This window comes from Nonlabens sp. Ci31 (assembly GCF_012974865.1).
Lineage (GTDB): Bacteria > Bacteroidota > Bacteroidia > Flavobacteriales > Flavobacteriaceae > Nonlabens.
In genome coordinates this window covers 865,072-922,742 of the sequence record NZ_CP043633.1, presented here as the reverse complement: position 1 = coordinate 922,742, position 57,671 = coordinate 865,072, and the positions used below count along the sequence as shown (strand labels likewise).

General features: G+C 36.9%; 53 protein-coding genes and 1 pseudogene (2 of these 54 only partly in view). 23 read left to right on the top strand and 31 right to left on the bottom strand.

Annotation, left to right across the window (positions count from 1 at the left end):
* Together F0365_RS04155 and F0365_RS04150 are read right to left on the bottom strand one after the other, a co-directional pair.
* Positions 1-359 carry the 5' end (the start) of a cyclase family protein gene (locus F0365_RS04155; RefSeq protein WP_169932536.1) on the bottom strand. It extends 466 nt beyond the left edge of the window, so the window shows 359 of its 825 coding nt (coding positions 1-359); the start codon lies at positions 357-359; its stop codon lies off the left edge, out of view.
* 3 nt (positions 360-362) lie between these two features.
* Positions 363-3,239 (bottom strand): WD40/YVTN/BNR-like repeat-containing protein, encoded by a 2,877-nt coding sequence (locus F0365_RS04150; RefSeq protein WP_169932535.1) that lies wholly within the window; start codon positions 3,237-3,239, stop codon positions 363-365.
* A 263-nt stretch (positions 3,240-3,502) separates the two neighbouring features.
* On the opposite strand from F0365_RS04150, the gene F0365_RS04145 reads away from it, so the two are divergent.
* The 5 genes from F0365_RS04145 to F0365_RS04130 all read left to right on the top strand — a co-directional run bounded on the left by F0365_RS04145 (position 3,503) and on the right by F0365_RS04130 (position 7,263).
* Complete coding sequence (locus F0365_RS04145; protein WP_169932534.1) at positions 3,503-3,760, top strand: hypothetical protein; 258 nt, start codon at positions 3,503-3,505, stop codon at positions 3,758-3,760.
* Between the two features lie 90 nt (positions 3,761-3,850).
* A complete protein-coding gene (locus F0365_RS04140; RefSeq protein WP_169932533.1) occupies positions 3,851-4,267 on the top strand; it encodes a hypothetical protein in 417 nt (138 codons plus the stop codon).
* A 269-nt stretch (positions 4,268-4,536) separates the two neighbouring features.
* Positions 4,537-4,638 (top strand): GGIII-like transmembrane region-containing protein, encoded by a 102-nt coding sequence (locus tag F0365_RS16770; protein ID WP_410505473.1) that lies wholly within the window; start codon positions 4,537-4,539, stop codon positions 4,636-4,638.
* Positions 4,639-4,838: 200 nt separating this feature from the next.
* Positions 4,839-6,131 carry an aminopeptidase P family protein gene (locus tag F0365_RS04135; protein ID WP_169932532.1) on the top strand — a complete coding sequence of 431 codons (1,293 nt, stop codon included), beginning with the start codon at positions 4,839-4,841 and terminating at the stop codon, positions 6,129-6,131.
* Positions 6,132-6,486: 355 nt separating this feature from the next.
* The gene (locus F0365_RS04130; RefSeq protein WP_169932531.1) at positions 6,487-7,263 is read left to right on the top strand and encodes a nitrilase family protein; all 777 of its coding nucleotides are present in this window, start codon (positions 6,487-6,489) and stop codon (positions 7,261-7,263) included.
* On the opposite strand, the gene F0365_RS04125 is transcribed toward F0365_RS04130, so the two are convergent.
* The 9 genes from F0365_RS04125 to F0365_RS04085 form a co-directional block, all read right to left on the bottom strand.
* Complete coding sequence (locus F0365_RS04125; RefSeq protein ID WP_169932530.1) at positions 7,250-8,851, bottom strand: Ig-like domain-containing protein; 1,602 nt, start codon at positions 8,849-8,851, stop codon at positions 7,250-7,252. The two genes, F0365_RS04130 and F0365_RS04125, sit on opposite strands and share 14 nt — an antisense overlap.
* A gap of 497 nt (positions 8,852-9,348) precedes the next feature.
* Positions 9,349-10,584 (bottom strand): ATP-dependent Clp protease ATP-binding subunit ClpX, encoded by a 1,236-nt coding sequence (clpX, locus tag F0365_RS04120; protein WP_169932529.1) that lies wholly within the window; start codon positions 10,582-10,584, stop codon positions 9,349-9,351.
* Positions 10,585-10,788: 204 nt separating this feature from the next.
* Complete coding sequence (clpP, locus tag F0365_RS04115; protein WP_169932528.1) at positions 10,789-11,463, bottom strand: ATP-dependent Clp endopeptidase proteolytic subunit ClpP; 675 nt, start codon at positions 11,461-11,463, stop codon at positions 10,789-10,791.
* Positions 11,464-11,555: 92 nt separating this feature from the next.
* A complete protein-coding gene (gene tig, locus F0365_RS04110) occupies positions 11,556-12,884 on the bottom strand; it encodes a trigger factor (RefSeq protein WP_169932527.1) in 1,329 nt (442 codons plus the stop codon).
* 373 nt (positions 12,885-13,257) lie between these two features.
* Positions 13,258-13,605, bottom strand: coding sequence for a phage holin family protein (locus F0365_RS04105; RefSeq protein WP_169932526.1), 348 nt, complete (start codon positions 13,603-13,605; stop codon positions 13,258-13,260).
* Between the two features lie 79 nt (positions 13,606-13,684).
* A complete protein-coding gene (locus F0365_RS04100) occupies positions 13,685-15,205 on the bottom strand; it encodes a G-D-S-L family lipolytic protein (protein ID WP_317169839.1) in 1,521 nt (506 codons plus the stop codon).
* A gap of 9 nt (positions 15,206-15,214) precedes the next feature.
* Positions 15,215-16,465 carry an OmpP1/FadL family transporter gene (locus F0365_RS04095; protein WP_169932525.1) on the bottom strand — a complete coding sequence of 417 codons (1,251 nt, stop codon included), beginning with the start codon at positions 16,463-16,465 and terminating at the stop codon, positions 15,215-15,217.
* A 104-nt stretch (positions 16,466-16,569) separates the two neighbouring features.
* Complete coding sequence (locus F0365_RS04090; protein ID WP_169932524.1) at positions 16,570-17,331, bottom strand: alpha/beta fold hydrolase; 762 nt, start codon at positions 17,329-17,331, stop codon at positions 16,570-16,572.
* Positions 17,331-18,044 (bottom strand): pyridoxine 5'-phosphate synthase, encoded by a 714-nt coding sequence (locus tag F0365_RS04085; RefSeq protein WP_169932523.1) that lies wholly within the window; start codon positions 18,042-18,044, stop codon positions 17,331-17,333. The genes F0365_RS04090 and F0365_RS04085 overlap by 1 nt, the downstream gene beginning before the upstream one ends.
* Before the next feature lie 84 nt (positions 18,045-18,128).
* Between F0365_RS04085 and F0365_RS04080 the strand changes: the two genes are divergently transcribed.
* The 7 genes from F0365_RS04080 to F0365_RS04050 all read left to right on the top strand — a co-directional run bounded on the left by F0365_RS04080 (position 18,129) and on the right by F0365_RS04050 (position 25,275).
* On the top strand, positions 18,129-18,785 hold the full coding sequence (locus F0365_RS04080; RefSeq protein ID WP_169932522.1) for a CBS domain-containing protein: 657 nt from the start codon (positions 18,129-18,131) through the stop codon (positions 18,783-18,785).
* Positions 18,786-19,661: an NAD kinase gene (locus tag F0365_RS04075; RefSeq protein WP_169932521.1), complete on the top strand. Its 876-nt coding sequence runs from the start codon at positions 18,786-18,788 to the stop codon at positions 19,659-19,661.
* Positions 19,662-19,763: 102 nt separating this feature from the next.
* Positions 19,764-20,450: a DUF6089 family protein gene (locus F0365_RS04070; protein WP_169932520.1), complete on the top strand. Its 687-nt coding sequence runs from the start codon at positions 19,764-19,766 to the stop codon at positions 20,448-20,450.
* 2 nt (positions 20,451-20,452) lie between these two features.
* Positions 20,453-21,187, top strand: a complete 735-nt coding sequence (locus F0365_RS04065) for an isoprenyl transferase (protein WP_169932519.1) — start codon at positions 20,453-20,455, stop codon at positions 21,185-21,187.
* A 1-nt stretch (position 21,188) separates the two neighbouring features.
* On the top strand, positions 21,189-23,768 hold the full coding sequence (gene bamA, locus F0365_RS04060; protein ID WP_169932518.1) for an outer membrane protein assembly factor BamA: 2,580 nt from the start codon (positions 21,189-21,191) through the stop codon (positions 23,766-23,768).
* Between the two features lie 34 nt (positions 23,769-23,802).
* A complete protein-coding gene (locus F0365_RS04055) occupies positions 23,803-24,678 on the top strand; it encodes an OmpH family outer membrane protein (RefSeq protein WP_169932517.1) in 876 nt (291 codons plus the stop codon).
* Positions 24,679-24,750: 72 nt separating this feature from the next.
* Complete coding sequence (locus F0365_RS04050) at positions 24,751-25,275, top strand: OmpH family outer membrane protein (protein ID WP_169932516.1); 525 nt, start codon at positions 24,751-24,753, stop codon at positions 25,273-25,275.
* A 73-nt stretch (positions 25,276-25,348) separates the two neighbouring features.
* Here the strand turns inward: F0365_RS04050 and F0365_RS04045 are convergent, their stop codons facing one another.
* From F0365_RS04045 to F0365_RS04035, 3 genes and pseudogenes are all read right to left on the bottom strand, one after another.
* Positions 25,349-26,227, bottom strand: coding sequence for a hypothetical protein (locus tag F0365_RS04045; RefSeq protein WP_169932515.1), 879 nt, complete (start codon positions 26,225-26,227; stop codon positions 25,349-25,351).
* Between the two features lie 74 nt (positions 26,228-26,301).
* Positions 26,302-26,497 (bottom strand): annotated as a pseudogene (locus tag F0365_RS04040) (cold-shock protein).
* A gap of 105 nt (positions 26,498-26,602) precedes the next feature.
* On the bottom strand, positions 26,603-27,085 hold the full coding sequence (locus tag F0365_RS04035) for an RNA methyltransferase (protein ID WP_169932514.1): 483 nt from the start codon (positions 27,083-27,085) through the stop codon (positions 26,603-26,605).
* A gap of 207 nt (positions 27,086-27,292) precedes the next feature.
* Between F0365_RS04035 and F0365_RS04030 the strand changes: the two genes are divergently transcribed.
* Complete coding sequence (locus F0365_RS04030; protein ID WP_240961883.1) at positions 27,293-28,747, top strand: sensor histidine kinase; 1,455 nt, start codon at positions 27,293-27,295, stop codon at positions 28,745-28,747.
* Here F0365_RS04030 and F0365_RS04025 read toward each other — a convergent pair.
* The 3 genes from F0365_RS04025 to F0365_RS04015 are packed head-to-tail and all read right to left on the bottom strand — an operon-like array spanning position 28,744 to position 30,632.
* Positions 28,744-29,058 carry a hypothetical protein gene (locus F0365_RS04025; protein ID WP_169932513.1) on the bottom strand — a complete coding sequence of 105 codons (315 nt, stop codon included), beginning with the start codon at positions 29,056-29,058 and terminating at the stop codon, positions 28,744-28,746. The genes F0365_RS04030 and F0365_RS04025 overlap by 4 nt on opposite strands.
* A gap of 14 nt (positions 29,059-29,072) precedes the next feature.
* Positions 29,073-30,221, bottom strand: a complete 1,149-nt coding sequence (locus F0365_RS04020; RefSeq protein ID WP_169932512.1) for a sensor histidine kinase — start codon at positions 30,219-30,221, stop codon at positions 29,073-29,075.
* A gap of 57 nt (positions 30,222-30,278) precedes the next feature.
* Complete coding sequence (locus F0365_RS04015; RefSeq protein WP_169932511.1) at positions 30,279-30,632, bottom strand: hypothetical protein; 354 nt, start codon at positions 30,630-30,632, stop codon at positions 30,279-30,281.
* 247 nt (positions 30,633-30,879) lie between these two features.
* Between F0365_RS04015 and F0365_RS04010 the strand changes: the two genes are divergently transcribed.
* From F0365_RS04010 to F0365_RS03995, 4 genes are all read left to right on the top strand, one after another.
* Positions 30,880-31,290, top strand: coding sequence for a BrxA/BrxB family bacilliredoxin (locus F0365_RS04010; RefSeq protein ID WP_169932510.1), 411 nt, complete (start codon positions 30,880-30,882; stop codon positions 31,288-31,290).
* Positions 31,291-31,503: 213 nt separating this feature from the next.
* Positions 31,504-32,253, top strand: a complete 750-nt coding sequence (locus F0365_RS04005; protein WP_169932509.1) for a lysophospholipid acyltransferase family protein — start codon at positions 31,504-31,506, stop codon at positions 32,251-32,253.
* A 68-nt stretch (positions 32,254-32,321) separates the two neighbouring features.
* Positions 32,322-33,323: an acyl-ACP desaturase gene (locus F0365_RS04000; RefSeq protein WP_169932508.1), complete on the top strand. Its 1,002-nt coding sequence runs from the start codon at positions 32,322-32,324 to the stop codon at positions 33,321-33,323.
* A gap of 243 nt (positions 33,324-33,566) precedes the next feature.
* Positions 33,567-34,472: an IS982 family transposase gene (locus F0365_RS03995; protein ID WP_169932507.1), complete on the top strand. Its 906-nt coding sequence runs from the start codon at positions 33,567-33,569 to the stop codon at positions 34,470-34,472.
* A gap of 38 nt (positions 34,473-34,510) precedes the next feature.
* Here the strand turns inward: F0365_RS03995 and recQ are convergent, their stop codons facing one another.
* On the bottom strand, positions 34,511-36,673 hold the full coding sequence (gene recQ, locus F0365_RS03990) for a DNA helicase RecQ (protein WP_169932506.1): 2,163 nt from the start codon (positions 36,671-36,673) through the stop codon (positions 34,511-34,513).
* 282 nt (positions 36,674-36,955) lie between these two features.
* Here recQ and F0365_RS03985 point away from each other — a divergent pair, with 282 nt between their 5' ends.
* On the top strand, positions 36,956-37,762 hold the full coding sequence (locus F0365_RS03985) for a hypothetical protein (protein WP_169932505.1): 807 nt from the start codon (positions 36,956-36,958) through the stop codon (positions 37,760-37,762).
* Positions 37,763-37,772: 10 nt separating this feature from the next.
* On the opposite strand, the gene F0365_RS03980 is transcribed toward F0365_RS03985, so the two are convergent.
* On the bottom strand, positions 37,773-38,363 hold the full coding sequence (locus F0365_RS03980) for a carboxymuconolactone decarboxylase family protein (RefSeq protein ID WP_169932504.1): 591 nt from the start codon (positions 38,361-38,363) through the stop codon (positions 37,773-37,775).
* 124 nt (positions 38,364-38,487) lie between these two features.
* Here F0365_RS03980 and recJ point away from each other — a divergent pair, with 124 nt between their 5' ends.
* On the top strand, positions 38,488-40,185 hold the full coding sequence (gene recJ, locus F0365_RS03975) for a single-stranded-DNA-specific exonuclease RecJ (protein ID WP_169932503.1): 1,698 nt from the start codon (positions 38,488-38,490) through the stop codon (positions 40,183-40,185).
* On the opposite strand, the gene F0365_RS03970 is transcribed toward recJ, so the two are convergent.
* From F0365_RS03970 to F0365_RS03960, 3 genes are all read right to left on the bottom strand, one after another.
* The gene (locus F0365_RS03970) at positions 40,182-40,541 is read right to left on the bottom strand and encodes a hypothetical protein (RefSeq protein WP_169932502.1); all 360 of its coding nucleotides are present in this window, start codon (positions 40,539-40,541) and stop codon (positions 40,182-40,184) included. The genes recJ and F0365_RS03970 overlap by 4 nt on opposite strands.
* Before the next feature lie 108 nt (positions 40,542-40,649).
* Positions 40,650-41,402, bottom strand: coding sequence for a PAS domain-containing protein (locus F0365_RS03965; protein ID WP_169932501.1), 753 nt, complete (start codon positions 41,400-41,402; stop codon positions 40,650-40,652).
* 489 nt (positions 41,403-41,891) lie between these two features.
* Positions 41,892-42,644 (bottom strand): UDP-2,3-diacylglucosamine diphosphatase, encoded by a 753-nt coding sequence (locus tag F0365_RS03960; protein ID WP_169932500.1) that lies wholly within the window; start codon positions 42,642-42,644, stop codon positions 41,892-41,894.
* A 318-nt stretch (positions 42,645-42,962) separates the two neighbouring features.
* On the opposite strand from F0365_RS03960, the gene F0365_RS03955 reads away from it, so the two are divergent.
* Complete coding sequence (locus tag F0365_RS03955) at positions 42,963-44,099, top strand: ATP-binding protein (RefSeq protein WP_169932499.1); 1,137 nt, start codon at positions 42,963-42,965, stop codon at positions 44,097-44,099.
* Positions 44,100-44,102: 3 nt separating this feature from the next.
* On the top strand, positions 44,103-44,846 hold the full coding sequence (locus F0365_RS03950) for a metallophosphoesterase family protein (protein WP_169932498.1): 744 nt from the start codon (positions 44,103-44,105) through the stop codon (positions 44,844-44,846).
* Between the two features lie 90 nt (positions 44,847-44,936).
* Here the strand turns inward: F0365_RS03950 and F0365_RS03945 are convergent, their stop codons facing one another.
* The 6 genes from F0365_RS03945 to F0365_RS03920 all read right to left on the bottom strand — a co-directional run bounded on the left by F0365_RS03945 (position 44,937) and on the right by F0365_RS03920 (position 52,068).
* Positions 44,937-48,314, bottom strand: a complete 3,378-nt coding sequence (locus F0365_RS03945) for a T9SS type A sorting domain-containing protein (RefSeq protein WP_169932497.1) — start codon at positions 48,312-48,314, stop codon at positions 44,937-44,939.
* Positions 48,315-48,395: 81 nt separating this feature from the next.
* Positions 48,396-49,007, bottom strand: a complete 612-nt coding sequence (locus F0365_RS03940; RefSeq protein WP_169932496.1) for a hypothetical protein — start codon at positions 49,005-49,007, stop codon at positions 48,396-48,398.
* A gap of 181 nt (positions 49,008-49,188) precedes the next feature.
* Positions 49,189-49,791, bottom strand: coding sequence for a hypothetical protein (locus F0365_RS03935; protein WP_169932495.1), 603 nt, complete (start codon positions 49,789-49,791; stop codon positions 49,189-49,191).
* Between the two features lie 130 nt (positions 49,792-49,921).
* A complete protein-coding gene (locus tag F0365_RS03930) occupies positions 49,922-50,524 on the bottom strand; it encodes a hypothetical protein (RefSeq protein ID WP_169932494.1) in 603 nt (200 codons plus the stop codon).
* A gap of 176 nt (positions 50,525-50,700) precedes the next feature.
* Positions 50,701-51,393 (bottom strand): hypothetical protein, encoded by a 693-nt coding sequence (locus F0365_RS03925; RefSeq protein WP_240961880.1) that lies wholly within the window; start codon positions 51,391-51,393, stop codon positions 50,701-50,703.
* Between the two features lie 75 nt (positions 51,394-51,468).
* Positions 51,469-52,068 (bottom strand): hypothetical protein, encoded by a 600-nt coding sequence (locus tag F0365_RS03920; protein ID WP_169932493.1) that lies wholly within the window; start codon positions 52,066-52,068, stop codon positions 51,469-51,471.
* A gap of 886 nt (positions 52,069-52,954) precedes the next feature.
* Here F0365_RS03920 and F0365_RS03915 point away from each other — a divergent pair.
* Positions 52,955-54,091, top strand: coding sequence for an SPFH domain-containing protein (locus tag F0365_RS03915; RefSeq protein WP_169932492.1), 1,137 nt, complete (start codon positions 52,955-52,957; stop codon positions 54,089-54,091).
* A gap of 263 nt (positions 54,092-54,354) precedes the next feature.
* Positions 54,355-55,446 carry a DNA helicase PriA gene (locus F0365_RS03910; RefSeq protein WP_169934748.1) on the top strand — a complete coding sequence of 364 codons (1,092 nt, stop codon included), beginning with the start codon at positions 54,355-54,357 and terminating at the stop codon, positions 55,444-55,446.
* Positions 55,447-55,563: 117 nt separating this feature from the next.
* On the opposite strand, the gene hemF is transcribed toward F0365_RS03910, so the two are convergent.
* The 3 genes in view from hemF to hemE are tightly spaced (at most 10 nt apart) and all read right to left on the bottom strand, a layout consistent with a single transcriptional unit that may run on beyond the window.
* A complete protein-coding gene (gene hemF / locus F0365_RS03905) occupies positions 55,564-56,469 on the bottom strand; it encodes an oxygen-dependent coproporphyrinogen oxidase (RefSeq protein ID WP_169934747.1) in 906 nt (301 codons plus the stop codon).
* On the bottom strand, positions 56,469-57,260 hold the full coding sequence (locus tag F0365_RS03900) for an EI24 domain-containing protein (RefSeq protein ID WP_169932491.1): 792 nt from the start codon (positions 57,258-57,260) through the stop codon (positions 56,469-56,471). The genes hemF and F0365_RS03900 overlap by 1 nt, the downstream gene beginning before the upstream one ends.
* A 10-nt stretch (positions 57,261-57,270) precedes the next feature.
* Positions 57,271-57,671, bottom strand: the end of a protein-coding gene (hemE, locus tag F0365_RS03895; RefSeq protein ID WP_169932490.1) for a uroporphyrinogen decarboxylase. 625 nt of this gene lie beyond the right edge of the window; only the last 401 of its 1,026 coding nucleotides appear in the window; the start codon falls outside the window, past its right edge; its stop codon occupies positions 57,271-57,273.

Below are 57,671 nucleotides of genomic sequence, written 5' to 3'. Positions count from 1 at the left end.
TCATTTACACTGTGGAATTCCTCAGTAATATGACCTATACACTCGGTATGCGTCCCATGACTATGCGGATTAAAATTAAGGTCGTTAAAATTAGTCGAGCCGCCCAATTTTACATTCCCCACATAACCATCTACTTCCACATAGTTGATTTGAGGCTGGTCGATGTACCAGGCACCTACGCCAGCATTATGTTGTACCGCAAGACTGATGTCTAATGGTTTTGAAAGATCAATGGAGACCTGTTCGTTTTCCAGCTGTATGGTCGTTTTCATAATAAATGTATCGGTTAGAGGTCTATTTTCCTCCACACAACTGATCATAATGGTAACAGCAGCAATAAGGAGAAGGCAGTTCTTCATAGTTTACTCTACGATTAATTCCTGTGCAACACTTCCAGAATTACCAGTTAATTGGATAGAATAAGTTCCTATAGGCAGGTAATACTTCCCGTTTTCTGCTTTTTCAGGTCTGTTTTCTTTGTTAAACCTCTTTAAAGCATAGTCGCCTAGCGTACCATCATAAGTGTAAAAATTAAGACCCACACTTGCTGTCATTCCGTTTTCATAGATCGTTTTTCCTTCTGCATTAAGGACTTCTATTTTTACTTTTCCTGCCATTGGTGCGTAATAGGTAAGTTTTACTTTAGGTTCTGGTCCCCCACTCCACATAAAACCTTGTGATCCATATCTGGAGGAAGCTCTCATTTTATCAACTTTTGTCATTTTGAAAGCAATCTCTGAATTTGGTTTAATAAACTCTTCTCTGCTACTTACATTTAACAATTCAAGAGCATCTAAGTTGGTCGTATAAATAGATCTTCCATGCGTCCCGATCAATATATCATTTGCAACGGGCTGTATTTTCATATCGTGAACGGCAACTGGTGGCATTCCATTATTCAATAGATCCCAAGTGGTTCCTGTATTGGTACTGATATAGCTCGCATTATCTGTTCCCACAAAAAGGATATTCTCTTTTTTAGGATGCTCGATGATCACATTTACTGGCGATGTAGGAATGGTGTTTCCTATGGAAGTCCAAGTCTGACCATAATCATCACTTTTATAAACATAGGTGGTAAAATCGTCAAATCTATAACCGTTAAGGCTGACATAAACACGTTCCTTTTTATGTTGAGAAGCTACTACACGGCTTACCCATAAGTTAGCCGGCCAGTCACCTTGGATAGAGTTCCAGCTCGCACCGCTATCTTTGGAAATTTGAACCAACCCATCATCAGAACCTGTATAAATTAAACCAAATTGAAATGGAGATTCACTGATGGAAGTCAGTGTTCCGTAAGCTACATTTCCTTCTTTCTCACCTTGAGTAAGGTCTGGAGATATGGCTGTCCAGTCATCACCTTGATTCATGGAACGGTGTAATTTATTTCCACCTAGATAAAGGATATCTTGATTGTGCGAGCTCAATAGAATAGGAGTTTGCCAGTTGAAGCGATAAGGAGATTCTCCCAGTTCATGTTTAGGCTGTATATAAGTCTGCTTTTCTTTTTCACGATCAATTCTGTAATAATTACCAAATTGGTATCCCGTATAAACGATATCGCTATTTCTAGAATCAATTTGAATTTGCATTCCGTCACCACCCATTATAGTTTCCCATGGATACTGTCCTTGTTGATGCCAGGCTCTGTTTTCTCTTGCATTGTGAGCACCTACCCAAACACCGTTATCTTGTAAGCCACCATAGACACGGTATGGTTGTTCCATATCGTAATTGATCGCATAAAACTGTCCTACGCTAGGGGAGTTGTTTTTGATCCAGGTCTCACCATCATCATAAGAAATGTTGAGGCCGCCATCATTACCGTTGATTATGTGACCGCGTTTGTTTGGATTGATCCATAAAGCATGATGATCTGCATGTACATTTTCTTTAGAGATGCTGCTCCAGTTTTTACCACCATCGTCAGATTTGATAATAGGCACACCCATAGCGTAAACATGATTGACATCGCTAGGATCTACTCTTACTTGAGCAAAGTAGTAACCGTAGCTGTAGAATACGCCATCTATTTGTCCTTCGTGAGTTTTATTCCATGTTTTTCCACCATCGTTAGAACGGTAGAGCTCTGCCCCTTTTACGGGGGTATCAAAAAGTTGTGTATTGGCATTTTCCAGATATTTTGCTACATCTAGAGGAGTGGCATCTCCAGCACGTACCATATTTTTTACGTTTTGTGCACGATACTTTTCTTGAAAACCGTTTTGTTTTAAGAAGGTATTGAGTTTTTTATCGTCCAGTTGAAGAAAATTATCTTTGGACATGGATTTAAAATCGTCTTTAGAAAGGTCTTGATTGCCCGCTTTTTTAGCATCTAAACTTTCTTTAGGCCTTCTAAATTGAGAATCGTGAATCGCATAAACCGTGTTAGCATCATACACGGCAAGACCTATACGTCCCACACCAGTTCCAACAGGAAAGCCACTTTCTTCTGTGGTTATTTTAGTCCAGGTTTGTCCTGCGTCAGTACTTTTATAAATCGCACTGGCAGCTCCATTTCCATCAAAATTCCATGCTTTACGGTCTTTCTCCCAACTGGCAGCATACATGATATCAAAATTCTCTGGTGCAGCAGCAAGATCAATAACGCCAGCTGATTCTCCAGTCACTAATCGTTTTCTCCAGCTTTTACCACCATTATCTGTGGTATATATTCCTCGTGCTTGACTCTTAGAGTATAAAGGTCCAGTTACGGCAACGACTACATGATCAGTGTTTCTTGGGTCGATTAAAATACGACCTATATGATGAGAGTCGGTTAGCATAGGTTGGCTCCAGGTTTCCCCCCAGTCTGTTGATTTCAATAAACCTATTCCAGCATAACTACTGCGACTAGAATTATTCTCTCCAGTTCCTGCCCAGATCGTTTTAGAATTCCAGTCTACGGCAATATCACCAAGATTAATCGTACCCGCATTATCCATAATAGGAGTAAAGCTGGTTCCATTATTATTAGAGTACCATAATCCACCGCTGGCATAAGCAACGAGCATTTCGGTAGGGTCGGCTGGATTTATATCTACGTCTACAACACGACCAGACATTACTGTAGGTCCTATATTTTTGAATTCTAAGTTTTTAAATGGAGAGGAGGAGGCCATTTGCTCCATTTTTTCCAAGCTATTTTGAATCTCAACGGCAGTTGTTGGCGCAGGGTTCTGAGCAAAGGATATAATAAAGGAGCTGATAAATAGAAAAGAAAGAATTTTCTTCATGATACGTTTTTTATTTTCGTGTTTAAAGATAAGGACTTTGAGGCTTAACCTGACCTAGAATATTGAATTTGAAGGTTGAAAGTAAAGACCGTCTAGAAATCAACCCAAGGCTTTAACTTTCTTTTTCCATAAGGGTAGAATTAATTCTACCCTTATGAGAAGTCACGCTATAAGAAAACTGACTTTACCACTACTGTAACAGAAATGGGACACCATTTTTATAATATTAGCACATAAAAAAAACAATACCAGCCATATTTGCCATGACCTTGATATTGTCTTGCAAAAACGAAAATACAGAAGCTGCTTTTACTGATGAAGAAATGAAAGCGGAAAAAGAACTGGTAGATCTACCTCAATATCTAGATGGATTAAAAGATGTTCTAACGGCCCATGGCGGTCTTCAAAAATGGTCTGAAATGAAAAGTATGACTTACGTGATGGACGATCAAGAAACAGTTACAGATCTTAAAACTAGAGATATTATAATAAAAGCACCCACGCATACCATAGGTTTTTAGTATGGAAAAGTACGGACCGCTCAGGGCAGTTCTTAATTTCCAGAAGCAAGAGCACGATTTTATCACAATTAGATGTTCTATTTCTATGCGATGCTTTTTTTATTAGCAGACGATGGAATTGTTTATAATGAAGCGAATTCACTAGATATGGGTGGTATTACTTATCCAGGAATTAAGATAGGCTATGAAGCAAATATAGGAGACACTCCAGACGATACTCATATTTTATATTACCATCCTGAAGCTAAGAAAATGGAATGGCTTGCTTACGGAGTTACTTATGGAAAGGATGGCACATCTAGTCAATACAGCTTTGTCAAATACAACAAATGGCAAGAAGTAAATGGTTTATTAATTCCTGAAGAGATCACTTGGTGTAAGATTAAAAATAACAAACCGATAGAATCTGCTGGAAAAGCAAGAATTTTTACAAAAGTAGATAAAGACGCTGCAAATATGGATAAAATGACATTTTCAAAACCTGAAAGTGGTGTTTATGTGGAGTAATGCTTTTAAGCTTATCAATTTGCCACATACTTTTGGTAGTGTGCTATGCTTTTGGGCCATTTGTTTTCTACTTCGAATTAGCACATCACAACGCCTTTACAATTGTAAGTACATTTAGCACAAATAACAATTCTAATCGTTTCAAGATGTAACAGGTTAACTATTTGTTTTGGTTTTGTCTCGAGCCGTTTTCGATCTCATTATTTCGACTGCTTTTTTTATTGGTGAAAAAAGTATAAATTTATAACAACAACCAAAATCAAATACCTATGGAAACTGCAAGATATTTTATCATCGGTTTTACCCTTTTAATCGTGCTATTATTAGTGGTTACTTTTATGAAGAATCGCAAGAAAAAAAAGCGTTCTTAATAGGGAGTCTTTGGTTATGACGGTCTATTTTTACTGTTAATCAGTTCTAGTTTTCTTTGCTATCTACTGGTCTATTCTTACCTTGCTGCTCGCGGTAAGTCCGTTTTCCGTTTTTTTAAGAAAATAGAAGTATATGCTGAATTTGATTCAGTTCAAAAGCGGTCTCCAGCCATTGTTTAAACCTAATTACAGACCTTATAATGAAATACCATCCTATAAATCCGAATCTTTTTATCAAAAACCGAAAGAACTTTATGGCCAAAATGAAGCCGTCTAGTCTTGCCGTTTTTAATTCCAATGATGTTTTTACAACAGGAGCAGACAGTACCTTACCTTTTTCTCAAAACAGAGATATCTTTTATCTAAGTGGGGCAGATCAGGAGCATACTATTTTATTGTTGTTTCCAGAATGTCCAGATCCTGCGCATAGAGAAGTGCTTTTTGTGACAGAAACAAATTCACATATAGCCGTTTGGGAGGGAGAGAAACTCACTAAAGCAAAAGCGACGGAAGTTACGGGTATTAAGACCGTTTACTGGTTGAGTGATTTTGACAAAAAGTTTTTTGAAATGATGACGCAATGCGACAGCATTTATTTCAATACTAATGAGCATTACCGTCAGGCCGTTGAGTTAGAAACTCGTGAGGACCGATTCATCAAAAAAACTAAAGCTCAATTCCCAGCACATAATTATGCAAAGTCAGCTCCGATTCTTCAACGACTGCGAGCGGTAAAAGACCAAATCGAGATTGATGTGATGCAAAAGGCCTGTGATATTACCAACGCAGCGTTCCGCCGTGTGTTGAATTTTGTAGAGCCTGGTGTTATGGAATATGAGGTAGAAGCGGAGTTTTTGCATGAGTTTATCAGAAGACGTAGTGATGGATTTTCTTACACACCTATCATTGCTAGCGGTAATAATGCAAATGTGTTGCATTATATAGAAAACAACCAAGAATGTAAGAGTGGTGATCTGATGTTGATTGACGCTGGTGCACAGTATGCTAACTATTCCAGCGACATGACCAGAACAATTCCTGTTAACGGCCGTTTTACAGAAAGACAAAAACAGGTATACAACGCTGTTCTAAAAGTAAAAAATGAAGCGACTAAAATGTTGGTACCTGGAACCTTATGGAAAGAGTACCACATTCAGGTAGGTAAAATCATGACTAGAGAATTGTTAGAATTAGGCCTTATCGATAAAGCTGATGTTCAAAACGAAGATCCAAACTGGCCAGCTTATAAAAAATATTTCATGCACGGTACCTCACACCACATCGGTTTGGACACGCACGACTATGGGGTTCTATGGGAACCAATGCAGGCAGGAAATGTCTTTACGGTCGAACCAGGGATTTACATACCTGAGGAAGGTTTTGGTATCAGACTAGAAGATGACTTAGTGATCAATAACAGTGGCGCTCCATTTAATTTGATGAGAGACATACCTATTGAAGTGGAAGAGATTGAGGATATTATGAACTCTTAGATGAGTATATAGCAGGCAGGTTTGTTTTATTATTTGCAGTACAAAATGAAATGTGAGTAGGCAGTAAAACGATATAATTTTTTATGAAAAGTATATTCAGATTTACAAGCAACAGCTGGACCATGCGCATTGTCGCTATTTTGACAATTTTATATATCGGCGTTTCCCTTTTATTCGAAGAGGAACTTAGTGTATCCAGTGTAGTAATTTTTATTTTGACTTTTACTTATTTTGTATACAGTTTTGGTAAAACTTCTAATTATAGAGGGAAAAGTGATCAATAATTATTCTACTGCTTACTTAGGTTTTGCGCATGCGAAAAACCAACTTGCCTATTGTTCAATAAATCAATCCCATGAAAAAAAACAACTTAAAAATTTCATTAATACAGAGCTCTTTAGCCTGGGAAGACCCTAAAGAAAATTTAGATCGTTTTTCAGAAAAGTTGGAAACTCTTTATGGGAAAAGTGATCTGGTCGTACTTCCAGAAATGTTTACTACCGGTTTTTCTATGAAACCGAAAGGTCTTGCCTGCGACTCTGGTATTTTGGATTATTTAAAAGATCATTGTATCAAAGGAGGCTTTGCTATTTATGGAAGCGTAATGTTTCAGGAGGCAGATCATTTTGTAAATCGCGGTGTTTTTATGCGTCCTGACGGCTCTTCTGCTATTTATGATAAAAGGCATACGTTTACTCTAGCAGGAGAACACAAGGTGTATCAACGTGGAGAACAACCTGTAATAGCAGCGTATTTAGGCTGGAAATTTAACCTGCAGATTTGTTATGACTTACGTTTCCCTGTTTTTGCTAGAAATACGCAAGACTATGATGTGGTTATTTATGTAGCTAACTGGCCCGTGCCAAGGATCAATGCTTGGGATGCGCTTTTAAAAGCACGAGCGATTGAAAACATGAGTTATGCCATAGGAGTCAACCGTGTAGGGACTGATGGAACTGGAATGGATTATAACGGTCATTCACAAATTTATAATGTGCTAGGTCATGAATTACTTACTCATCCATGGGAAACAGAAGGAATTGAAACTGTAGAAATCCACAAGTCTGAAATAGAGCACAACCGATCTAAATTGCCTTTCCTAGAAGATCGCGATGAGTTTACTTTAAATTAAGCGTATATTTTCTATCCCAGTTGGCTTGTAATTTGATCAATTCGGGATTGTAAACCACCTCTTCAGGTTGTATGCCTTTTAAAAAATTACCTGGGTCGTATTTTCCGTTAGCGTTAGTGTCATAAATCACTCTTATATAATATTCTCCAGGATTGAGATAAAAGATATCATAAGTTCCATTTTCACTTGCCGATACTTGGGCTTCTATGCTGAGGTCTTTTTTAGTGACTTGAATGATCACAGGAAAAGAACTGCCGCCTTTAAGAGTGATGCTAAAATTACCTAATTGTGTCGATTTTACTGTGCTAAAGGTATAACTCAAGGTGTCAGAGTTTTTTTCTCCGTAGAAATCAGTTACCGCACCTGGAAAAAGTCGAAGGTTGTATTTCTGTTCTTCCTTTCTTTCAAAATCGATGATACCTCTGTTTTTAAGGCGGTCCAGTCTGGTAGTAAAGGACAGTTGTAAGCTGTCTTTATCGATAAGCTTTATAAAGCTGGTATCAATTTTCTCCATAGGAGTAGAAGCAGTAAAACGAGCTGGATTTCTTAAGGAGAAATCGTTTTCCTTTCTCAGCGTTAAACTGTCTTTTTTAAGCTCTTTTAAGCGAACCTTGAATTCCTGTACTTCTTCGTTTAAAACGCTAGAAAGCATCAAGGAATCTTGTTTTAAAGCCGGTCGATACCAATATTGCAAGGTATCTGCTTTATCCAATTGGGTCAGTCGGCTTTGCGCAATCAAGCTCTTGTCTACTGAGGTGATTTTTAGGTTTTCCACATTACCGGTATAACCTATGTAGAGTCTAGACTCAGCTTCTTGAGTGATTTTCTTAATGCTAGGATCAAGTTCCTGTTGGTACATTTTAAGTTCATAAACCTCATCGCTAGGAACCTTAATTGTTTCTGATACAAAACCCATTTTATCTCTTAAAGGGTCAAACCTTAAGTCGCTATTTTCTTCCTTTAAGGCAACCATTTTATAAGTTCCTTCTTTGAGGTTTTCCATCGTGAACGTACTTAGACTATCTAAAGTATTGAGCACGTATCTAGGTGATTCTTTATAAATAATGCTGTCGGTATATTTCTCATCGAATTCGTAAAGCAATACGTTGACAAATTCTTCTGCTTCAAACTCTAGTGCGTCGGTTATTTTACCTTTTAAGGTTAAGGAATCGATCACTTTTCCAGTACTGAACACATATTTATAAAACGGATATGCATTTCCTTCATTATTATCCACAATACTCTGACCGAAGTTGAGTACATAAGTGGTGTTGTCCATCAAGGTATCTGTTATCTGAATGGTGATTTTTTTTGCAGGACTTCCTTGAGGAGTAATAATAGGTCGTGTCTTTAAAGGTGGTGAGATCACCAGTTGTTTTTGCAAATCTTTCAGTGTTACAAATTCGTCAAATTGAATCTCAATAATCTGATTCTTAAAATTTCTGGTATAGTTATCAGGATAAGCCCGTAAAATTATTGGCGGCTTCTCGTCTATCGGTCCACCAGTAGGCGAGCCACGTTTGGCACATTGTACCAACGTGATAGCTATTGCTAGAACTATAAGAATATGTAAAAGGTGTTTTTTCACTGGCTTATTTAACGTGTGCAATTTAAGATGATTGTTTTAAATTAGGTAGATTATATAATATTTTTGATGTTAATGAAAGCAACTAGCTATTTAATCCTATTATTCGTTGCAATGATTTTCATAGGTTGTGCTTTTGATACTTGAATTCAGGATATAAATAATATCGAGCTTATGGGAAAAGTTTTGGATCAGGAGTCTGACAAGCCCATTTCTAACGCAGTAGTTCAAGTTCTATGCTAGTATTTTTGGGGTAGTCCAGATCAAAGTTATGAAGGATGTCAGATGAAGCAATTAGAAACCGATCACAAGGGATGTTACAAATTATACTTTAAAAAGGGAGCTTTTCTAGAATTCATTGTAAAAGCAAAAGGGTATAAAAATCAAGTTCTAGGCGAATAGGTGAATTCAAGTAAGGTAGAAGTGACTATAAACTTGAAATAAAAATCCCTGACAAATTACATTTGTCAGGGATTTTTGATATAGGAAAAACAACTGTACTAACTCACCGCCTTCAATTTTTGAATCGCGTTTTTGTTCAATTTTGACTCGGCATAGTCTTTACCTACTTCTAGTTTATTCTCATCGCCTCCGGGCATATCAAACATGGCATCTGTAAGGATCGCTTCACAAAGTGATCTCAAACCACGAGCACCTAATTTATATTCTATAGCTCTTTCAACAATAAAAGTAAGCGCTTCATCTGTTATGGTGAACGCTATATCGTCCATTTCAAAAAGCTTTTTATATTGCTTGATGATGGCGTTTTTAGGCTCTGTAAGAATCGCTCTTAGTGTTTTGGCATCTAGAGGATCCATATAGGTCAATACAGGTAAACGGCCTATGATTTCTGGAATCATCCCATAATCTTTGATGTCCTTAGGAATGATGTATTGGAGTAAATTATCTTTTTCTATCACACCATCGTTAGACATACTCGCGCTAAAACCTACTGCTTGCATATTCATGCGTTTTTGAATCACTTTCTCGATACCGTCAAAAGCGCCACCAGCGATAAACAAGATGTTCTCTGTATTTACCTCTATAAATTTTTGATCGGGATGCTTGCGCCCACCTTTGGGCGGTACGTTTACTACAGTTCCTTCGAGTAATTTTAATAAACCTTGCTGCACGCCTTCTCCAGATACATCTCTAGTAATGGATGGGTTATCGCTTTTGCGAGCAATTTTATCTACTTCATCTATAAAAACGATCCCAGTTTGTGCTTTTTCGAGGTCATAATCTGCAGCTTGTAGCAACCTTGTTAGGATGCTTTCTACGTCTTCTCCTACATAACCAGCCTCAGTCAGTACGGTGGCATCTACAATAGCAAGAGGCACATTCAACATTCTCGCAATGGTCTTTGCGATAAGTGTTTTACCAGTTCCTGTTTGCCCTACCATCATGATATTGGACTTCTGTATCTCTACATCGTCATCCGTATCTTTTTGTAAGAGTCTTTTGTAATGATTATAAACGGCTACTGACATTACCTTCTTGGTAAAATCTTGACCTATAATGTATTCATCAAGGAAGGTTTTTATCGCTTTGGGTTTTCTGAGCTCTAATTCTGCATTAGTAACACCAGGTTTATCAACCGTAGTATCTTCGAGAACTATTCCATGAGCCTGCTCGATACAACGATCACAAATATGTGCGTCTAGTCCAGCAATAAGCAGATTGGTCTCTGATTTATTACGGCCACAAAAACTACATTCTAATTGTTCTTTACTCATATTTTTATTTTTGACACGATGTTCTGTGTCTTTTAGACAGCGACTCTTCTCCTGTAATATTGGAAAGAATCACACTGTGTTAATTCAAGCGGTCAAGTGGGTTTTGATTCTGTTTTCGCACGGAGTCAAGTTCAGTATGAACTTTTATTTTCTAAGAAAATAAAAAGCGGAACTACAACAAATAATCTTTTACCTTAAACTGCCTTATTCTCTTCTTAAGACCTCATCTATCATTCCGTACTCCTTAGCCTCATCTGATTTCATCCAGTAATCACGATCGGAGTCTTCATTTACTTTTTCATAAGTCTGACCGGAGTGTTTTGCAATAATGGTGTACAATTCTTCTCTCAATTTCACTACTTCACGAGCAGTAATTTCAATATCACTTGCCTGACCTTGTGCGCCACTAGAAACTTGGTGAATCATGACACGACTGTGTGGTAAAGCACTACGCTTTCCTGCAGCACCAGCACATAATAAAACAGCACCCATACTTGCAGCCATACCGGTGCAAATAGTAGCTACGTCTGGTTTTATAAACTGCATGGTGTCATAAATTCCAAGTCCTGCATAAACGCTGCCTCCTGGAGAGTTGATGTAGATCTGTATGTCTTTATTAGCATCTGCACTTTCTAAGAAAAGCAATTGCGCTTGTATAATGTTTGCTACTTGATCGTTAACGCCTTGACCCATAAAAATAATACGGTCCATCATTAAACGGGAAAACACGTCCATAGCAACCACGTTCATTTGGCGCTCTTCAATGATGTTAGGAGTCAGGTTAGTTGGGTACATACTACCCATTATTTTATCGTAATACATAGGATTTACTCCTTGATCTTTTACGGCAAATTTCTCAAATTCTTTAGATATATCCATGTGGTAATATTACTGCGTATTGAATAAAAAAGGCGTTAACTAAGTGATAAAATAGTCAACGCCTAAGTATATTAATTATTGACAGGATTGAATTATGCGTCGTAGGCTTCTTTAATGAAGTCTTCGTAAGTCAATTCTTTCTTTTTTAGTTTTGCGTTTTCTTTGAAAAACTTCAACATTTTCTCGTTTTGAAGTTGCTCACTCATGCGTTTTACTTCGTCTTGATTACTCATGATGCGTGCAACCACTTGGTCTACTTCTTCATCAGTAGCGTCCATATGACCGTATTGTGCCATTTGTGCGCGTATCATGGTACGAGAATATTCTTGTAGATCTTCAAACTTAAGTTGTAACTCTTCGTTGTTTTTAACAATAGTAGACTCAATTAACTGGTATCTCAATCCTTTCTCAGAACGCTTGTACTCTTCTGCCGCCTCTTCTGCGGTGAATTCGTTCTCACCATTGTTAGCGATCCATCTGGTCAAGAAGTCTGCTGGTAAGTCAAATTTTGTGTTGGCAATAAGAGCTTCCGTAATATCAGTCAGTAGCTTCTGATCTGTTTGTTGACCAAATTGCTGTGCAGCATCTTCACGTAATTTCTCTCTTAATTCATCTTCGCTTTTGATAACACCTGGGCCGAAAAGCTTATCGTAGAATTCTTGATTCAATTCTGCTTTCTCACGCTCATTGACTTCAGTGATTTCAAAAGTTACGGGAATATCAAGTCCTTTTGCTTTTTCTTCCTCCACTTTGAGTAAAGTTACTAAATCATGATCATCGGCAAAAAGACCTTTTGTTTTCAGTTCTAAAGTGTCTCCAACTTTAGCCCCTACAAACTTCTTAAGATTGCTTTTTCCTTTGATTTTTACAGTAGAGAAAGTAGCATCTGCTTGAATCTCTTCGTCTTCATTTTTGAAAACTCCAGTGATTTCATTTCTTTCAGCAACTTCTTTTTTAGCAATTAACTTACCGTAGTTTTCACGTACGCGATCGACTTGGTCGTTGATTGTTTTATCGTCTGTTTTAATTTCATATTGTGTAATGGCTTTTTTACCTTTTACATCTACGTCAAATTCTGGAGCAAAACCTAATTCAAACTCAAATGTGAAGTCATCCTCTTCCCAGTTGACGTCTTCTTGAGCTTTTGGTAATGGATTACCCAATAGATTCAAGTTTTCTTTAGTAATGTATTCATTAAGTTGTGCTTGGATCATTTTATTGATCTCTTCTACTAGCACGGGAATACGGTATTTCTTATTGATAAGGCTTACAGGAACCTGTCCTTTTCTAAAACCTGGAATATTTGCGGTCTTGCGGTGGTTTGCTAAGATCTTATCTACTTGTTCTTGATAATCTGATTTAGTAATATCTAGTGTAAGTGTCGCGTTAAGCGCGTCAATGTCAGTACGTTTAATGTTCATTGAAAGACTTTTATGTGCTGTTAAAATTGGGATGCAAAATTAGGCTTTATTTACTAGTTATCAAAGTGTTTATTTATTTATAGGCCCTCCTATTCACCCACTTTGATAATCTTTATAAGGCGACAAGAGAATTTGGTTGAACTTGGTGTTTAAGTTCTAGTACTTTTAGCTCCTCATTTAATGGGTACACGAATTAATTTTTTTCTCTAGGAGAGAAATGTACAGTTCGTGCTTTAAAACAGATCCCTTCCTAAAGTAATAACTTGAAAGCTTTACACTCGTTTGTAAAGATGTAAAAGCACCTCTGGAGTAGAAAAGCGTTCCAGTTGAAAGTTGGATGTTTTAAGAATATTGTTTGTTTTTAAGGTTTTTTTTACTGTTGGTCCTTATCTAATATTTTAAATAAAATAGACCGAGCAAGAGCGAGAAGTAATGAGAAAACAAACGCCCAGAATACGCTATTTACTTCAAAGCCTTCAACTAACCAGTCAGCGAGATAGATAATGATCACATTAATCACTAATAAAAACAGGCCTAATGTGACAATGGTTATAGGTAGCGTAAGCAACACTAAAATAGGTTTTACTATAAAATTGAGAACAGAAAGGGATAATGCCACCAGAATGGCACTCACATAATCGGTCGTCTCTATACCAGGCAAGATTTCAGAAAGCCCCATAACTAAAGCAGCCGTGATGAGTAATTTTATAATGAACTTCATAATTGGATGTTTTGGTAAAAATAAAAAATCTGCTGAAGAACTAGTCTCCAGCAGATTTTTAAATAAGATTTTGTTCTATTTATTGAACGCTATCACTTAGTTGAATAGTTGAATAAGCTCCTATATCTACTTTAGGTAGGGTAGCACCATATTGTGCATTGACAGCATCAATAATCGCGTTTGCAGTAAAAGCATAACCTCTAGCTGTTGGGTGCACTCCGTCAAGAGAGAAACCACCACCGGTAGCATAAGTAGAAGTTAATACGCCACCGTTGAACGGCACCCCTGTAGTAGCCACTTGAGCAAGTGCAGCACGAGCATCTACAAAAGCAAGACCATTTGCGGCAGCAAGTGCTTCAATAGTAGCGTTATAAGATTGTTGTGCGTTAGAAACTCTGGCCTGCTCTGTAGTAGTGAGAACTAGTTCATTTGCTACTGGAACACCAACCCCTATAATAGATGCTGGATTTGAGGGATCAGCTAGTGTACCTAGAACTCCTGCAGCTGTAAAAACGATAAGGTCGTTTGAGGTCGTCTGTCTCCAATTAGGTAACGGAATAGGAGATGCAGAAATGTCAGTTAAGTCATTATCTACGATCACTACAAAGTTTTGTCCAGCACTAAAGTTAATGGTTCTTTGAGCAGCTTCAGCAGCTGTTATCAAGCCATTTGCTGCAGCAAGTTGTAAACCACCGTTGTATTGTGCATAATTTGAATTCACAAATGCAGCTGTAGGACCATCCAAAGGAATAGGGTTTGGAGGAACGGTAGTAAAGTAAGGAATAGAAGTTACATCTGGAATATTTACCAATGCCCCTTTAGCTCCATTTGCAGTAAGGCCAGCAACTAGTTGCTGATAGACTCCGCCGAAAACTAAATTGTTTGTAATGCTATTGTTTCCTTGCATCGCAGGGTCTACAATATTCAATTCGTTATTATCAACTCCTGCACCACCACTGGTTGCATAACCAAGGATATCGTTATTACCTATCCACAAGGTAAAGAACGTAGCATTTGCTGCTGCTGCGTCTCCTATTACCGTAGAAGTTTCAGAGCTAGAAAAACGTGTGTAATATGGATTTGCCGTACCCGTACTTACGCCGGCTAAAGATCCGTATCCTGGAGCAGCAAGGTGAAAGACTCTTGCACCAGGTACACCAAAGTTGTTCAATGGCCCAGTAACTTTATTAATAATGTCTGTTGTAGGAGCCGCACCTGTATAGCGAGCTGGTCCAGCTGGAGCGCCCATACCGTCAGAAGCTAGTACCAAACGATTTGGTAAAATCTGAACACCATTGGCAAGTAGACCACCCGTATTGTCATTTACTAAGGGTTGGTTAAATTCTCCACCGCCAGCAAATTGCATTTGTCCAGCAATAATATTAGGATACGAGTTCAATTGACCGTTTAGGTAAAGAGCTCCATCAGCATATCCGGCTGTTAAAGAATTACCTACAGTTACGTATTTAGAAAAGTCAGCTTCTCCAGAAGTGTAAACGCCACCATCTTGGATATCGTTGTCAAAGTCTTCCTCACAACTTATTATTGCAGCACTTGCAATAAAAAGCGCGATTAATTTTATATTTAAGTTTTTCATCATTTTATTTTTTTACATGCTATAAGTTACACCTAGACCAGCTATAAATGCTGACGACTTGTAAGTTCCTTCAAAAGGAGCTGGTACAGGAGAACCTGTATCTGAGAAGAAGTCATAAGATTCTGTGATCTCTTGAAATTTAAGATAGAGTATGGATCCATCGATAGATAATTTAGGAGTTACCTGGTAAGAAAGACCAAACGTGTAACCATCAGAATCGTTACGTGGTGTTTCTGGAGCAAAATAGCCAGATTGTACTGGGGATTCATCAAAGTAGTATCCAGCTCTTACGGTTAGTTTTTCAGTTGCTGCGTATTGAGCACCTAATCTCCAAGTAGAAGAGTCTTTATAGTTTCTTGGGTTGATAGAGGTAGCACCGTTACCAAACTCAAGGTCCAGACTGTTGTACTCACTCCACATAGTTCTGTTGTAATCAAAAGCAAGCAATAGTTTCTCCCACTTATAGGACACCCCTACTGTAAGTTCAGCAGGTAAAGGTAAAGTTGCTGTAAAGCCTGTTTCTCCATTTGCTGGAGTTAATGAACTAGTTGGAAAACTATCGAATGTCGCTGTTCCTTCTGTACTCTCAATATTGATCAAAGACCTGTAGTTAAAACCAAGTGTAAAATGATCGTCTGGAGTAAACATAAGTCCTGCAGACCAACCCCAAGCAGTAACGCCAGCATCATCAATCTCTATATTAGAACGATCTCCTTCCTCATCAGTAAGAGTTCTACTTGCATTTCTATTAAAGTTAACACCACCTATTGCTAGGATAGGTCCACCACCTATACTTACACTATCAAATAGTTGATAAGATAAAGTAGGCTGTATAAAGATAGCACTTAATTCAATCTCGTTTACTAAGTGAGAACCTGACCAGTCGGTAGGCCATGTAACATTACTACCATAGGGAGTATAAACTCCTAAACCTACAGCAAAGTCTTCTGTTACTTTGTAAGTAGCATAAAGATATACTGGAGTTCCGGTAGGGCTATCAGTTTCAGAAAAAGTTCCAAATTCTTCACTTTGAAATTTTACATCAGAAAAAACGCCAAATCCACCAGCGCTTATATTCAATTTATTTTCCAAATGGACAATTCCAGCAGGATTGAAGAATAGTACGTCAGCACTGTTCACAACGGCAACACCAGTATGTCCCATTGCTAATTGCTTGTTACTTTGTGTACTAACACGATATCCTCCTGCAAAGGCAAAAGTAGATATCAAACAAAGCACAACAAAAACTTTTATTTTGTTCATAATCAGAGGTTTGTAAGGTAAGTTAAATTTGTATGTGTCAAATTTAATATTTAATTAATATTACGCAAGCGTTTTCGTTTATTATTGTGCAAGCATAATAAACTTTATATTAAGAAATCCTCAACATAAGAGTAAAATTCTTGAGGTTTTTCGGCATGAAGCCAGTGTCCAGCTCTTTTTATCGTTTTTAATTCCGCTTTCGCGAAAGCGTGCTCTATAAGCATCATATCACTATCTAAAATATATCCAGAATTCCCACCTCGTATAAATAGAGTGGGCGTATTTACTGGCTTAATAATAGGTTCTTGAATCCCAACTTTATCTTGTGCTGCGCCTAGAACTTCTAGATTAAAACGCCACCCGTATCGATTTGCATCAACTCGATAGAGGCTTTTCAGTAGAAACTGGCGAGTGCCAAAATCAGGAATCACCTTCCCTAACATTTCATCGGCATCATTGCGAGATTTGACGACATCAAAGTCTATACTTCTCAGGCCGTTGATGATATCGCTGTGGTGTGGTGCATATTCTTTAGGAGCGATGTCTGCAATGATGAGTTTATCGAGATAAGATTCATAGAGAGAAGCAAATTTCATCGCTACTTTACCACCCATACTGTGACCTAAAAGTATGATGTTTTGAAGCTTATGCGAGTCACAGTATTCTTTGATATCTTCAGCCATGATCTCGTAACTAAATGTATCGCTTTGCAAGCTGCGACCATGATTGCGCTGATCAATGAGGTGAACTTGATACCCGTTTTCACTCCATTTAGTACCAAGAGTTTTCCAGTTGTCTGCCATTCCTAAAAAACCATGGAGGATTAGAAAAGGCTGTCCTTCTCCTAAAATTATGGAATGTAGCATTATGCGAGTTTTGCTTTATACATGTTGACCACATTTTCAAGGCCTAGGTAAAGACTTTCTGATATCAAAGCATGACCTATAGAAACCTCTACTAAATTAGGAATTTGTTCTTTAAAAAATTTAATATTTTCTAAAGAGAGATCATGACCAGCGTTAATTCCCAATCCCAAATCTGTAGCTTTAGTTGCTGCTATTAGGTATGGAGCAATTGCTGCGTCTTTGTCTTTGGGGTACATTCTTGCATAATCTTCGGTATAGAGTTCAATGCGATCAACTCCAGTACCTGCTGCCCCTTCTATCATCTCGATAACAGGATCTACAAAAATACTGGTGCGTATACCTTGGTCTTTAAAATGTTTTACCATTTTTGTAAGAAAATCTTGATGTTTAATAGTGTCCCATCCCGCGTTAGAAGTAAGTGCGTCTGGTCCATCGGGAACTAGAGTTACTTGCGCAGGATGAACTTCATCCACTAATTTGATAAAACTTTCAATAGGATTACCTTCTATATTCAGTTCAGTTTGCACCATTTTTTTAAGATCTCGAGCATCTTGATATCTAATATGACGTTCATCTGGTCTAGGGTGAATGGTGATTCCTTGCGCACCAAAACGTTCTAAATCAATGGCTACTTTCACTAAATTAGGCACATCACCACCTCTAGAATTACGTAATGTTGCTATTTTGTTCACATTTACACTTAAAATTGCCATAGTTTATTTTATTTTCAAAAATACAAAGGATTCTGTCAGACGCATAAGTGAAGAATTGATTAATTTGCAATAAAATTGATTTCAATGAACATTCATCAATATATTATTAATGATGTAGAGCCTTTAGACATAAAATCCCAAATGTGTAAAGCGCAAGAAATATTTTCTCAACTCACCTATTCGCACCTTCCTATTTTAGAAGATGGGGTTTATGTAGGATGCTTTTCTGAAAATGATGCTCATTGTTTTGAGTCAGATCAAAGTCTAGAGATTGTTAAGTATTCTTTCGTAGCATTTCACGTAAATGAAGACACACACTGGCTAGACGTTTTAGTTGCATTTGCTCAAAATCAGTCCAACATCATGCCTGTTTTAGATCAGAATAACGAGTACCTAGGTTACTATGAGCTTAAAGATATTATAGAGTTTTTTAACGATGCTCCTTTTATGTATGAACCAGGCGCTGTGGTTGTTTTACAAAAGGGATCTACTGATTATAGTTTTAGTGAGGTTGCTCAAATAGTAGAGTCTAATGACTCAAAGATTTATGGATGTTTTGTAAGTGCTTACAAGGATCATTTATCTGAGATTACTTTAAAATTAAGTGTGCAAAATCTAAATGCTGTTCTTCAAACTTTTAGAAGGTATAATTATGAAATAGTAAGTGCAGCAGCAGAAGACTCTTACCTAGATACCTTAAAAGAGCGATCAGATTATTTGAATAAATATTTGAACATGTAAATGAAAAAAGTTGCTATATACGGTCGTTATCTACACGACGATACGATCAATACCTGTAAGGAGTTAATTACTCTTTTAGAGCTTAAAAACTCTGAAGTACTTATTGAGTCTAATTTTCACAATCTTTTGAAGCAAAATAATATAGCTTCAAACCAAGAATCCTTTGATCAGCTGGATAAGTCCTATGATATATTGATAAGTATAGGTGGGGACGGTACTATTTTAAGAGCGGTTGCTTACATAGGAAATGTGGATATTCCTGTGATAGGAATCAATACTGGAAGATTGGGTTTTCTAGCGACATTGCATAAAGATCAACTTGCTGAAGCGGTAGAAGCCTTAAGTAATGGGTCCTATACTTTGAGTAAGCGTACCTTGATCACACTGGTATCTGAGCATGAAGAAAATCATTCAGCGCCACACAACTTTGCACTTAACGAGGTAACTGTTAGTCGCATGAATACCACCAGTATGATACAGATTGAGACCAAGCTCAATAACGAGTTGTTAACCGTTTACTGGGCAGACGGATTAATTATTTCCACACCTACAGGTTCTACAGGATACAGTCTCAGTTGTGGTGGTCCAGTTATATCGCCAGATACAGATGCTTTTGTAATTACCCCTATTGCTCCACACAACCTTAATGCAAGGCCTTTAGTAATTCCTGACCACACAGAGATCGTTATAAAAGTGAGCGGTAGAGAAGAAGAGTTTCTTACCTCCTTAGATAATCGCATTGCTTCGTTTCCTAATGAAACTGTTCTCACACTTAAAAAAGCAGATTTCACTATCGATCTCATTGAGTTGAAAGGTCAGAGTTTTATCAATACCCTACAAGAAAAATTGCTTTGGGGAGAAGATAAACGTAATTAAACAATAAAATTAATCATTCCCTGTTTTCTTATACTACAATCGAGCACGCAAACATCATGCTGGGTAAAGAGAATTGTTATATTTGCACGTTTTAAAATTTCCATGCGGTCACTATTCATTTTAATTGTTTTTTTTAGTTTCGCTTTCGCGAAAGCGCAAACCTATGAGGTCGGTATTTTTGCAGGTACCTCAAATGTAATAGGTGATGTAGGAAGTACACAATACATACAGTTTACAGATGTCGCCATAGGAGGTGTTTTTAAGTGGAACCGCAGTCCTAGACATAGTTTTAGAGCTAGTGTGATTTCTGCAAATATGGTAGGTGATGATAATGATAGTGACGACATCTCTAGAGATCTAAGAGGATTGAAATACAATTACTCCATGATAGAAGCTAGTATAGGAGTAGAATACACCTTCTGGGAATGGGAATTGTACTCTGGTAGGCCACAGATTGTTCCGTATTTATACACAGGACTTACTGCCTTTCATTATGACTTGTTTGCACTAAATAACACAAATCAGTTGGAGGCATACGGTGAAACTACAGATATTGCGATCCCTATAATTTTTGGAGTAAAGACAAATATTACCCCTAAATTGATACTCGCCGCAGAGATAGGCGCTAGATATACTTTTACCGATAATTTAGATGGAAGTAACCCAGTGAGAAGTAAAGATTTTGATAATTTAAGATTTGGTAATGTCAATAATAATGACTGGTACGTATTTAGTGGAGTGACTCTTACTTATGCTTTCGGTCGTAAACCTTGTTATTGTAACTTTTAAGTATGGCACCAGAACTACTCGATCATACTAGAATCCCTAAGCACATTGCAGTTATCATGGATGGTAACGGTAGGTGGGCTAAAAAGCAGGGTTTGATGAGAGTGCGCGGTCATGAGAAAGGAGCTAGGGCAGTACGTCAGACCGTAGAGACTTGTGCAGAGTTAGGTGTAGAGCATTTGACTTTATATGCTTTTAGTACAGAAAACTGGAAAAGACCCAAGTTAGAAATCGATACGTTGATGAGGTTGCTGGTTTCTAGCCTTAAAAAGGAACTACCCACATTGCAAAAGAATAATATCTCTCTTAAGGCCGTAGGGGTATTAGAACTTTTACCTAAAACAGCTCAAAGAGAACTAGCAGAAGTAATTGAAGCTACTAAGGATAATAAAAGAATGAATTTAACTCTAGCCTTAAGTTATGGATCTAGAGAAGAATTAATTACAGTGATTAAAAATGTGGCCAGTCAGGTAAAGGAAGGCACCTTAGAAATAGAACAGATTGATACAGATATCATCAATAAGCATTTATATACGAGCTATATGCCAGATGTAGATTTGTTGATACGTACCAGTGGAGAACAAAGAATAAGCAATTTCCTTTTATGGCAAATCGCTTATGCAGAATTATATTTTACAGAAGTGCTATGGCCAGATTTTAGAAAAGAACATCTGGTAGAAGCTATACATAATTATCAAGATAGAGAAAGAAGGTTTGGTAAAACAAGTGAACAATTATAGAATGATTAAAAAGTTAGCAAACTCGCTACTAATAGTAACCTGCTTATTTTTAAGTACGGCGACATACGCTCAGGATAAGAGAGGTGACCTTGCCATAGGTGATGCCACCAAATATAAAATTGGTGAGATTACGGTGGCCGGAAGCCAGACTTATAACGAGAATACGGTTATCGCTTTTACAGGCTTGCGTAAAGGAGAAGAAGTATATGTTCCTGGAGAACGTTTGAGTCAAGTGGTGAAAAAAATGTGGGACCTGAAGTTATTCAGCGACATTAGAATTTTTGCTACAGATATTATTGGTGATCCAAATGACGACATTATCGATACGATCAACCTAGAAATAAACATTATTGAGGTGCCTAACCTTAATGAAGTTACCATAGAAGGACTACGTAAAGGTAAGATCAAAGACCTCAAGAATGAGTTAAAGCTTACTAAAGGTAGAAAAGCAACAGAAAACTTAGTAACCACTACGAGATCTTTTATAGAAGATAAGTACCGTAAAAAAGGATTCCTTTATGCAGATGCTAAGGTGAAAACCCGTACGGTAGAAGACACTGCTGGGAGTAATATCGTGAACATGAAAATCGATATTGATAGAGGTAATAAGGTGAAAATTTCTAACATCACATTTGATGGTAATGAGCAACTTAAAGATAAGGAGCTGCGAGGTGCGATGTCTAATACTAAGAAGAAGTTCTTTTTAAGGGTCTTTAAAAGATCTAAATACGTAGAAGAAGATTTTCAAGAAGACTTGCTCTCTGTTGTCGATAAATACAAAGAGAACGGTTATCGTGATGCCCGGGTTATTTCTGATACATTAACAAGGAAGAACGAAAAAACTATAGCCCTTAATATAGAGGTAGAGGAAGGAAGTAAGTATTACTTTGGTGATATTAAGTTTATAGGGAATACGGTATACACTAATGAACAATTAAAGCGATTGCTTAAAATTGAAAAAGGAGATGTCTATAATGGTGTTGCCTTTGATGAACGTATAAGCAATCCAGAAGATCCGGATTCTGAGGATTTGACTAACCTATATCAAAATAGTGGTTACCTCTTCTCTAGTGTAAACGCAGTAGAAACTCGTGTTCAAAATGATACTATTGATTTTGAAATTAGAATTGTAGAAGGTAAAGAAGCTTACTTTAATAATATTAGCGTAAGCGGTAATACAAGGACTAACGATCACGTTATCTATAGAGCAATTAGAACTTCTCCAGGAGAAAAATACTCTCGTCAGAAGATTATCAATTCCATTAGAGAATTAGGCCAGTTAGGTTTCTTTGATGCCCAGAAAATCAATCCACAGTTGACTAATGTGAACCAAGAAGAGGGCACTGTAGATGTAGACTATGAACTTGTAGAAGCAGGCGCTAGTCAGATAGAGTTACAAGGTGGTTATGGTGGTGGTGGATTTGTAGGTACCTTAGGGTTGCGATTCAATAACTTCTCGTTAAGGAATCTATTTAAGGCAAAAGCCTACGAGCCAGTTCCTATGGGAGATGGTCAGACACTTGCGGTAAGAGCCCAAGCCAGTACCATCTTTAGAACCTACAGTCTTAATTTTACGGAGCCATGGTTAGGAGGTAAAAAACCAGTATCCTTCAACGTCTCCTTTTCACACAGTGAGCAATACCGTGTGAACCAGCAAAACTTTAGAGAAGTAGATAGAAATCAGCGTTTCTTAATTACAGGAGGGACTGTAGGTCTTGCCAAAAGACTGGAATGGCCAGATCAATATTTTCAATTCTCTCAGGCGCTTTCTTTCCAACATTACAACCTGAAGAATTACCAAACCAATTTATTTAATTTCCCTAATGGGTTTTCTAATAACTTAGCTTATACATTAGGATTGAGTCGTAATAATGTAGGGGTGAATCCTATTTTTCCTACTTATGGTTCCTCCTTTTCACTAACTGCAAAGATGACACTACCCTATTCTGTTTGGAATGGAGTAGATTATGCTAACCTAGAGGACAACCCTGAATTTCAAACCAACGGTATAGCAGATCGAGGTAAGATAGATCAAGAAAAATTTAAATTCTTAGAATATTACAAGATTAAATTTGAAGGAACTTGGTACACACAACTTTATGAAAAATTAATCTTACAGACCAAGACAGAGTTCGGTTTCTTAGGGGCTTATAACAATGATCGAGGACTGGTTCCATTTGAAAGATTTTTTGTGGGGGGTGATGGTCTAGGAGCATTTTCATTAGATGGTCGTGATATTATTAGAATGCGTGGTTATGATAACAGTGCGCTTACGAATAGTGCAGATGGTGATACCGTTTACAACAAATTCTCTATGGAGTTGCGTTACCCGATCTCTTTAGAGCAAGCCGCTTCTATTTACATACTTAGTTTTGCAGAGGCTGCGGGTTCTTATGATCGCTTTAGAAGTTATAATCCTTTTGATGTACAGAGATCTGCCGGAGTAGGATTACGTATATTTATGCCGGCATTCGGTCTTCTAGGAGTAGATTTTGGTTACGGATTTGATAGCGTTCCTAACGCAGTGAGCAATGATCCTAGTGGTTGGAACGTTCACTTTATAATCGGTCAACAATTTTAAGTATGGCACGATTATTTCTCTTAATAATAAGCTTATGAAAAATAGGATTTTAATTATCAGTATAGCAGCCTTTTTTAGTCTCGCTTTCGCGAAAGCGCAAAGAGGAGCAAGGGTAGGGTACATAGACATGGAGTATATTCTTGAAAGTGTACCAGAGTATCAAGAGGCTTCAAAACAACTGGAGCAAAAAATGCAAAAGTGGAAAGGAGAGATTGATCAAATGGCAAATGAAATTTCTCGAATGAAAGCCTCTCTTCAAAATGAGCAAGTCCTTCTTACCAAAGAGCTTATTGAAGAAAAAGAAGAAGATATTGCCCTAAAAGAACAGGAACTTGCAGAATATCAACAAAAAAGATTTGGAGCACAAGGCGACTTTTTGTTACAAAAACAACAATTAATACAGCCAGTACAAGATCAAGTTTTTAATGAAATTCAAAAAATAGGAAAGCAAAGAAAATATGATTTTTTAGTAGATAGTTCTGATATTGCACTTTTGTATAGCGCAGAGCGTCACGACTTGAGTGATCAAGTTTTAAGAGCAATAGGAAGAGCAGGGAAGAAAAGAGAGGCAGATCAGAAACAAGAGGATAAAGCTGAGCCATACTTATCTGTACAAGAAGCAGAGCAAAAGGAAGAAAAAGAACAAGCTAGAGAAGACAAAAAAGAAGAAATGCAACAAGTTATTTCTGATCGTGATGCAGCCCGCAATGAACAAAAAAGAATACGGGACTCAACGAGAGCTGTAAAAGCTGCTGAATATAAAGAGCGTAGAGATAAAATGCTGGAAGACCGCAAGCAAAGGAGAGACAGTATTATTGAGGTTAGAGCCGCCGCAGTAGCAAAAAGAAAAGAAGAAGCAGAAGCTAGAAAAGCAGAAAACAATAAGAAAAGCTCACCTGACGGTGAATAATATAGGAACTCCTTATATTTGCACCCGATTTAATACAGAATTTAAAAAAAAATTGATAACAATTATATAAAAATGAAACAAGTAAAAACCCTAATAGCAGTAATCACATTCATCTTTGCAGGTATCCAGCTAGGTCAGGCACAAGATGCACAACCTACAAAGTTATGTCACGTAGCTTCTCAAGAGTTAGTAGAATCGATGCCTAGCGCTATCGCAGCTGACAAGCAGTTGAGAAACCTTGCAAAAACTTACGAAACTAAGTTGACAGCGATGGATAAAGAATTGAAGACGAGATATCAGACTGCACAAGAAGCTGCTCCACAAAGAACTCAGGAAGAAAACGAAAGAATACTTGCCGAGCTTGCAGAAGGTCAGAAGAAGTTAGAAGAGTATTATCAAAACTCACAAAAAGCTATGGGTCAGAAAAGAACCGACCTATTAAAGCCTCTTTACAAACAAGTAAGAGAAGCTATATTTAAAGTAGCTCGTGAAAAAGGTTTTGATTATGTATTAGATTCTACCACAGGAACAGGTATCATCATGGCTGACGGTTATGATCTTACTAAAGACGTAAAAGCAGAGTTAGGTGTAAAATAATTGACATCTGATTTAATTACAAAAAACCGTCTAAGCTCAGCTTAGACGGTTTTTTTATGCCCTAAATTCAGATTTACAACAATTGAAAACCATCTTTCCTGTGCCTAAATGTTTCAAGTAATTCCTTTGCATGAGGTGTTGAAAGCTCTAAATATTTGATGATTACATCTACTTCCGTCTTACTTTCATTCCTGCGCTGTACAGAAATATTTTCAGCCTTTAGGTATTGCTTACTCTCTTGAGGTAAATAATATATTTTGATCTTGCTATGTCTATTTGCTTTGCCACCTTCAAGTTCTTGTAGGGCAACAGCTGGACCAGTATGAATTCTATAGGCAGTAAGCTCTCCAGATCCTAAAGATCTAAAGTCTTTCTCTATTGTATACTGATCATAGAATTTGTTGTAAGTGTCGGAAATAGGTAAAGGCACATACCTAAAAACTGCAAGAATTGGGATCGCAATTATAATTGCCGCCTCTAGGAACCATATAAATAATAGAGCATAATCCGTTACTTGGGTATTAAAAACTTCATAAGCGCCGTAATGGTATAATTCTACGATAACTTCTTTTTCTATAGAATCATAGAATATCCATCCCAAAGTGCGTATATACGACTTTAGACTAGGTAAACCCTCATTGATAAGATATCCTAAATAAGCAGACCACTGAAAGTACAGTGTGAGAATTCCAATAAGAAGAGCGAGGCCTATTCTTATTTTATAGTTACCAACCTTACTTAATTTACACAACACAAGAATAGAATACCCTAAAACTATTCCCAGCCCAAATACTAACAATACATTAATGTAAATAATAGGCATCACTATGGTTATAGCATTATAAAGATATGCTAACAAGAGCGATAAGAAGATTAAGAAGACCACACTTATGAAAAGGCTAGGAGCATGGTAGCTTCCCGATTCTCTGTAGTAGCTTATTTTTTTATCCATCTTACTATTTTAAATAAAAATCCCACTTCATATTACTGAAATGGGATTTTATGCTTGACAAATATAAAACTAAGTTATTGAACTTCTCTTACATTTACAGCGTTCACCCCTTTTTTACCTTCTGTTTCTTCATATTCTACTAGATCACCTTCCCTTATCTCATCGATAAGTCCAGTAATATGAACGAAGCATTCTTGATTTGTTCCTTCTTCAGTAATGAATCCAAATCCCTTAGACTCATTAAAATATTTTTACAGTTCCTTGTTTCATTATAATAAATTGTAATTGTTAAAAGAAAAAATAAATATTTTATGTTTTTGAACTTACACTTTTAATAATCAGTATATATTAAAATAATCTAACAAATGATTCCGATTATACTGCTTTCCCATCCAGATAAATACTGGTTCCTTTTACGCTTCTATCATACATGATGATGCTGCCCGCAACAGCTACGTTAAGGCTCTTAGGAGTATGGAATTTAATAATATGTTGCGATTTTGCTAGCGCCTCATTAGTGAGTCCATGATCTTCTGCACCTAGTAAATAGACGCAATTACGTGGGTGCTTAAACTCTTCTAGCGGCATTGCAGTATCAGTTAATTCGATACCTACGATCATAGCGCCTTTAGGTAAATGAGTGTAAAAATCATCAAAGCTTTTGTAGTGAAAATATGGAATAGCACCTACTGCATTATGGGTGTCGCAGGCTTGTTTTGCATAGCGCTTCCCAATCGTAAAGATAAAATTAGCTCCTAGATTTTGAGCTGTACGCCATAAAACGCCTAGATTTTCTGGAGTCTTGCCATTCATAATTCCAATACCGTAATATCCTTGCTCGAGATTATCTATTTTCATATGGCAAAGTTATTGATTTACCTTCAGACTCCATAGCCAGTTTTTATAGTCTGATAGTAGGAATTCGGGACTGCTTTTATTTTTTTTAGAGTAACTAGGAGGTGATGTTGAGCTCGATTTGATGCAAAATCAGAATAATTTAGCAAAGGAATCTTTAAACCACCGCTTGAAGTTACAAGTGGCTTAATTATTGTTATTTTTACTTTAATGAGATTGTATACAAATAGCCTTAGAAATCGCATCTTTTTTTCCATGATGGTGCTCACCATTATTGCGAGTGTCCTGATTGCCGGAATGTCCATCTATCAATTTCAAGAACAAGCCAAAGATTATCATGAAAAAAGACTGTTTCGTAAAGAACAGGCGATTAAAGAAAATATATCCTACGTCATTGAAAAAACAGATTTTGAGGTCACCACAGACAACCTTAAAAATATTTTCAAAGATGAAATTTATGGATTAAGTGCCGTCCATGAGATGCCCATTTATATGCATGACCTTCAAGGACGTCTCAGAAAAAGTTCTAAAGCACAATTTGTAAGCGATAGCCTACACATTCAGATCTCTAACCGTATTTTAAAAAAATTAAGAGATTCTGAAGATGGCCGTTATGTAGAGAAGTTTGAAACGGATGGGCAAAGTTATCGATCCAGTTATTCCTATCTAACAGATAATCAATTTAAAAACATAGCCATTCTCAATCTTCCTTATATTGAGAACGACGACTTTATGAGCTATGAACTTGAGGAGTTTTTAAAAAGACTCGGCTTAGTTTATGCCTTGATGTTTTTCATTTCGATTGTACTCGGTTATTTCTTAGCAAGGTATATTACCAGATCTATTAGAAGTATATCTGATAATTTAAAACAGCTGGATATATCAAAACGCAATCGCAAATTAGAAATAGATCATAAAGGGACAGAAGAAATTAATACGCTCGTAGAGTCCTATAATAAAATGGTAGATGAGCTAGAAGAAAGTGCCGTAAAACTCGCTACCAGTGAAAGGGAACAAGCATGGAGAGAAATGGCAAAACAAGTGGCACACGAGATTAAAAATCCGCTCACGCCCATGAGACTTACCGTTCAAAGCTTTCAAAGAAGATTTGATCCAACTGACCCGGAGTCCAAAGAAAAACTTAATGAATACTCCAACTCTTTAATCGAGCAAATCGATGTAATGAGCAATATATCAAGCGCTTTTTCTACCTATGCGACTATGCCTGCACAAAAAAATGAGGAAACTGATGTGTGTATGGTTACTCAGTTGGCACTGGATATTTTTAATGAGTCTAATATTTATTACACAGAAGATGCCGATTCCTTGAAAGCGGTATTTGATAGAACCCAGTTGATACGTGTGGTGACTAACTTGGTTAAAAATGCGATCCAGGCCAGTCATCCAGATCGTGAAAATAAAATTGTAGTTTCTGTTAAACATGATGAGAAGAAGATTTATCTCACCGTATCAGATAAAGGAACTGGTGTGTTTGCAGATCATGAAAAGAAAATATTTGAACCTAAGTTTACTACAAAAAACAGCGGTATGGGATTAGGTCTTGCCATGGTGAAACAAATCGTAGAAAATTTTAAGGGTACCATTCATATGAAAACTAGTTACGGAGAAGGAACAATATTTACTGTTACTTTACCTAGAACCTAGTTGATCCTAATATTATAATCTTTTAAATAGGTGTAAATATAAGTTTCCAGGTTGTTTACGGCTACTTTAAAATCTACTCGTGGTATTTCTTTAAATCGCACGGATTCTTCGTCCTTTTTGATTTCATCATTTATGGCATAAAGCATCTGGACGATAAGTTCTTTAAGTGGTTTTTCTTTGCTCATCTCAGCCATTTGACCTCTTTCTATAAGATCATCACAGAGTTTTTCGTATGGTGCAATAAGTTCTTGGACTGCTGGTTCATTTTGTAGCAGCGGCTGCTCTTTAAACAGTTCTTTTACTGTTTTCATAATGCGGCAGATTTCTAGATTTTATTTAATGTGATCTCAAAGGTAGTTCCTTGGTCCTTTTTACTTTCTATAACACGTATTTTACCATTGTGGTAATCTTTGATAATACGTTTGGCTAGAGACAATCCTAGACCCCAACCTCTTCTTTTTGTTGTAAAGCCAGGTTTGAAAACTTGATTCCATTGCCTTTTTGGAATTCCTTTACCAGTGTCCTTTATTTGGATAAAAACGTTGTATACATCTGCTTTAAGGTATATGGAAATCGTTCCTTTTCCTTTCATTGCATCAATACCGTTTTTAATGAGGTTTTCTATCACCCATTCAAATAGGGGTTCATTTAACTTGACTTGTATAGGTTGATCGGGTAGATCGATTTCAAATTTGACCAGTTTTGAAGACCTATTTGCAATGTAATCAGTTGCTTTTTGAGTTTGATCTACTATATCTACTTCGATGAGTTTTGGGATGGAACCGATTTTAGAAAATCGATCAGTAATCATTTTAAGACGGTTGATGTCTTTTTCCATTTCAACGATATAGGATGGGTCAACATTAGTTTCTTTTAAAATGGTAGTCCAGCCTACAAGAGAAGAAAGTGGCGTTCCTATTTGATGAGCACTTTCTTTAGCCATACCAGCCCAAAGTTTGTTTTGCTCGCCTGCTTTGTTGGACCTATAAAAAAACCAAATAACAAAAAAGAACAATAACATAATAATGACCAAAGCCATAGGATAATATTTGGTCTTTGTTATTATGTCACTATTACCGTAGTATATAGTGCTGAAGGGCTTGCCTTCAAATTGAGTTACAATAGGGTCGTTTTCCTGTTTGTAAATTTCAATTAACTCTTTTATCTTTTGTTGGTCATCCCTTATGTTTTCAGGGAGGTTACGTGTCTCTATTCCTCCTTTATAATCAATTACAATCATAGGTACTGTGGTGGTATTACTAGCTACAGTAAAGCCTAATTCTCCTAAATCTGCACCCAATCCTTGATTAGCAAGATCCTTTTGAGAGATTCCAAATTCCTGAATGTTTTTACGTTCATTCTCCTTTAATTGCTGGAAAAAATCATACGTGTTCCATAAAATTAAGGAGGTAATCATTACCGCTACGACAATCATGATCCATCTATAGATATTTTTATTTGAAGTAAATTTCATTCAGGAACTGGGTTTAATAGGATTTAATAACGCAGGTGTTATCAGTTTATTGAATTATTAATCTCTCTTTACAATCAGGTAATAATCGTCTTCCATGGCCAGGTAGCCCTGATCGTAAACAAAGTAATAAACGGTCCCTTTTTTAGTGGTGTAAATACTGGTAAAGAAAGTAAAGTCAAAGCCGCTAGCAAGTAGCTTATTTCTACTTACTTTAGTTTTATCTTTAGGATTGAGCATTTGCAAAACGCGATGGTTTTTACGCAACCTATTATTAATATTGCGCATTAAAGCATTGGTATCTCTGTTCAGTTTGTTGTTTGCTACATTACGACAGTAGTCACTGCAGTAAACCTTATCGGCTCTGCCACGCACTTCTTCATCACATTCAGGACATTTTCTTTTGGTTGCCATAATCAAACATTAAATAGAAAGCCTTAAAGGTACTAAACATTTGTAAATGGATAGGTTGTTAGGTGATTCGAATGGATAATGCTTAAAGTTTAATTTATAATTTTTATGGGTTTTTGATCGTATTTTCTCTATTCTTCATACTATGGCAGCGTACTATTCAATTAACCATTCTTATAATAAACTTAAATGATAACACAGTTGTTTTATAAAGGCTTAGAAGTCTTTACCTTTGTAAAAAATTTATATTATGTACCCAGCAGAATTAGTTCAACCGATGCGTGACGATTTAGGCACCGCGGGATTTGAACACTTATATACAGAAAACGACGTAAAAGAAGCACTAAGCAAAGCAGGAACTACTCTAGTAGTGGTGAATTCAGTTTGTGGTTGCGCTGCTGCAAATGCACGTCCAGGAGCAAAAATGTCTTTAGATAATGCAAAAAAACCAGATCATATCGTGACGGTTTTTGCAGGAGTAGACCGCGACGCAGTAGATGCAGCGAGAGCAGCGATGATTCCTTTTCCACCTAGCTCGCCTAGTATGGCTTTGTTCAAGAACGGTGAATTAGTGCACATGTTAGAGCGCCACCATATCGAAGGAAGACCAGCTGAAATGATTGCTGAAAACTTGAAAGAATCTTACAACGAGAACTGTTAATCAGTTTTAGTTTTAAAATGTAAAGTGCTTTTGTCTTAAGATAAAAGCACTTTTTATTTTCTCAGGATTTTTTGTTGAAATTAGTACAGGTAGTTTTTTGATTTAGGTAAGCACTATTTATTTGAACTTCCCTAACCCCTAAATTACTATGCACGCATATCGATTTAGCAATATCTCGTTCTTTCATGTAAACTAACAAATTACCTTTGCTGGATGCAAAAAATTATTTCTTACCCGTTAACGGTCATACACATCATCGTTTTCTTTTTGTTGTTGCTTATTTTCCATCCTATACAGATGATCTCTTATAAGCTAGGGGGCTATAATGCTCACCGTAAAAGCGTTTATATTCTCAACTGGTTTTTAATGCAGTCCCAATTACCTTTGTTCAATACTTTTAATATTACGTATAAAACTGATTTGCCCCCAGGCCCATCTTATATTTTTGTGTGCAACCACCAGAGCATGTTTGATATTCCGCCATTAATTTACTATCTTAGACATTATCATGCAAAATTCATCGCTAAAAAAGAACTGGCAAAAGGGATTCCTAGTATCTCCTTAAATTTAAGAATAGGAGAAAACTGTTCTATAGATCGTAAGGATCGCAAACAAGCCATTATGGCTTTGATCAAATTTGCAAAAAACGTGCATGAAAAAAAACGCAGCGTGGTGATTTTTGCAGAAGGTACTCGCAGCAGGACGGGAGTTCCTAAACCTTTCCAGACGAACGGTTTAAAAACTATATTTAAATATGTACCAGATGCTGTAGTTGTTCCGGTGACGGTGAACAATAGCTGGAAAATAGACCGTTACGGTAAGTTTCCTTATGGTATAGGTAATAAAATAGAGCTTAGGATTCACGAGCCTATTCCTATTCAAGGAAGAGATCACGATGAGTTAATTTTAGAAACACAAGAAGTAGTTCACAACAGCATTACTTCCACTGCGTTTAAGAGTTAGATAATAATTTCGCTTTCGCGAAAGGAGAACAATTTCAAAACGACTACCTTTACATTACAATATGTCCCATGAATAAACCACTTAAAAATATACGCATTGAGGTGATGCAATCACTGGAAAGCAAAGTAGAATCTTTTATGGATGAATACTTAATTCCAGTAGATAAAATTTGGCAACCCTCTGATTTTTTACCTAATTCTCAAGAAGACTCTTTTTTTGAAGAAGTGCGAGAATTAAGAGAGCTAGCTAAAGAACTGCCTTATGATTTTTGGGTAGCACTTGTAGGGGATACGATCACTGAGGAAGCATTACCTACTTATGAATCTTGGTTAATGGATGTAGAAGGTATTAACCAAGTCGAAGGAAAAGGAAATAGTTGGTCCAAATGGGTACGCCAGTGGACTGGTGAAGAAAACCGTCATGGTGATACACTCAACAAATATTTGTACCTATCTGGTCGCGTGAATATGCGTCAAGTAGAAATTACAACCCATCACTTGATTACTGATGGTTTTGATATAGGTACAGATCGCGATCCTTATAAGAACTTCATTTATACTACTTTTCAGGAACTTGCAACTTATGTTTCTCACAACCGTGTGGCAAAATTAGCACGTGGCTATGGAAACACAGCTCTATCTAAAATGTGCCGCATCATCTCTGGAGATGAAATGCGTCACCACAAAGCTTACAGTACATTTGTAACTGAGATTTTTAAGGTAGACGCTAGTAATATGATGATCGCTTTTAAGGAAATGATGGTTCACAAAATTGTAATGCCAGCCATGTTCCTTAGAGAATCAGGACAGTCTATAGGAGCAGCTTTTGAAGACTTTTCAAACAGTGCACAGCGTATAGGTGTTTACACCGCTCAAGACTATATAGATATCATGCAAAAGCTGATTGAACAATGGGATATTGCTAACATGACCAACCTTACTGAAGAAGCAGAAAAAGCACGTGATTATTTAATGAAGCTTCCTGCTCGTATGGAACGCGTTTCACAACGTATTAAGATACCTGAAGAGGCGGCCAAATTTAGTTGGGTGAATGAGCCTGTTGTAGGCTAAATAAAATAGTCAGCTTAAAATTTTAAATCATAAGAAGGGATCAGATTTTATTCTGCTCCCTTTTTTTAATTTTTGATGTTTTGTTGAGGCGTGACCTTTCAACTATTCCTGTTGGTATTCTTTATAGAAATACCTTTTTAACGTGAGTTCGACGTAATAAAAATGAAAATAACGATGTAAAAAAGAGAGATAATTTGTATGTTAATAGTCTGAAAGCCAAATTAATAAGCAAAAAAACCCTTCATGATCACTGACCACAAAGTTATTGAAATATATTGTCAAATTGACGATTTTATGATTGATTATGATGCTGTTATTAAAAATGCAGGCATAATATCCGATCGTAGGCTCAAATTACGTAAAAGAAAGTTTAGAATGTCTGATAGTGAAGTCATGACTATGATGGTGCTTTTTCACTTAAAGTCTTATCGTAATCTTAAAGAATTTTATTCCACTTATGTATGCAAACACATGCAGGATTTCTTTCCAAAAACAGTTTCATACAATCGATTTGTTGAATTACAAAAACGTGTCATTCAACCATTATCAGTCTATCTTAAATTAAGAGGGTTAGGTAAGTGTACTGGTATATCTTTTATTGATTCTACACCTCTTAAAGTATCTCATATCAAACGTGAGAAACAACATAAAGTGTTCAAGGGGATTGTTGAGAAAAGCTTTGGAACAATGGGTTGGTATTACGGCTTCAAACTACATTTAATAGCTAATGATAAAGGCGAATTATTTGATTTTCTGATAACTAAAGCAAATGTAGATGATAGACAGCCTCTAAAAGACAAAAGTTTCCACGATAAGGTGTTTGGAAAAATCTATGGTGATAAAGGTTATCTAGGCAAGGATCTTTTTGATAAACTATTTACCGATGGTATTCATCTAGTGACAAAACTCAGAAAGAATATGAAGCAGAAAAAACAAGAATTTATGGACAGAGTAATCTTAAGAAAAAGAGCTGTAATAGAGTCCATAAATGATGTGCTTAAAAACATTTGTTATATAGAACATTCAAGACACAGATCTTTTGATAATTTCATAGCAAATTTAATCGCTGGTCTTACAGCTTATTCTTTTTTAGACTCAAAACCATCAGTGAAAATCCAAAATATGCTACCTAACATTGGAATCTCTTAGGTCGAACTCACGTTAGTTAAAAAACCTACTGCTAGATGTTAAACCCCCATTTTTTCTTTTAATAAAGAAAGTCCTATGCGCAGTGATCCATAGTCTATCTTACCGTCAAAATGCTCAAAAACCATTTTGAGGCTTTCTTGATCTTTTATTTGTTCAAAGTCAGCTGCGATAAGGTCGTAATCTTTACCGTCGATCAATTTCTCTAAGTCGATATCGTTATGGGATTCATACCTTTTAGTCAGGTGCGCCATAATAGTTGAAGGTTGAAAGCCTCTTATTTCAGAGATGTCTTTGATCGTTTTTCCATCCCAAAAAAGCTTGACACTTTCCATAACCGTATCCTTTTTAGGGCCAGATACTTTTTTCTTGGTGCTCTTAGGCTTTACGATTTCCTCTCTATAGACGAAATCATCGGTACGGCAATCTTTGAATTCAGAGATCATTTTAAGAAACGGTACTCCATACGTATCGTGCTTATGGCTTCCTACACCAGTAATATCTGCAAATTCATTATCGTCTAGTGGGATTCTAGCAGCCATATCCTTTAGTGTTGCATCACTAAAAACCATATATGGAGCAAGATTACCGGCGTTAGCGAGTTGTAATCTAGTTTTACGCAATGCTTCATAAAGATCGCGATTGACTTCGGTAGGTAATTCTTCTTGAGTTTTTTGAGCTCTTTTGGCAGCCAGTTCTTCAGGTTTAGGAATCACTGCGAGTGACACTTTGCGTCCATCAAAAAGCACTTCTTTACCTTGAGGAGTCATCTTTAAATGATTGAATTCGTGGAAAGCAATTTCTATCAGTCCTTGATTGATCATTTGCACAATATATTGTTGCCAGTCGTTCCAAGAGATTTCTTTTCCAGCACCATAGGTTTTGATTTGCTGGAACCCACTTTCTATAACCGCTGCATTTTGCGCTCCACGCAACACATCTATGAGTAGGTTAAGAGATGCTTTTTCTCCAGTTCTAATAACCGCACTCAAAGCTTTTTGTGCGGACAACGTAGCGTCAAAAAAGTCTGGTTTATTGAGGCAAACATCGCAATTACCGCAGTCTTCGTCTAGATATTCATTAAAGTAAGAAAGCAACATCTTTCTTCTACAAGTTAAGGCTTCAGCAAATTGCTTCATGCGTTCCAGCTTTGCAATTTGAACTTCTGAGTTTCCACTTCCTTCAGCAAACTTGCGCAGTTGGATCACGTCAGCATAACTATGAAACAGTAATGCATGAGAATCGATACCATCACGACCAGCACGACCTATTTCTTGATAGTACCCTTCAATATTTTTAGGCATGTTGTAATGCAAGACAAAGCGCACATTGGATTTATCGATTCCCATACCAAAGGCAACTGTCGCACAAACTATTTTAAGGTCGTCTTTAATGAACTTTTCTTGTACACTTACTCGTTCTTCATGGCTTAAGCCAGCATGGTAGGCTGCTGCGTCATAACCGTATGCAGTAATTTTACTGGCTACGGATTCACAAGTTTTTCTACTCAAACAATAAATAATTCCAGATTCGTCTTTGTTCTTTTGTAAAAAACGCCGCATTTGCTGCAAGCGATTGTTTCCTGGTCGTACTTCTAAGGTCAAATTAGGTCGGTCAAAAGAGGAGACATATTCCTGTGCATTTTGAATGCCCAGTTGTTTTTTAATATCGGCTCTTGTGGCACGGTCTGCAGTGGCTGTAAGTGCAATGAGATTTGCGTCTGGAAAACTAGTTTTAAAATAAGCCAGTTGTGTGTAGGCGGGTCTAAAATCATGTCCCCATGTAGAAATGCAGTGCGCTTCATCTACCGCAATCAAAGAAACGGGTATTTCTTGCAAATGATTGTTGAGCAGTCCTATACTTTCTGGGGCTACGTATACAAGTTTTAAGCTTCCAGATCGCAGTTCTTCTAGCATTTCTTGTTGCTGTGTAGCGTCTTGTGAGCTGTTAAAATAAGAAGCAGGGATACCATTAGCTCGCAGCGCATCTACTTGATCTTTCATCAAGGCGATTAATGGAGATACGACTAAGGTAATGCCATCCAATAATAAGGAAGGTAATTGGAAACACATAGACTTCCCTCCGCCTGTAGGCATGACCACCATGAGGTCTTTACCAGCAATAACATCGTCTATAACTTGTTCTTGCAATGGTCGGAAACTATCGTAACCGAAATACTTTTTAAGGAGTTCTAATTTTTTCATGAGATTGGTTGGAATGGCGTGTAAGTCTCAAAGGTAGTGGTTCAGCCTATTTTTACGAAGTTTTGTTGATAAATTAGACTTATTTTTTAGAGATGTTAAGGATATTTCTGATACCAGAATGACTCTTTAGTCCTTAGTTAATTTGTATTTTTCCACTTTCGAACGGATGGAAGAGGGGCGGCAACTTTATTCTTTTAAGGAAAAAGTAATTAGAATTCCCGACAACATCAATGGAACTGAATCGTTTTTAGGGAAGTCTTAAAAACCCAAGTCGCAAGCCTTATGAAATACCTATTATTACTTTTATCTATCACAACAATACTGTTTGCAAATGCACAAGATGCAGAATGGAATCAGTATAAATATATTATTGTAAATAATCAATACGAATTTCAAAATGACGCTAATGAATACAGCTTTAATGAGCTGATAGTATTTGAGCTCAAAAAGTACAACTTTAAAGCATTCAGAAATTCTGAAGTACTCCCAGACGACATGAACCGTGGAGCGTGTAACACTCTTCAATTAAAAATTGATAAATCAGGAACCACCCGAGTGTATATGGTCTTGCAATTAGAGGATTGCACAGGTACTGTTGTTTTTACCAGTAAAAAAGGAGTAGGGACAACCAAATCCTATGATAAAGCCTATTTTGAAGCGCTAAGAGATGCGATAACTTCTTTTGATGAGGTAGATTATAAGTACAGGCCTAAAGCTGTAGTAGAGGAGCAAGCAATAATTAAAGAAAAAACACCAATTCAACAACCTGAAAAAGCCCCTGAATTTAACACGCAAGTAAAGGATCGTCAAGTTACAGATGCAGCGGCAGTGGAGATGCCGTTTGAATTAACACAAATTAAAAGGGACTATACAACCACAGACCATTCTTTTTCTTTAATGAGCTCTTCTGATGGCTACACTATTTTCAGAGGTGATATGATCATAGGAACCTTAAAGAAGAGTAAAGGAGGTTGTTATCTTGCAGTAACGACTAACTTTATAGGAATAGGTTATAAAACTGCAGGCGGTATTTCTATTGAGCACACTACTGATGGGAAAGATCAGCTGATAGAGTTTGTGAAACAGTAAGTCCCTTTGATTAAACATGCTTTCCCACTTCAAAGCCATATTTCCCTAAATAGTGATTACCGCTCTCTATGGCATCATTTTCTAAGGTGGTACCCATAGAGTCGTTCCATCTATTGAGGTAACCGAAAAGCGATATCACTCCTAGCATCTCTACTACCTCTCCTTCATTCCAATACTGGTGTAAACGTTTTTTTATAGTTTGATCTACACCATTAGGCACTTGGCTGGCTGCTAGAGAAAAATCTAGGGCAGCACGTTCTGCTTCGTTGAAAGCTGGATGTGTACGGTATTCCCAGATGTTGTCTAGTTGTTCCTGTGCTGCTCCATAACGTTCTGCCGCTCTTATAGCGTGCGCTTGACAGTACCTGCATCCCGTAGCATTGCTAGAAACCCACGCGATCATTCTTTTCAATGCGCTGGTGACGCGACCTTCATTTGCCATTACAGCTTTATTAAGGTTTATAAAAGCTTTGGATATCGCAGGACGTCTTTGCATGGTCAGTACAGAATTAGGACAAAACCCCAAAGTTTCGTTGAAGAAATCGGCTAGTGCTGCTGTTTCAGTATCGTGACTTGCGTCTAGTGGGTTGACTAATGGCATTCTTGGAATTTTGTAAGATTGATTCTGCAATTTAGATATTAAAGATAACGGAAATGCCGCAAAAAGGAACCTGGTAAGTCATATTTATATTCCAAGACTCTTTTTTACATCTTATCTTTACCAAATGCGATGGACTCTTAAACCCATACCAGATTTTCAAAAACAACAACAACTTGCTCAGGAATTAGGGATTGATCCTTTTCTTGCTGGTTTGTTAGTGCAGCGTGGTGTGGACGCTTTCGCGAAAGCGAGATCCTATTTCAGACCTGATCTAGAAGAACTTCACGACCCTTATCTTATGAAAGATATGGATCTAGCAGTAAAACGTATTCAAAAAGCGGTGGGTAATAATGAGAATATCCTTGTTTACGGAGACTATGATGTAGATGGGACGACTAGCGTGGCACTGATGTCTACTTTTTTAGAAAGTTTCTACGACCGTGTTTCTACTTATATTCCCGACCGCTATGAGGAAGGCTATGGAATAAGTTATAAAGGAATCGATTTTGCAGCTGATAATGATTTTTCACTCATTATAGCTTTGGATTGTGGTGTAAAAGCTATCGATAAAGTAGCTTATGCTAAAGAAAAAGGGATCGACTTTATTATTTGCGATCACCACAGACCGGGGAAAGAATTACCAGATGCTGTAGCGGTTCTCGATCCCAAACGCCCTGACTGCTCTTATCCTTATGACGAATTGTGCGGTTGTGGTGTAGGTTTTAAATTATGCCAAGCCTTAACAATGGCAAACGACTGGGAATTTGAAATTTTGATACCTTATTTAGACTTAGTAGCCACGGCAATAGGAGCAGATATTGTGCCTATGACTGGTGAGAATAGAATCCTCGCTTACCACGGCCTTAATGTCATTAATACGAGTCCGCGGGCGGGATTTGAGGCGATTATATCCAATTTAAATAAAACAACACTTACGATTACTGACGTTGTTTTTATCATTGCCCCCCGCATCAACGCTGCGGGAAGAATGAAGCATGGACTTCATGCAGTAGAGCTTCTTAAAGAAACAGATATAGAAAAAGCACAAGAATTTGCAGCGTCAATTGAGAACTATAATTCTGATAGGAGGGAACTGGACCAATCGATAACGCAAGAAGCCATACAGCAAATTATAGCTAATAAGGAAGAAGATAAATTTACGAGCGTAGTCTATGATGCCAGCTGGCATAAGGGCGTGATAGGAATAGTGGCTTCTAGATTGATAGAAAATTATTACCGACCTACATTAGTATTTACTAAATCTGGAGATCGACTCGCGGCAAGTGCTCGCAGTGTCAAAGGTTTTGATGTGTATAATGCACTAGAACAATGTGCTGATTATATCGAGCAATTTGGTGGACATATGTATGCTGCTGGATTGACATTATTACCAGAGAATTACGAAAAATTCAAAGTCCGCTTTGAAGAAGTAGTTTGTGCCACTATAGAAAACAAACACTTGACTCCAGAAATTCAAATAGATGCGGTACTTCCATTGGAACAGATTACACCAAAATTTTACCGCATTCTCCAGCAAATGGCACCATTCGGTCCAGGGAACATGACCCCAGTGTTTCTGACAGAAAGTGTGGTCGATACAGGTTTTGGTAAATGTGTGGGTAAAGAGGAAGACCATCTTAAAATTAAAGTAGCTTCAAAAAAAGGGGATAGCATTGCATTTAATGCTATAGGTTTTAATATGGGAAGTAAATGTAAGCAAATTACCGATGGTAAAAAATTCCACATTGCTTATTCTATCGATGAAAATGAATGGCAGGGAACTACTTCCTTACAGTTGAGATTAAGAGATCTCAACTCTTAAAGAACAGAAGGTAATTCTTCTACTTTCCCTTGAAAGGTAAGTAGCTTGGAGGCATCATAAAGTTCTTCCCAATTCGTATCACTGATATCTTTAAAGGAAGGAACGATTCTTTTGATTTGATTTTTAAAGGTATCAATATCTCCCTCGCTTAGTCGTACTGCTTTACGCAAATACTTTTTATTTTCATGAAATATAGAATCGTTTTTAAAAGAAGAATTTTTAACAGTTAAGGTGATTTCGTCTAATGTATTAGAAGACACTTTATGCGCTGTTTCCATTTTTTGAGCAACTGAATGAAAAGAAGTTAGCATAAATAGGACACTAAAAAAAGCAAATTTTATAGCTGAATTTCTCATAATTGTGATTTTAAGATAAAATTTTAAATGACCACACAAAGATCGTTAAATTGATTTATGAGATGCTTAGACATACTTCTTTTAGAATGTTATATAATTCCCTATATTTTATTTTTTGTAAGTAATGTCTTCAAATGTTCCATACAGACGCAAACATATACCGTTGATAAACTCACTTATTCCTACGGCTCTAACCCAAATAGGAGTTCCTTTTGCTGTTATTAATTCCAATTCAAGGTCGTAAGAAGTCCCCTTTGTGATGGCTTGAAAAAAAGCTTTTGTAATTTTCGTGCGAGATGCTCCAGATTTATAAAAGTCGAGTGCTTCGTTTGCTTTTGGAATAAAGTCTTTAGGGGTCTCGTGTATAGTTCTTGTGGCGTTTGACCAGTGTAGCTCACCGTTTATATGGTCGTATTCCCAGGTGCCTATTTGCTTGCGCAAGCAGGCTTTAAAAAGCAAGTCATAATCATACAGGTTCTTTCTCCTTAGTTCAACTGCTTCTGTTAGATCTTCAGTTACTATGATCACTCCAGTAACTTTATCATCATAATTGTGCCACGGCTTCATATTCCATTTTATCCACCGTTGCTTGCCGTTTATTATTAACAACTCTTCGTCACAAGACTCTTCAGAGCCTTTAAGTACCCGTTGGTGTACTTCTTTCCATTCTCTACTTAGTATAGGGAAAAGATCGTAATGATGCATCCCTTTAATGTCAGTGTATCCCAAATTATAATCTTCACACCACTTTGAAGAGTGTGCTACATATCTAAGGTCATTATCTAAAAAAGCTATGGCTATAGGTGCTTGAGTTATGATCTTTAATTGATCAACAATTCTTTCGGAAAAAATACTTCTCATTTTGATAAAATACTAAAAAAAAGCATTAAATGTAGTTAATAAAATAGTAAATAAACAGTTATAAGCAAAATATTATAAGAATACCTTGGAGTTTGATCTAGACGATATAGGAACGTATCCCATGTTTCAAAAATGCATGGTAGCCTATTTAATACCATTCGCGAGCTACTGATCGACTGTCTTCACCTTCCCAATTTTTCTCCTACCTAAGAGATACTTACAGCTGGACAGATTTTTTAGTTCCCAGAAAACAGATGCAGATATGAACATTTTGCGAAACAGCTTTTGCTGAAGTCAGTTTTGATAAAGTGGGGTTGAGGTTAGTTGCTTTTGAGAAATCTATCAAGTCTCAAAACCTCTTAAAGATATTAATGTGTTGATTTATGATTTATGTATGGGATATTAAAACTGTAAAAAATACAGCCTTATTGGTAAGTTACATGACTTCTGTTGTGCTAAAGGGTGTGTTTAAAATAGAAGCGCAAAATGTTAAAACCGAATCAGCTGAAAATCTTTTCCATCAAAGACACCATAGCGGTATTGAGAAATCCAGTCTCCTAGATTGATATAGGTAGATGTTTCCCCTACTTTGATTTGCATAGGTAAGTGTCTGTGACCAAAAACAAAATAATCAAAATGCTCTTTTTCCAGTTTACGCTTTGCATACTGAGCAAGCCATTCATTTTCTTCCCCTAGAAATTGAGCATCCTCTTCACCAGAGATGAGTTTATTTTTTACGGATAGGTGTCTTGCAATACGCACTCCCATATCTGGATGTACCCATCGGAAACACCATTGGAAAAAGGGGTTGGTAAACACCTTTTTCATACGTTTATAACCCTTATCGCCAGGACCTAAGCCGTCGCCATGCCCGATAAGGAACTTCTTGTTATTAAATTCAAATGTCTGAGGGGCATGATACACAGGGATCCCTAATTCTTCTTCAAAATATCCGAACATCCATAAGTCGTGATTACCGACAAAAAAATAGATGGGTATACCACTGTCAACGATTTCTGCTAGTTTTCCTAGGACGCGTACCTGGTTTTTAGGAACTACCGTTTTATACTCGAACCAAAAGTCAAATAAATCTCCCAATAAAAATATAGCAGCAGCATCTTCTTTAACTTGATCCAACCAAGCTAAAAATTTTCTTTCACGAGGTTTGCTCAATTCTTGAGTTGGAGCACCTAAGTGATTATCGCTAGAGAAGTATATTTTTTTTCCTTCGGGAATTTGCATGTGAGCAAAGATAGGTAGATGAAATCACAAATCACAAACAACAAAAACACCTATTGTTTATTCAATGCTTCACTTTTGAATAATTGATGGTCTATTGCCTATTGGTAATTTCACTGTTAATATGAAGTGGTGTTGAGAACATAAAAAAAAGCGTTTGGTGAAGCATGGAACAGTTTTCAGCACTTATGTAGTTGAAACCTACTTCAAATCTCTATTCTATATTCTTTCAGCTCTAACTGCTGAGCTCACCGAAGGAAGCGGTCTTGAATCTTTTTTAAATTTTTGTTGAGATCTAAATTTCTAGTTTATCTTTCAGTCATGATCAATAAACGACTTCTGGTTAAAAACTTGCTGGCGCATAACGACGAGAATAGTTTTTATGATAAAAAACTACGTATTGATCTAAGTAATAAAGAAGGAAAGGCTAAGTTTCTCAAACACATTTGCGCCCTTTCTAATACCAATCCAAAAAATAACAGTTATATCGTTATAGGGATTGACGATGAGATCAATGGTATAGTAGGAGTCGATTTCTTTGACGATTCTAAATTACAAAACCTGATCAATGCTTATCTGACTAATGCTCCTATCATACAGTACGAGAATATTGCTTTCCCTCATTTAGAAATCGGTAAAGTGGTTGGATTAGTAACTATTAGAGCTCAAGATGGACTTACGGCACTGCGCAAAAACATTTGGAAATATTACGGAGGGACGGTCTTCTTTAGAGATGGAAGTATTTCTATGCCTAAAGCTTACGATGTAGAGATCAAAGATGTCAATTCTCAAATTGTAGAACAACTAGAAAAAAAGGCGAGTAATAATATTGAGCACACTTTAGACAGCGTGGTTGAATTTTTAGCTCGTAAAAATCAAGGCTTAGAGACACATTATAAGGTTTTTAAAGAACAATTTGTTATTTGTTGGTCAGGAAAAGTAAAGCGTAAAAATGGCGAGACCTATTATTCTAGAGTAGATATTGAAATGGTGAATGAACAAGTACGACTATTTTACAGCACGCTGGATGAGGTGCAAATTTCTTTTGATGAAGATAGTTTTAGCATATTAGAATTTGTGGAATTAGGAATAGGAAAAAACCAGAAGTACCACCCACTGGAGCGACAGACCTTGCGATTTTTCCCTAACGGGACGTATAAGTTAGAAAATAAAATCCTTTTTAACCCACCTTATTATGACCGCAGGACCTTACACCACATATACAATACTAACTTATCTCTTCTAAACAAGATGACAAACGGTATAGAGCTCAAAGAACAAGAATTGATAGATTTAAGACAGTTGCCAGAAACCATGTTGATTTGTCAATTCAACAACGTAGGTGAGCCAGTAGAAAAGATGAACGCGCATAAAAATTTGCTCAAGGCTTATCCAGAAACATATAAAGCATTTAAAGAAGCTTTGCGCGTACTGCGCAAGGTAAAATACAATTCATAATTAATGAGAACCATTGCAATAGGAGACATTCACGGCGGGTACAAAGCCCTCGTTCAATTAATAGATAAAATAAAATTAAAAGATGACGATCAGCTTATTTTCTTAGGAGATTATGTAGACGGGTGGTCTCAAAGTTATGAGGTGGTGGATTTTTTAATCTCGCTTTCGCGAAAGCGGAAACAAAACAAACAAACTCCTCCTATTTACCTTAGAGGTAATCACGATGAGTTAGTGGTAGAAAATTTACAAGCGGTGCACCCTCATAAAATGTGGTTATTTCATGGAGGTAAAAGCACTGTGGATAGTTATGCAAGCAGAACCAAGCAAGAAATCGAGGCGCATTTTGATTTTCTCAAGAACGATCTTCACAATTATTACGAGCTGAATGGGGATGGGTTTTTTCATGCAGGTTTTCACAATTTAAAGGGTCCTGGATATGAGTACTTTAAAGGAATTACCTATTGGGACCGTACGTTATGGGAAATGGCACTGGCCTTAGACCCCAATTTAAAAGACGACGACGATAAGTATCCTAATAGATTAAGACTCTACAAAGAGATTTTTATAGGTCATACCCCAACACACAGTTGGGAAGAATACCAGCCTATGAACGCTGCAAATGTTTGGAACCTCGATACTGCAGCGGCCTATAAAGGGCCATTAACGGCTATGTGTATAGAAACAAAAGAAATTTGGCAAAGTGACCCAGTGTACACTTTTTATCCAGAGGAGACTGGTAGGAATTAATAGTCTGATACATTTTCAAACTGTAACATAAAAGAGCTCGTTTTGAATTTCAAAACAAGCTCTTTTTCTTCATTTAAACAGCTAATCACCTCAATTTATGGGGACTTGATGAATTTCAGTTTGACCCGCGTGAGTTATATGCATGACATAAGTTCCCGTAGTTAAATGTGAAACATCAAATGACGTTCCTAATTCATGTCTAGTGATGTTTAAAACTTGATTACCACTAAAGTCGTATAGTTGTAGACTCACAAAATAAGTACAAAGACTAGTTCCTCCTATGTCAGTTAATCCATCACTACAGGATTTGGAGTAAAAGCTCCACTCGGGTTTTTGTACCATATCAATAGCGATTACTGTGCTGGCAGGAACTGGCGAAATCACAAAATTGTTACTAACTATGCCACTAGAGTTAGTGTTAGAACAATCGTTGCTACAGTTGTCGATATCCTTCACAAACTCCGCCCATTCTGACCAGCCACAAGCGTTTCTTGCTCGTACTTGAAATCTGAATAACTCATTACAGTCTGGATAGATACCTACCGTGTTATCCCTTCCAGTTCTTTGATCGCTATCCCAGTAGGAGGCAGATATAGGTAGTTTTTGCATTTCTATCTCATCTACTAGATCATAACGCTCTATTCCATTTATGCGTAAAGCTACAAAATCACAAAAGCCATTTGCGGGATATATGGATAGAAAAGTGGCAGAATCTATTTCTGTAAGAAAAGCATTATCAAGATTAGGAGTTCCAATATATAGTTGACGACTAAAACTTTGGCTAGGCCCTACGCCATTGTCTAAAATTACTTGTACGTAAGCTGGTCCGTTTTCTAAAGCCTCAAATTGAGCAGAGTATCCATTTCTAGAGATGATGGCCAGATTGTCACTAATCACGTAAGTAGGTTGCACAGCCACTTTACATTCATCTTCAAACCCCATAGTAACAATATCTCCTACACACATCGTTGTTGGGCTGGAGAAAGTGGATCTATCTACAGGGAATTGAGGTGGTAATACTTGACCATTTGGGAGTTTTAAATTTTCAATAAGCCAATCTATACTATCTTGATTAAAACTGGTGTGTCTCGTATTGATAGACTCGCCATAATAGCTATCAAAAGGAGTGAGCCTATTGGAGTCGCAGGTTAAATCAAAATTTAATGGATTATTCCAGTCTTGATCTGGATTGAGATGTGCAATCGCTGAAAACGAAGGAATAAAGGAATTTATAGGATTCAATGTTCTTACTTGTGTATCATCGGTAGCAGAAGTACCAATAATGTTATCATTAAACCATCTGATCACACCTGTTCCTGCTGTGCCGTAGTCAGGCATATTTGAAGTGAGGTATAAGCTTCGTCTTCCAGTAATTGCATCTGCAAGTTCTTGTTGTGCTAAAAACCATCCGCCAGGAACGTTGTCCATATTACCGCGTTGATTATTGTTAGGTGCTTTTACAGTTTTTGTTGTTGGAATCTTATAAAACTTTGCCACACGCTCATTAGCACCAGAAGACATAAAGTGCGAGTCTAGTGTAGCGATATGCGTACGGAAAACAATGTTTCCTATTGGCAATTCGATTTTGACTCTGGCAAAACTTTTTACACCAAGTACTTTTTCACCGTCAGCAGCATAGGAATAAAAACCTCCATCTTCATTTGGTAAGGTAGATAACCTACTTCCGGTAAGAGAACCGTTAATGATGGCCAAGTTTTTAGATTTCGTAGGAAAGCCATTAGAATTGGGTAATCCATTTATGGCTTGATTATTATAATGCTCTGTAAAAGAAGAATTTCCTCTGTCTTGACCAAATCCTTGCAATAGTGTTTGTGCATTCAATAAATTTTGATCTACATGATGATGGGACTGCCCAGGAGCTTGTCTGTGAAATTCAATGAGTTGTTGCTTTGCAGCAGGAGAGGATAATTGTTTATCGTAAAAATCTTCGGCAGCATCATTGTCGTCGTCTGACAACATTTCCTTTATTAAGAAAATTAATGCTTGATCTCCTAAAGGAATATTTGCACCTAGATGCGGACTATCTATACTCACCCAATGTGATACGTTATGATCCCAGTTGTCACTGTCTTGTGTTTGCTCTTCCATGGCTTCCATATAAGCCAGAGCATAACGAGATATCTGTCCTCCCATACTAGGTCCCACAAGCTTTATTTGAGCGGTACTTCCTGTAGTTGCCATTCTTGACTTCGTTTCTTGAAGCAATTTGATCAAGGCCATGGCATTGCTTTCTATATAATAAGCACCACCATCTATAGTGAACATCTCGCCAGTGTTTACATCTGCGGTATCATAAGTAGGGTGATTGACCATAATGACGTCAAAACCTTCTGCTCTTAGTTTTTCTAAGGCGTTTTGATTATCTTCATTTGAATCTCTAAAAAATTGAAAATCGTACATGCTGTCATGCAAAGCAGGATTAAATTGACCATCTTCCTTATTTGCCGCGGCGCAGTCAAGATCTTGACCACAATCGCAATCTTCTATTTTGCGTTTATCTCCTGGATCAAAACCATCGAGAATAATGATGGGGTTGTCCAACTGGTTGTTACCGGTATCATTTTCTGAATAGAAAATACGGTAATCAATTTCGGCTAAAATAGTAGGATCATTTACTTCATACCCTGTAAAAGGAATATCAGCTATTATTCTGCCATTTTCCTTATACGTATCTCCTGCGCAAAAAGGGGATAATGTTTTAGGTCCTATTTGTGTTTGGTATTTGAAATAAATACTGGATTTTGTAGTGATGCTCGTATTGTCCTCATAAATTATTTGATAGGTAGCTATCTTATCTCCATCAGTGTTATAATTAACTTGTATTTGTTGCGTCTGTAAATTATAGTTATTGATCAGATTTCTAGGAACTCCATCCCCAAAATCTGCCGTAAGTGTCTTAATAGGTTGCTGTTGATTTTGAAAAAGATACGTTGGATCAATTTTGTAGGTGATTCCAGTTCCTGCAATAGCCTTGACTAAGGGTGCAATAACCGTAGTATGTAAGGTATAAAAAGGGGACTGCCCAGGAATTTGAGAAAATTCCTGAGTGTTTTCATTATAGGTTAAACCACCTTGCTGTACCTCTTCAAAACGGTAATTCAGTAGTTGAAAATCGGTATTCAATATACCTAAGGGAACTACATGATTTGTTTCTTGTTGCATCAGACTATCTAATGCTGATCGATTTATAAAGAGGACTTCATTACTCGCACGATGCATCTCGCTTAGTGCTTGTTTAAAATAAGTGTAGTCGGCAGTGTCAAAGTCTGGTTCTCTGTTAAAGTTGTAGAGATTTGCAAATTGTACTACTCGTTCATAAATGATACCGCTAGTAACACTAGCTTGATTGACGGTGACTAGGGCATCATCAAGGGTTTTTTCTTGATTTTGTGCCGTAGCGTTGCATAAGGATAATCCTATTCCTATGCTAAGAAGAATTCTTTTCATAAATTTGAATGTTTAATGGTTAATAAAATGCTTGTTAGTTGTTAAATATTTATGGACTGCCGTTGACGCGGCAGTCTTATTTTAATTAAACGGTGTTGATGGAAGTGAAATACTGTCTAAATCAAATCGACCTAAGTCAATTATTAAACTGTCAGTTTCTGATTGACTATTGTAAAGAACAGCTTGAAATGTTCCCGCATGAATAGAAAATTCTCCTGGTGACCTCTGGAGCTTTGTTATATTGATGGAACCAGAATTATCTTTTGACAAATAAAGTTGATATGAGTTAAACGCTTCACTCCAAATTCTCCCATAAATATAAGTGTGATTAGGACCATCTAACTCTCTTAAACCATTTGCCTGTCTTATCGGATAAAAACCAGTATCACCATCTGGGTTTTCGAATAAGTTTTCAATATGTATAATCAAAGATGCAGTGCGATTACTTTTTCGATCATATGCGTGAATTTCCCAATTATCCTCCTCAGACCTTAATGTTGTTAACCCCTTATTATCACTATTAATAGTACTTCTGCCATCTCGAGGTCTAAAGAACTTACCATCGATCAAACAACCAAAGGTGTTTTCTCCTGTCATGGTAATGGGTGGTAATAAAGATGCTGGATCTACTGAGTCATCACTGTTACAAGCGGTGAACAGTAATACTATGGGTAATAGGTATATGGTTTTCATAATTTTGTTTTTTTAGCTTTCGCGGAAGCGTTATGGTAAATGCTATTCCTATGCTTAGAATAATTCTTTTTTTATGCTGAGCGAATTAGGAATGTCATCAATAAGTTAGTTTACTGGTTGCTAATTTTTGCATTAGTTTTTACATGTTATTGAATGGGTATAGTCGGTGCGACAGTCTATTTTAATCGAAAGATGTAAACTGCAAGGATATAGAGTCTATATCAAATCTTCCTTTACTTATATATAAACTATCGGCTGCGTTATCGATGTTAACTAGATGAGCGTTAAATGTTCCGGAAATGATATAGTAACTTCCAGGGTTATGGTTATCTGCGAGAATATCTATAAAACCTGAATCAATAAAGGAATGATAATTTGAATAATTTTCTGTTTTGGGATTCCAGAACCTTCCATATATGTAAGAATTGTTAGGGCCGTCTATACCTCGAAGCCCATTAGCAGCATTAATCTGATAAATACCTATTGAGTTTACGAAAAAATCTTCGATATGAATATAAAGAGAGCCAGTCCTTTCGCTTTTTCGATCAAACACATGAATTTCCCAGTTGTCTGTTTCTGTTTGAACAACTCTTAATCCCCTATTATCACTATTAATGGTACTTCTACCATCTCGAGGTCTAAAAAACTTACCGTCGATAAGGCAGCCAAAGGTGTTTTCTCCAGTCATGGTAATGGGTGGTAATAAGGATGCTGGATCTACTGTGTCATCGCTATCGCAAGTAGTGACCAGTAATGCTATGAGTAGTATATAAATGGTTTTCATAATTGGTGTTTTTTAGGCTTTCGCGAAAGCGTTACTATCAGCAATCTTTTGAATAATTGGAATGGTTTATAAAATGTGTGTTAGTTGTTACATATTGATAGACTGCCGCTCCAACGTCAGGTAGCCTATTTTAATCCCAGTCTTTAATGTTTAATGTGAAACTATCTAGATCAAATCTTCCCAGTGTAACCAATATGGTATCATTAGTATTTTCAAAATTTACTAATCTTGTTTGAAATGTTCCTGATTTAATATTTGAAGTATTGGGAATTAGTTCATATTTATTTAACTCTAAAAGTCCAGAGCTATCATAACTAAGATATCTAGAGTACTGTTGGTCTGTTTCATTCCAAAAGGTGCCGTAAATATAATTGTGATTAGGACCATCAATCCCGCGCAAGCCCGTGGCATTTTGGATTAAATAATCACCTTCACCTATGGTATAAAAATTTTCTAAATGAATAAATAAGCTTCCTGATCTATCGCTTTTACGGTCATATACATGTAGCTCCAGATTATCATTTTCGGTCCTCACAACTCTTAATCCCCTATTATCACTATTAATCGTACTTCTACCATCTCGAGGTCTAAAGAACTTGCCGTCGATCAAGCAGCCAAAGGTGTTTTCTCCAGTTGTGGTAATGGGTGGTAATAAGGATGCTGGGTCTACTGTGTCGTCGCTGTTGCAAGCGGTTAACAGTAATACTATGAGTAATAGGTATACGGTTTTCATAATTGGTGTTTTTTATCGCTTTTTAAAAAGCCTTAGTGTCAATTCTATCTTTATGTGATAACAATTCTTTCTTGCTGAGCGAAGTAGGAGTGTTTTTGATTAGGGTTTTACTAGTTCTTAATTTTTGTGTTTACTTATAAATATCATTGATAGACTTTCCCTGTCATGGCAGTCTATTAATTAAATGAGGTCTGTTGCACTGTGCCTAATTCAAGGTCAAACCTCCCTAAAGAAATGTTTAAGGTGTCTTGAGTATTATGAATATTTACTAATTTTACTTGAAATGTGCCGGAAAATATGTGATAATTATTTGGAGAATAATCTTTTTTTGATATGACAACATTCCCAGAATTATAAAAAGATAAATAATTATTGTACTGACCATTTTTATAAAAGTTTGCATGAATGTAATTGTTATTATTTCCATCAATCCCCCTTAACCCATTAGATTCACTCACGATATAATTTCCGAGTTCTAAATTTTCTAAATTTTCAAGATGAAGAATTAAACTACCGGACTTCTCACTTTTTCGATCAAACACATGAATTTCCCAGTTGTCCGTTTCAGTTTGAACAACTCGTAACCCTTTATTATCACTATTAATAGTACTTCTGCCATCTCGAGGTCTAAAGAACTTGCCGTCGATCAAACAACCAAAGGTGTTTTCTCCTGTCATGGTAATAGGCGGTAATAAAGATGCTGGATCTACTGAGTCATCGCTGTTGCAACTTGTAATCATTAATAATATCATCACTATTGATAAGGTCTTCATAATTTTGTTTTTTATTGCTTTTTTAAAAGCGTTATGGTCAATTTTATCTTTATGGATCAATGATTCTTTTTCGAGTTGAGCGAAGTAGAATTTCATCGATTAGATGGTTTTTATTTTTTACGGTAGTTCTTATATGTTATTACTTGTTTATTGTTGTTGCGGCAGTCTATTTTAATCCCAATCTTTCCATTGAAGTGAGAATGATTCAAGATCAAACCTTCCCAATTCTATAGATATAGTATCATTGGAAATTTGAGTGTTGATCAATTTTAAATGGAAGGTAGAGTTATGATAATTCGCTTGCCCTTGAATAATTTGGTTGACTATATTTATATTTCCAGAATTAGGATATGTTGCATAGCGTTGATAGCCAAGCTCTGCATTTTTCCATATCCTACAGTGAGCATAACTATTATTTAATCCATCAATACCGTTTAATCCATTAGATTCTTGAAATTGATATATGCTTGAAGAGTTATATTGGAATCCTTCGATGTGAATAAGTAAACTAGACGTTTTTTCACTTGCAAAATCTCTAATATCATATTCAACATTTGTAGTCTCTGTAGTTATGATTCTTATTCCCCTATTATCACTATTAATGGTACTTCGACCATCCCTAGGTCTAAAGAACTTGCCGTCGATCAAACAACCAAAGGTGTTTTCTCCTGTCGTGGTGATGGGTGGTAATAAAGACGCAGGGTCTACTGGGTCGTCGCTATCGCAATTAGTGACCAGTAATGCTATGAGTAATAGGTATATGGTTTTCATAATGTTATTTTTTAAATTAAAATCGATGCTGAATTTGATCCAGTGTGTAACCAAACTCAAAAATTGATAGTTAGGTGTTTATTTTAAAATGTACGTACTTAATGATATGCCAAATGGAACTCAGTAGCTTTTTGTTACTGCTCCGATGCCTTTTGTTTATGCCTGTCTAAACAGTCTCGTCATTACCCTATATCAAGTGTTTATCGTTGCGCTACTTCTAAAACAACAATAATGTTATTTTGGTTTCGGCCTATTCTTTTAACCCCCGTTACCTTATAGCGAACGTCACTTTTTAAAAGATTCTTAAATTGTGATTTAAACACCTTTATAAAGTATTCGTTAACAACAGTTTAAAGATAGCGGATTATACAAGTGCTATGCAAATTGTATTGGTCTAGATTCATGAATACAGAGTCTGTTTTCATGAATATCTAGTAAAATAAAAACAATTTAATAACTGTAAATCAGTTGATTAACTTATATATATGGTTTTTTAGAGAATTACCTATAATAGCAGCTTGAATCATGCAAAAATTGTTCAAATACTTCATTAGCATGACCATATTCTAGATCATTAGACTAATGAATAGCTAAACGTTTACTACATTTATATCTATGTCCTTAATCCTAAATCAAAACTTTTGCGATGTTTAGACTTTTATAATTAGGAGCAATTAGTTCTATTCTATAGATCCCGCTTATAAGAGTAAAAAAGGTAAAAGGAACGGTAACATTTCTTTATTTATAACTACCTATTCTATGGTGTCGGTTATCATTTGACTTTTAAAAAGAACCGAGATCAGCAATAAATGCTATTTTAAAAAAGTACAAAGCACAATTTTCCTCAAAATTAGTAACTTCATAACCAAATTTAAAACCAACCAAAATGGGAATATTTGATAAGATTAAAGAAAAACTGAGTCACGAATTTATAGACATTATCGAGTGGCTCGATTATACAGATGATACGATCGCTTACAGATTTGAGCGTTATCAAAACGAAATCAAAAACGGTGCAAAACTCATTGTACGTGAGGGACAAACAGCCGTCTTTATAAATGAAGGCCAACTAGCAGATGTATTTGAGCCAGGTACTTATGAATTAACCACACAAAACCTACCTATTCTTTCCACCTTAAAAGGATGGAAATACGGTTTCAACTCGCCATTTAAAGCAGAGGTTTATTTTGTCAACACTACCTTGTTTACTGACGAAAAATGGGGGACTAAAAACCCTATTACCTTAAGTGATGACCGCTTCGGACTGGTCGAAATTAGAGCTTTTGGTACTTACGCATTTAAAATAGCTGACTCCGGTAAATTTGTTGTAGACATCGTAGGAACGGATAATAATTTTACCAATTTTGAGATCAATGAGCATCTTAAAAGTTTGATTGCTACTCGATTTACAGATACCGTAGGAGAGGCCAACCTTCCTATAGAATTATATGCGGCAAATACATCAGAGCTTTCTGAAACTTGTCAAGAAGTGATGAAGTCAGAGTTTTTGAGTGTAGGAATTTCCTTAGAGAAATTCTATATCGAGAATGTTTCTATGCCAGAAGAACTCAAGAAAGAGATCTTTGAATACAGCCGTCTGGATAAAATTGACCTAGATAAATTGACCAAATTCAAAACGGCTAAAGCTATTGAAGCAGCGGCAAAAAATGAAGGTGGAACGGCTGGCGCTGGAATGGGAATGGGAATGGGATTTGTCCTCGCGCAACAAATGGGCAATATGATGTCTCCTCAAATGGGTGGTCAGCAACAACTGCCACAACAACAAAATCAAGCTTCGGCCATGCCGCCACCGGTGCCACAAGCCACCAGTTATTTCTATGCACTCAACGGTGCTCAAACCGGCCCAGTTCCTTACGAACAATTGCGTTCTTTATTTGCTAGTCGTACGGTTAATAAAGACACCTTAGTATGGAAAGCTGGAATGGACGGCTGGAAAGCACTTAGTGAGGTGGAAGAATTAAAAGGATTCCTAGGGGGCAATACGCCGCCGCCGCTTCCATAATTGATGTGCGTTGAGGTCGCAAATCCTAAAATCCATTAAAAAAATCAAATTGTCTATTGTTAATTTGCTGCACAAATTTTGATTGGCTTTTACGATTTGTCATTCCGCCCTGGATATAGAATCGGTTAATAATTATCTCAGAGATAGTTTTGAAATTTGAACCTGAAAAATAAAGCAATGGGCAATTCAGTTTTACGAAGTTAAACGCAAATCGGCAATAGAATGAATCGAAAAAAAATAATTGAAGCTATCTTACTTTGAATATAGAACCTGCTAAACGTTCTGAGGGTAAAAAATCTTGTGTCAACTGTGGCGCCGCGCTTACTTATGAACCAGGTACAGATTTAATAACTTGTGATTACTGTGGTCATAAAGAAGTTATCGAGCCGTCTGAACAGCAATTTCAAGAATTAGAACTGCATAATTACTTGCAGCAAATGGGTGCGCAATCCCATTCTATGGAAATCTCTATGCTGCATTGTAGAAATTGTGGCGCTAACCAACACGTAGAAGAAAGCTACAAATCCTTGCATTGTGTGTATTGTACCATGCCGTTGATTATTGAAGATGCTTACCAAGACAATTGGATTTTACCAGGAGCCGTGGTCCCCTTTGATTTTAAACAAGACAAGGCACATCAGATTTTTAAGAAATGGATAGCCGTGCTATGGTGGGCACCTAATAATTTAAAGCGCGCTAGTCTGAGCCCAGAAAACACTAAAGGACTTTATGTGCCCTACTGGACTTTTGATGCAGAGCTGTATGCGCAATATGAAGGGCAAAGAGGAGAGTATTATTATGTAACAGTTACTTCCGGATCAGGTAAAAACAAACGGACGAGGCAAGAACGTCGCACCAGATGGTATCCTTCGAGTGGAGAAGTTTCTGGCTTTATAGATGATACTCTTGTAAAAGGATCCATTCAAAAAGGAGGGCAAATCCCACAGCAAATCGCTTTTTGGAAATTAGATGAATTAAAAACTTTTGACACCAGATTTCTGGCCGGCTACGTAACTGAAAAGTATACGATTCCCTTACAAGATGGACACTTAGAGGCAAAAGAAAAAGCTAGGGATATCGCCACAGCTTTGGCAAGTCGAGATATAGGAGGCGACACACAACGTGTTCATAAACTAGAAATGCAGCTGAGCGAAGAGACCTTTAAGCACATTTTATTACCGGTTTACATCAGTTCTTATAAATTTAATAGCAAACGCTATAATTTTTATGTGAATGGACAGACTGGAAAAATTTACGGAACACGACCGTATTCATTCTGGAAGATTTTCCTAGCCATTCTCGCTGGGTTAATGCTGATAGGAGCGATTGTATATGTTGTGAATTTGAAACAGTAGGTTAAGGCTTTCGCGAAAGCGGAATACATTCAAATAAATTTTGTGCTACCTTAAAAGTGATAAAGCAATTTTAAACGGTACGTCTATTTTCTATATTCCATCATCCATATTCTCTTGCTAAATAACCCAATCCACAGGATTTTGTAATACCTGAAGCAACTTTTCTTCTTCACTTCCAGCTTCTGGATGATGGTCATACACCCATTGAACGTGTGGTGGAAGGCTCATTAAAATGCTCTCGATACGGCCATTTGTTTTGAGCCCAAAAAGGGTTCCTTTATCATGTACCAGATTGAATTCTACATAACGTCCACGACGTATCTCCTGCCAGTTGCGTTGTTCAATCGTATAAGGTAAATCTTTTCTTTTTTCTACTATTGGAACATAAGCGTCCAGAAAATGACTTGCCATATCGGTTTGAAAGGCAAACCAATCTTCCATGGAAAATTGCTCTGAAGCTTTACAGTAATCATAGAATAAACCACCTATTCCGCGAGCTTCATCGCGATGTGAGTTGTGGAAATAGTCATCACATTTTTTCTTAAAAAGAGTGTAGTCTGCTATTTCATGTCGATCGCAAACCTCTTTACATACTTGATGGAAATGACGCGCATCTTCTTCAAATAAATAATAAGGAGTTAAATCCAGCCCACCACCGAACCAAGAATCAACCATTTTTCCTGTAGCATCATACATTTCAAAATATCTGAAATTTGCATGTACGGTAGGAACCATTGGATTCTCTGGATGCAGCACCAAACTCAATCCAGTAGCGTAAAAATTACAGTCTTCGACTTTAAAATAAGCTTGCATTGCTGCTGGCAGATCGCCGTGAACGGCGCTTATACTTACACCCCCTTTTTCAAACAGGTTTCCCTCTTGTATAATGCGAGAGAAACCTCCACCACCTTCCTTGCGATGCCATTCATCTTGATGGAAAGTAGCTTTGCCATCTATTTCTTCTAGTTTTGAAGTAATAGTGTTCTGAAGTTCTTTAATGAAATTATAAAACTGTTCCTTAATCATTGAGCCTTGATTTCTGTATTACGGTTATTGGGAAGTTCTAAATTCTTGTCCTTAATCATTTCTTCCAGTGTCGCGCGAGATGCTGCTGTTACAGAAAAAGGCAATACCAAAATCACTCCTAAAACAGGAATAAATAGCATTCCCATAAACACAATTCCTATTCCTATAGCGATACCACGATTGCGTTTTACAAAATTGACACTATCTCTGTATTTAAAGTGACGTTCTAGGGTGTAATCTATGTTCCCAAAACCTGCATAATAGGCCTGAATGACAAAGGCTAGAAACGTAAAAAAGATTCCTATTATGGGTATAAAGCTCAATAACAGTAAAGGGATAGTAAGCGCTAATTCATAGGTTATATTACGTAAGTTCATACGCAAACCACGCCACAATTGTTCCATATTTGTGGTGTCTCTATGTTGTATATGGTTTCTAGCCTGCGGATAAAAGTGTTCTTCAATACGCTCAGAAACTGGAGACATAAAAGGGGCACTCAAAGCCATTACCACGTGTTTATAGAGAATGAATCCTAAAAATAAAATCACCAAACCGCCTAGTCCTGTAGCGATATTTGTAAAGGTTTCCTTTCCCCATTCCCAAACCCAAGCCTTAGCAAAAAACCTTCCTAGATTATCGGAAAGGCCATACGCTGCAAAAAAGATAGACGTCCCGAAAAGAAAACTGATGGCCATAGGAACAAGAAAAAACTTCCATAGCTTTAATTCATTAATCAGTTTTAAGCTGTCCTTGTAAGAGGTAAGCCCTTTTAGGATGTTTTTAAACATAAATCAAAATTTATTGACCGTATTCCTTTACTGCATCCACAAATGCCTGTGCATTTTCCACTGGGATATTAGGTAAAATCCCATGTCCTAAGTTGGCTATAAAACGGTCTTTACCAAATTCGTTGATCATTTGAGTGACCATTTTTTTGATTTCAGCTGGAGGAGAGAACAGTCTTGATGGGTCCAAATTACCTTGAAGCGTAATGTTTCCTCCAGAGAGGTAACGTGCGTTTCTAGCGCTACAAGTCCAGTCCACGCCTAGAGCACTTGCCCCACTTTTGGCCATATCTCCTAAAGCAAACCAGCATCCTTTACCGAAAACGATCACCTCCGTATGTGGTTTCAAGGCATCAACAATTTGCTGTATGTACTTCCAAGAGAATTCTTGATAATCAGTAGGAGAAAGCATGC

What these genes read in the sequence shown, in the direction of transcription:
- bamA (WP_169932518.1), top strand. Translation starts at nt 21,189, where the DNA reads ATGATTAAAAAGTTAGCAAACTCGCTACTAATAGTAACCTGCTTATTT.
- F0365_RS04070 (WP_169932520.1), top strand. Translation starts at nt 19,764, where the DNA reads ATGCGGTCACTATTCATTTTAATTGTTTTTTTTAGTTTCGCTTTCGCG.
- recQ (WP_169932506.1), bottom strand. Translation starts at nt 36,673, where the DNA reads ATGAAAAAATTAGAACTCCTTAAAAAGTATTTCGGTTACGATAGTTTC.
- F0365_RS03965 (WP_169932501.1), bottom strand. Translation starts at nt 41,402, where the DNA reads ATGAGAAGTATTTTTTCCGAAAGAATTGTTGATCAATTAAAGATCATA.
- tig (WP_169932527.1), bottom strand. Translation starts at nt 12,884, where the DNA reads ATGAACATTAAACGTACTGACATTGACGCGCTTAACGCGACACTTACA.
- F0365_RS03960 (WP_169932500.1), bottom strand. Translation starts at nt 42,644, where the DNA reads ATGCAAATTCCCGAAGGAAAAAAAATATACTTCTCTAGCGATAATCAC.
- F0365_RS03900 (WP_169932491.1), bottom strand. Translation starts at nt 57,260, where the DNA reads ATGTTTAAAAACATCCTAAAAGGGCTTACCTCTTACAAGGACAGCTTA.
- F0365_RS04105 (WP_169932526.1), bottom strand. Translation starts at nt 13,605, where the DNA reads ATGAAGTTCATTATAAAATTACTCATCACGGCTGCTTTAGTTATGGGG.
- F0365_RS03925 (WP_240961880.1), bottom strand. Translation starts at nt 51,393, where the DNA reads ATGAAATTCTACTTCGCTCAACTCGAAAAAGAATCATTGATCCATAAA.
- F0365_RS03980 (WP_169932504.1), bottom strand. Translation starts at nt 38,363, where the DNA reads ATGCCATTAGTCAACCCACTAGACGCAAGTCACGATACTGAAACAGCA.
- F0365_RS04095 (WP_169932525.1), bottom strand. Translation starts at nt 16,465, where the DNA reads ATGAACAAAATAAAAGTTTTTGTTGTGCTTTGTTTGATATCTACTTTT.
- F0365_RS03930 (WP_169932494.1), bottom strand. Translation starts at nt 50,524, where the DNA reads ATGAAAACCGTATACCTATTACTCATAGTATTACTGTTAACCGCTTGC.
- F0365_RS04010 (WP_169932510.1), top strand. Translation starts at nt 30,880, where the DNA reads ATGTACCCAGCAGAATTAGTTCAACCGATGCGTGACGATTTAGGCACC.
- F0365_RS04135 (WP_169932532.1), top strand. Translation starts at nt 4,839, where the DNA reads ATGAAATACCATCCTATAAATCCGAATCTTTTTATCAAAAACCGAAAG.
- F0365_RS04045 (WP_169932515.1), bottom strand. Translation starts at nt 26,227, where the DNA reads ATGGATAAAAAAATAAGCTACTACAGAGAATCGGGAAGCTACCATGCT.
- clpX (WP_169932529.1), bottom strand. Translation starts at nt 10,584, where the DNA reads ATGAGTAAAGAACAATTAGAATGTAGTTTTTGTGGCCGTAATAAATCA.
- F0365_RS04080 (WP_169932522.1), top strand. Translation starts at nt 18,129, where the DNA reads ATGAACATTCATCAATATATTATTAATGATGTAGAGCCTTTAGACATA.
- F0365_RS03920 (WP_169932493.1), bottom strand. Translation starts at nt 52,068, where the DNA reads ATGAAAACCATATACCTATTACTCATAGCATTACTGGTCACTAATTGC.
- F0365_RS03935 (WP_169932495.1), bottom strand. Translation starts at nt 49,791, where the DNA reads ATGAAAACCATTTATATACTACTCATAGCATTACTGGTCACTACTTGC.
- F0365_RS04005 (WP_169932509.1), top strand. Translation starts at nt 31,504, where the DNA reads ATGCAAAAAATTATTTCTTACCCGTTAACGGTCATACACATCATCGTT.
- F0365_RS03970 (WP_169932502.1), bottom strand. Translation starts at nt 40,541, where the DNA reads ATGAGAAATTCAGCTATAAAATTTGCTTTTTTTAGTGTCCTATTTATG.
- F0365_RS04050 (WP_169932516.1), top strand. Translation starts at nt 24,751, where the DNA reads ATGAAACAAGTAAAAACCCTAATAGCAGTAATCACATTCATCTTTGCA.
- F0365_RS04065 (WP_169932519.1), top strand. Translation starts at nt 20,453, where the DNA reads ATGGCACCAGAACTACTCGATCATACTAGAATCCCTAAGCACATTGCA.
- F0365_RS04100 (WP_317169839.1), bottom strand. Translation starts at nt 15,205, where the DNA reads ATGATGAAAAACTTAAATATAAAATTAATCGCGCTTTTTATTGCAAGT.
- F0365_RS03940 (WP_169932496.1), bottom strand. Translation starts at nt 49,007, where the DNA reads ATGAAAACCATATACCTATTACCCATAGTATTACTGTTCACCGCTTGT.
- F0365_RS04015 (WP_169932511.1), bottom strand. Translation starts at nt 30,632, where the DNA reads ATGGCAACCAAAAGAAAATGTCCTGAATGTGATGAAGAAGTGCGTGGC.
- F0365_RS04145 (WP_169932534.1), top strand. Translation starts at nt 3,503, where the DNA reads ATGACCTTGATATTGTCTTGCAAAAACGAAAATACAGAAGCTGCTTTT.
- F0365_RS03955 (WP_169932499.1), top strand. Translation starts at nt 42,963, where the DNA reads ATGATCAATAAACGACTTCTGGTTAAAAACTTGCTGGCGCATAACGAC.
- F0365_RS16770 (WP_410505473.1), top strand. Translation starts at nt 4,537, where the DNA reads ATGGAAACTGCAAGATATTTTATCATCGGTTTTACCCTTTTAATCGTG.
- clpP (WP_169932528.1), bottom strand. Translation starts at nt 11,463, where the DNA reads ATGGATATATCTAAAGAATTTGAGAAATTTGCCGTAAAAGATCAAGGA.
- F0365_RS03985 (WP_169932505.1), top strand. Translation starts at nt 36,956, where the DNA reads ATGAAATACCTATTATTACTTTTATCTATCACAACAATACTGTTTGCA.
- F0365_RS03950 (WP_169932498.1), top strand. Translation starts at nt 44,103, where the DNA reads ATGAGAACCATTGCAATAGGAGACATTCACGGCGGGTACAAAGCCCTC.
- F0365_RS04035 (WP_169932514.1), bottom strand. Translation starts at nt 27,085, where the DNA reads ATGAAAATAGATAATCTCGAGCAAGGATATTACGGTATTGGAATTATG.
- F0365_RS04000 (WP_169932508.1), top strand. Translation starts at nt 32,322, where the DNA reads ATGAATAAACCACTTAAAAATATACGCATTGAGGTGATGCAATCACTG.
- F0365_RS04020 (WP_169932512.1), bottom strand. Translation starts at nt 30,221, where the DNA reads ATGAAATTTACTTCAAATAAAAATATCTATAGATGGATCATGATTGTC.
- F0365_RS03915 (WP_169932492.1), top strand. Translation starts at nt 52,955, where the DNA reads ATGGGAATATTTGATAAGATTAAAGAAAAACTGAGTCACGAATTTATA.
- F0365_RS04025 (WP_169932513.1), bottom strand. Translation starts at nt 29,058, where the DNA reads ATGAAAACAGTAAAAGAACTGTTTAAAGAGCAGCCGCTGCTACAAAAT.
- F0365_RS04075 (WP_169932521.1), top strand. Translation starts at nt 18,786, where the DNA reads ATGAAAAAAGTTGCTATATACGGTCGTTATCTACACGACGATACGATC.
- F0365_RS04030 (WP_240961883.1), top strand. Translation starts at nt 27,293, where the DNA reads ATGAGATTGTATACAAATAGCCTTAGAAATCGCATCTTTTTTTCCATG.
- F0365_RS03995 (WP_169932507.1), top strand. Translation starts at nt 33,567, where the DNA reads ATGATCACTGACCACAAAGTTATTGAAATATATTGTCAAATTGACGAT.
- F0365_RS04140 (WP_169932533.1), top strand. Translation starts at nt 3,851, where the DNA reads ATGCTTTTTTTATTAGCAGACGATGGAATTGTTTATAATGAAGCGAAT.
- recJ (WP_169932503.1), top strand. Translation starts at nt 38,488, where the DNA reads ATGCGATGGACTCTTAAACCCATACCAGATTTTCAAAAACAACAACAA.
- F0365_RS04130 (WP_169932531.1), top strand. Translation starts at nt 6,487, where the DNA reads ATGAAAAAAAACAACTTAAAAATTTCATTAATACAGAGCTCTTTAGCC.
- F0365_RS04085 (WP_169932523.1), bottom strand. Translation starts at nt 18,044, where the DNA reads ATGGCAATTTTAAGTGTAAATGTGAACAAAATAGCAACATTACGTAAT.
- F0365_RS04055 (WP_169932517.1), top strand. Translation starts at nt 23,803, where the DNA reads ATGAAAAATAGGATTTTAATTATCAGTATAGCAGCCTTTTTTAGTCTC.
- F0365_RS04090 (WP_169932524.1), bottom strand. Translation starts at nt 17,331, where the DNA reads ATGCTACATTCCATAATTTTAGGAGAAGGACAGCCTTTTCTAATCCTC.
- F0365_RS03945 (WP_169932497.1), bottom strand. Translation starts at nt 48,314, where the DNA reads ATGAAAAGAATTCTTCTTAGCATAGGAATAGGATTATCCTTATGCAAC.
- F0365_RS04150 (WP_169932535.1), bottom strand. Translation starts at nt 3,239, where the DNA reads ATGAAGAAAATTCTTTCTTTTCTATTTATCAGCTCCTTTATTATATCC.